Annotated in this window: 49 protein-coding genes (1 of these 49 only partly in view); 18 read left to right on the forward strand and 31 right to left on the reverse strand. The window is 69.0% G+C overall.

Annotated features, from left to right (window positions below; translation table 11 throughout):
• Together C8N44_RS12565 and C8N44_RS12570 are read right to left on the reverse strand one after the other, a co-directional pair.
• Positions 1–93: GTP-binding protein (locus C8N44_RS12565; protein ID WP_227446961.1), on the reverse strand; the 93-nt coding region annotated here is incomplete at its 3' end.
• Positions 94–251: 158 nt separating this feature from the next.
• Complete coding sequence (locus tag C8N44_RS12570; RefSeq protein ID WP_107977067.1) at positions 252–881, reverse strand: hypothetical protein; 630 nt, start codon at positions 879–881, stop codon at positions 252–254.
• A gap of 102 nt (positions 882–983) precedes the next feature.
• Between C8N44_RS12570 and C8N44_RS12575 the strand changes: the two genes are divergently transcribed.
• From C8N44_RS12575 to C8N44_RS12585, 3 genes are all read left to right on the forward strand, one after another.
• The gene (locus C8N44_RS12575) at positions 984–2348 is read left to right on the forward strand and encodes a cytochrome P450 (protein WP_107977068.1); all 1365 of its coding nucleotides are present in this window, start codon (positions 984–986) and stop codon (positions 2346–2348) included.
• Positions 2349–2495: 147 nt separating this feature from the next.
• Positions 2496–2864 (forward strand): hypothetical protein, encoded by a 369-nt coding sequence (locus C8N44_RS12580; protein ID WP_107977070.1) that lies wholly within the window; start codon positions 2496–2498, stop codon positions 2862–2864.
• A complete protein-coding gene (locus C8N44_RS12585; protein ID WP_107977072.1) occupies positions 2861–3064 on the forward strand; it encodes a helix-turn-helix transcriptional regulator in 204 nt (67 codons plus the stop codon). The genes C8N44_RS12580 and C8N44_RS12585 overlap by 4 nt, the downstream gene beginning before the upstream one ends.
• A gap of 9 nt (positions 3065–3073) precedes the next feature.
• Here C8N44_RS12585 and C8N44_RS12590 read toward each other — a convergent pair whose 3' ends face one another.
• The 10 genes from C8N44_RS12590 to C8N44_RS12635 form a co-directional block, all read right to left on the reverse strand.
• The gene (locus C8N44_RS12590) at positions 3074–3520 is read right to left on the reverse strand and encodes a MarR family winged helix-turn-helix transcriptional regulator (RefSeq protein WP_244641077.1); all 447 of its coding nucleotides are present in this window, start codon (positions 3518–3520) and stop codon (positions 3074–3076) included.
• Between the two features lie 70 nt (positions 3521–3590).
• The gene (locus C8N44_RS12595; RefSeq protein ID WP_107977076.1) at positions 3591–4292 is read right to left on the reverse strand and encodes an ABC transporter ATP-binding protein; all 702 of its coding nucleotides are present in this window, start codon (positions 4290–4292) and stop codon (positions 3591–3593) included.
• Positions 4285–5058, reverse strand: coding sequence for an ABC transporter ATP-binding protein (locus C8N44_RS12600; protein ID WP_107977078.1), 774 nt, complete (start codon positions 5056–5058; stop codon positions 4285–4287). The genes C8N44_RS12595 and C8N44_RS12600 overlap by 8 nt, the downstream gene beginning before the upstream one ends.
• Positions 5055–6917 (reverse strand): ABC transporter permease, encoded by a 1863-nt coding sequence (locus C8N44_RS12605; protein WP_107977080.1) that lies wholly within the window; start codon positions 6915–6917, stop codon positions 5055–5057. Before C8N44_RS12605 ends, C8N44_RS12600 begins: the two co-directional genes overlap by 4 nt.
• A gap of 166 nt (positions 6918–7083) precedes the next feature.
• Positions 7084–8292, reverse strand: a complete 1209-nt coding sequence (locus C8N44_RS12610) for an ABC transporter substrate-binding protein (protein WP_107977082.1) — start codon at positions 8290–8292, stop codon at positions 7084–7086.
• Positions 8293–8354: 62 nt separating this feature from the next.
• Complete coding sequence (locus C8N44_RS12615) at positions 8355–9428, reverse strand: aromatic ring-hydroxylating dioxygenase subunit alpha (RefSeq protein WP_107977084.1); 1074 nt, start codon at positions 9426–9428, stop codon at positions 8355–8357.
• A gap of 26 nt (positions 9429–9454) precedes the next feature.
• Entirely contained in the window at positions 9455–10033 is a 579-nt protein-coding gene (locus tag C8N44_RS12620; RefSeq protein ID WP_107977086.1) for an amino acid synthesis family protein, read from the reverse strand.
• Positions 10030–10614 (reverse strand): amino acid synthesis family protein, encoded by a 585-nt coding sequence (locus C8N44_RS12625; RefSeq protein ID WP_107977088.1) that lies wholly within the window; start codon positions 10612–10614, stop codon positions 10030–10032. Before C8N44_RS12625 ends, C8N44_RS12620 begins: the two co-directional genes overlap by 4 nt.
• Positions 10607–11491 (reverse strand): UPF0280 family protein, encoded by an 885-nt coding sequence (locus C8N44_RS12630; protein ID WP_107977090.1) that lies wholly within the window; start codon positions 11489–11491, stop codon positions 10607–10609. The genes C8N44_RS12625 and C8N44_RS12630 overlap by 8 nt, the downstream gene beginning before the upstream one ends.
• Positions 11488–12933, reverse strand: coding sequence for a 6-hydroxynicotinate reductase (locus C8N44_RS12635; protein ID WP_244641079.1), 1446 nt, complete (start codon positions 12931–12933; stop codon positions 11488–11490). Before C8N44_RS12635 ends, C8N44_RS12630 begins: the two co-directional genes overlap by 4 nt.
• A 439-nt stretch (positions 12934–13372) precedes the next feature.
• Here C8N44_RS12635 and C8N44_RS12640 point away from each other — a divergent pair, with 439 nt between their 5' ends.
• The 4 genes from C8N44_RS12640 to C8N44_RS12655 are packed head-to-tail and all read left to right on the forward strand — an operon-like array spanning position 13373 to position 20697.
• Positions 13373–14206, forward strand: a complete 834-nt coding sequence (locus tag C8N44_RS12640) for an FAD binding domain-containing protein (protein WP_107977095.1) — start codon at positions 13373–13375, stop codon at positions 14204–14206.
• A complete protein-coding gene (locus C8N44_RS12645) occupies positions 14196–16943 on the forward strand; it encodes a molybdopterin-dependent oxidoreductase (RefSeq protein WP_107977097.1) in 2748 nt (915 codons plus the stop codon). The genes C8N44_RS12640 and C8N44_RS12645 overlap by 11 nt, the downstream gene beginning before the upstream one ends.
• Positions 16940–19006, forward strand: coding sequence for a hydantoinase/oxoprolinase family protein (locus C8N44_RS12650; protein ID WP_107977098.1), 2067 nt, complete (start codon positions 16940–16942; stop codon positions 19004–19006). The genes C8N44_RS12645 and C8N44_RS12650 overlap by 4 nt, the downstream gene beginning before the upstream one ends.
• Positions 19003–20697: a hydantoinase B/oxoprolinase family protein gene (locus C8N44_RS12655; RefSeq protein WP_107977100.1), complete on the forward strand. Its 1695-nt coding sequence runs from the start codon at positions 19003–19005 to the stop codon at positions 20695–20697. The genes C8N44_RS12650 and C8N44_RS12655 overlap by 4 nt, the downstream gene beginning before the upstream one ends.
• Positions 20698–20717: 20 nt before the next feature.
• Here the strand turns inward: C8N44_RS12655 and C8N44_RS12660 are convergent, their stop codons facing one another.
• The 4 genes from C8N44_RS12660 to C8N44_RS12675 form a co-directional block, all read right to left on the reverse strand.
• The gene (locus C8N44_RS12660; protein WP_107977102.1) at positions 20718–21479 is read right to left on the reverse strand and encodes an SDR family oxidoreductase; all 762 of its coding nucleotides are present in this window, start codon (positions 21477–21479) and stop codon (positions 20718–20720) included.
• A gap of 29 nt (positions 21480–21508) precedes the next feature.
• Positions 21509–23419, reverse strand: coding sequence for a TRAP transporter large permease (locus C8N44_RS12665; protein WP_107977104.1), 1911 nt, complete (start codon positions 23417–23419; stop codon positions 21509–21511).
• Between the two features lie 83 nt (positions 23420–23502).
• Positions 23503–24495 (reverse strand): TRAP transporter substrate-binding protein, encoded by a 993-nt coding sequence (locus C8N44_RS12670; RefSeq protein ID WP_107977106.1) that lies wholly within the window; start codon positions 24493–24495, stop codon positions 23503–23505.
• Between the two features lie 43 nt (positions 24496–24538).
• Positions 24539–25051, reverse strand: a complete 513-nt coding sequence (locus C8N44_RS12675) for a gluconokinase (RefSeq protein ID WP_244641078.1) — start codon at positions 25049–25051, stop codon at positions 24539–24541.
• A gap of 142 nt (positions 25052–25193) precedes the next feature.
• On the opposite strand from C8N44_RS12675, the gene C8N44_RS12680 reads away from it, so the two are divergent.
• Together C8N44_RS12680 and dgt are read left to right on the forward strand one after the other, a co-directional pair.
• Entirely contained in the window at positions 25194–26213 is a 1020-nt protein-coding gene (locus C8N44_RS12680) for a LacI family DNA-binding transcriptional regulator (protein WP_107977110.1), read from the forward strand.
• Between the two features lie 67 nt (positions 26214–26280).
• Positions 26281–27612, forward strand: a complete 1332-nt coding sequence (gene dgt / locus C8N44_RS12685; protein ID WP_107977112.1) for a dGTP triphosphohydrolase — start codon at positions 26281–26283, stop codon at positions 27610–27612.
• Positions 27613–27616: 4 nt separating this feature from the next.
• Here dgt and C8N44_RS12690 read toward each other — a convergent pair whose 3' ends face one another.
• The 5 genes from C8N44_RS12690 to C8N44_RS12710 all read right to left on the reverse strand — a co-directional run bounded on the left by C8N44_RS12690 (position 27617) and on the right by C8N44_RS12710 (position 31455).
• Positions 27617–28192, reverse strand: a complete 576-nt coding sequence (locus C8N44_RS12690) for a cob(I)yrinic acid a,c-diamide adenosyltransferase (RefSeq protein WP_107977114.1) — start codon at positions 28190–28192, stop codon at positions 27617–27619.
• A gap of 4 nt (positions 28193–28196) precedes the next feature.
• Entirely contained in the window at positions 28197–28403 is a 207-nt protein-coding gene (locus tag C8N44_RS12695; RefSeq protein ID WP_107977116.1) for a twin transmembrane helix small protein, read from the reverse strand.
• Positions 28404–28460: 57 nt separating this feature from the next.
• Complete coding sequence (locus tag C8N44_RS12700; RefSeq protein ID WP_107977118.1) at positions 28461–29291, reverse strand: SDR family NAD(P)-dependent oxidoreductase; 831 nt, start codon at positions 29289–29291, stop codon at positions 28461–28463.
• Between the two features lie 64 nt (positions 29292–29355).
• Positions 29356–30654 (reverse strand): DUF2254 domain-containing protein, encoded by a 1299-nt coding sequence (locus tag C8N44_RS12705; protein ID WP_107977120.1) that lies wholly within the window; start codon positions 30652–30654, stop codon positions 29356–29358.
• Positions 30655–30879: 225 nt separating this feature from the next.
• Complete coding sequence (locus tag C8N44_RS12710) at positions 30880–31455, reverse strand: SH3 domain-containing protein (RefSeq protein WP_158274049.1); 576 nt, start codon at positions 31453–31455, stop codon at positions 30880–30882.
• 114 nt (positions 31456–31569) lie between these two features.
• Here C8N44_RS12710 and C8N44_RS12715 point away from each other — a divergent pair, with 114 nt between their 5' ends.
• Positions 31570–33990 carry a DNA topoisomerase IV subunit A gene (locus tag C8N44_RS12715; RefSeq protein WP_107977124.1) on the forward strand — a complete coding sequence of 807 codons (2421 nt, stop codon included), beginning with the start codon at positions 31570–31572 and terminating at the stop codon, positions 33988–33990.
• 86 nt (positions 33991–34076) lie between these two features.
• Here C8N44_RS12715 and C8N44_RS12720 read toward each other — a convergent pair whose 3' ends face one another.
• On the reverse strand, positions 34077–34988 hold the full coding sequence (locus tag C8N44_RS12720; protein ID WP_107977235.1) for a collagen-binding domain-containing protein: 912 nt from the start codon (positions 34986–34988) through the stop codon (positions 34077–34079).
• A gap of 324 nt (positions 34989–35312) precedes the next feature.
• Positions 35313–36137 (reverse strand): hypothetical protein, encoded by an 825-nt coding sequence (locus tag C8N44_RS12725; RefSeq protein ID WP_146178842.1) that lies wholly within the window; start codon positions 36135–36137, stop codon positions 35313–35315.
• A gap of 409 nt (positions 36138–36546) precedes the next feature.
• On the opposite strand from C8N44_RS12725, the gene rimO reads away from it, so the two are divergent.
• Entirely contained in the window at positions 36547–37908 is a 1362-nt protein-coding gene (rimO, locus tag C8N44_RS12730) for a 30S ribosomal protein S12 methylthiotransferase RimO (RefSeq protein ID WP_107977128.1), read from the forward strand.
• A gap of 4 nt (positions 37909–37912) precedes the next feature.
• Here rimO and C8N44_RS12735 read toward each other — a convergent pair whose 3' ends face one another.
• Positions 37913–38272, reverse strand: a complete 360-nt coding sequence (locus C8N44_RS12735) for a YigZ family protein (protein WP_107977130.1) — start codon at positions 38270–38272, stop codon at positions 37913–37915.
• A 60-nt stretch (positions 38273–38332) separates the two neighbouring features.
• On the opposite strand from C8N44_RS12735, the gene C8N44_RS12740 reads away from it, so the two are divergent.
• Complete coding sequence (locus C8N44_RS12740) at positions 38333–38923, forward strand: thymidine kinase (protein ID WP_107977132.1); 591 nt, start codon at positions 38333–38335, stop codon at positions 38921–38923.
• Positions 38924–39227: 304 nt separating this feature from the next.
• Here the strand turns inward: C8N44_RS12740 and C8N44_RS12745 are convergent, their stop codons facing one another.
• The 5 genes from C8N44_RS12745 to C8N44_RS12765 form a co-directional block, all read right to left on the reverse strand.
• Positions 39228–43478 carry a translocation/assembly module TamB domain-containing protein gene (locus C8N44_RS12745; protein ID WP_107977134.1) on the reverse strand — a complete coding sequence of 1417 codons (4251 nt, stop codon included), beginning with the start codon at positions 43476–43478 and terminating at the stop codon, positions 39228–39230.
• Positions 43478–45298: an autotransporter assembly complex protein TamA gene (locus tag C8N44_RS12750; RefSeq protein ID WP_107977136.1), complete on the reverse strand. Its 1821-nt coding sequence runs from the start codon at positions 45296–45298 to the stop codon at positions 43478–43480. The genes C8N44_RS12745 and C8N44_RS12750 overlap by 1 nt, the downstream gene beginning before the upstream one ends.
• 206 nt (positions 45299–45504) lie before the next feature.
• Positions 45505–46776: a Na+/H+ antiporter NhaA gene (locus C8N44_RS12755; protein ID WP_373282713.1), complete on the reverse strand. Its 1272-nt coding sequence runs from the start codon at positions 46774–46776 to the stop codon at positions 45505–45507.
• 146 nt (positions 46777–46922) lie between these two features.
• Positions 46923–47957 carry a permease gene (locus C8N44_RS12760; protein ID WP_107977138.1) on the reverse strand — a complete coding sequence of 345 codons (1035 nt, stop codon included), beginning with the start codon at positions 47955–47957 and terminating at the stop codon, positions 46923–46925.
• Complete coding sequence (locus C8N44_RS12765) at positions 47950–48303, reverse strand: ArsR/SmtB family transcription factor (protein WP_107977140.1); 354 nt, start codon at positions 48301–48303, stop codon at positions 47950–47952. Before C8N44_RS12765 ends, C8N44_RS12760 begins: the two co-directional genes overlap by 8 nt.
• A gap of 240 nt (positions 48304–48543) precedes the next feature.
• Between C8N44_RS12765 and C8N44_RS12770 the strand changes: the two genes are divergently transcribed.
• From C8N44_RS12770 to C8N44_RS12780, 3 genes are read left to right on the forward strand one after another with little or no spacing between them, the layout of a single operon-like run.
• Positions 48544–49137: a uracil-DNA glycosylase family protein gene (locus C8N44_RS12770; RefSeq protein ID WP_107977142.1), complete on the forward strand. Its 594-nt coding sequence runs from the start codon at positions 48544–48546 to the stop codon at positions 49135–49137.
• Between the two features lie 19 nt (positions 49138–49156).
• Positions 49157–49774, forward strand: a complete 618-nt coding sequence (locus C8N44_RS12775; RefSeq protein ID WP_107977144.1) for a uracil-DNA glycosylase family protein — start codon at positions 49157–49159, stop codon at positions 49772–49774.
• Complete coding sequence (locus tag C8N44_RS12780; protein WP_107977146.1) at positions 49740–50531, forward strand: SseB family protein; 792 nt, start codon at positions 49740–49742, stop codon at positions 50529–50531. The genes C8N44_RS12775 and C8N44_RS12780 overlap by 35 nt, the downstream gene beginning before the upstream one ends.
• Here C8N44_RS12780 and C8N44_RS12785 read toward each other — a convergent pair.
• Together C8N44_RS12785 and C8N44_RS12790 are read right to left on the reverse strand one after the other, a co-directional pair.
• Positions 50528–51535 carry a P1 family peptidase gene (locus C8N44_RS12785; RefSeq protein WP_107977148.1) on the reverse strand — a complete coding sequence of 336 codons (1008 nt, stop codon included), beginning with the start codon at positions 51533–51535 and terminating at the stop codon, positions 50528–50530. The two genes, C8N44_RS12780 and C8N44_RS12785, sit on opposite strands and share 4 nt — an antisense overlap.
• Before the next feature lie 77 nt (positions 51536–51612).
• Positions 51613–52881 carry an NAD(P)/FAD-dependent oxidoreductase gene (locus C8N44_RS12790; protein WP_107977149.1) on the reverse strand — a complete coding sequence of 423 codons (1269 nt, stop codon included), beginning with the start codon at positions 52879–52881 and terminating at the stop codon, positions 51613–51615.
• Positions 52882–53091: 210 nt separating this feature from the next.
• Here C8N44_RS12790 and C8N44_RS12795 point away from each other — a divergent pair, with 210 nt between their 5' ends.
• The 3 genes from C8N44_RS12795 to C8N44_RS12805 all read left to right on the forward strand — a co-directional run.
• On the forward strand, positions 53092–54015 hold the full coding sequence (locus C8N44_RS12795) for a LysR substrate-binding domain-containing protein (RefSeq protein ID WP_170121086.1): 924 nt from the start codon (positions 53092–53094) through the stop codon (positions 54013–54015).
• Positions 54016–54249: 234 nt separating this feature from the next.
• On the forward strand, positions 54250–55734 hold the full coding sequence (locus C8N44_RS12800) for an ABC transporter substrate-binding protein (protein WP_107977151.1): 1485 nt from the start codon (positions 54250–54252) through the stop codon (positions 55732–55734).
• Between the two features lie 58 nt (positions 55735–55792).
• Positions 55793–56121, forward strand: partial view of an ABC transporter permease gene (locus C8N44_RS12805; RefSeq protein WP_107977153.1) — the start only. The gene runs 592 nt beyond the window's last position; only the first 329 of its 921 coding nucleotides appear in the window; its start codon is at positions 55793–55795; its stop codon lies beyond the right edge, outside the window.

Below are 56121 nucleotides of genomic sequence, written 5' to 3' on the forward strand. Positions count from 1 at the left end.
CGCCGCCGTCAGCGTCGTCTTGCCGTGGTCGACGTGACCGATCGTGCCGATGTTGCAGTGCGGCTTGCCGCGCTCAAACTTTTCCTTTGCCATCTTTCCAGACGCCTCGTCAGTTGTCATGGGTCGGAGCCGACCCGGTTCCACATCGCGCGCCGTTTATTGACTCGGGCGCGGAAAATCAAGCCGGGTTTGCGGCGTGGGAACGCCCCCGGGCCCAGAGGTCACAGGGGCTTGAGCGCCCGTCACCGGGGCTACTGGACGGCGGCCGCGGGCGCGGCAAGATCCGCGTCCGAAAGCACGGTTCCGCCGGTGGTCTCGGGCGCCTCGGGGGGCGGTGCGGTGCCCTGGGCCGTCGTGGCGGTGGTCGTGGCGTTGCCGGTGAACCAGCCCTCTGTGCGCATCTGGGTGCGCAGCCATGTTTCGATGTTCCGGGCGGCCTGTTCGGCCATGATCTGCACCCGCTCCTCGCGCGTGCTGGCCATGCGTGCCTCGATCACCTGGATCACCGTGATGACCTTGGTTTCCTGGTTCAACTTGGCCTGCGCGGCGTCGTCCCAGACGGTCACGCGAAGCGCGAGCGCGGACTTGCCGGGCACGATCGGCTGCGGCACCGAGTATTCCTCGACGCTGATGCCCATGTGGTAGTAGCGGCTGCCTTCGAAGCGGGAAAAGCGGGTCTCGACCGCCTCGTCGACGGCGGCGATCCATTCCTCTGGCGTCACGTCGTAGGAGACGAGCCGCTTGGTGAGGTTGGGGGCGACGACTTCGCTGAAGCCGAGGCGGAAATCGCCCAAGGGTTCGACGGGCTCCTTCAGGTCCTCGGTCGGGGCCGCACAGGCGGCGAGGGCGAGAAGGCTCAGGATCAGGGCGGCGCGGCGCATGGAACGCTCCTTGGTCGGGTCCGGGCAGGCTTATCGGAGCGGGGCCCGGCTTGCAATTGCCCCGGCCCCTGCCGCAGCTATCTTCTGTGGAAAGGGGGAGACATGACCCGACACGAGCCGATCCGACAGCCCGTTCCCGTGCGCGTCCCGCTGGTGACGAAACCCATGGGCCTCTGGGCCAGCCTTCAGGCCTCGCGCCGCAACGTGCTGTCGATCATTCCCGATCTCGCCACGCGGCAGCCCATGGTCTCGGGCAAGACCGGTGTGCGCTGGCACATGGTCATGGACCCCGAGGCCAACCGCCGGGTGCTGCGCGAGAACATCGGCAACTATCCCAAGTCGCTGGTGACCAAAAACCTGCTGCGCCCGGCCATCGGCGAGTCGATGTTCATCGCCGAGGGCGCGGAATGGCGCTGGCAGCGTCGCACGGCGGCGCCGGTCTTTTCGCACCGCAACATGATGGCGCTGGCACCGGTCATGGCAGGTGCTGCGCGGCGGTCGGTGGAGCGGATCGCGGCGGCCGAGGGGGCGCCGGTGGATTTCCTGGCCGAGATGGTGACGACGACCTTCGACGTGATCTCGGACGTGACGTTTTCGGGTGGCGAGGGCTTCGAGCGTGACGCGGTGCACGCGGCGATCGACGCCTATATCGGGGCGGCGGGCAAGATCTCGCTTTTCGACATACTTGGCCTGCCCGACTGGGTGCCGCGCCCGCGCCGCAGCTTTGCCGCGGGCGGTGTCGGCGACATGAAGGCCATGGCCGACGAGGTGATCGAGGCGCGCCGCGAGAGGGGCGAGGGCGAGGTGGCGGACCTGCTGGACCTTTTGCGCGAGGGCGAGGACCCGCAGAGCGGTCGCAAGATGACGACGTCCGAGCTCCGCGACAACCTGCTGACCTTCATCGTGGCGGGGCACGAGACCACGGCGCTGACGCTCGCGTGGTCGCTCTACCTGCTGGCCTTCGATCCCGATGTGCAGGAAGAGGTGTGCGCCGAGGTGGACGCCGTGGTGAGCGGCGACGCCGCCACGGGCGAGGACGTGGCCGCGCTGCCGGCCGTGCGCCGCGTGGTGGACGAGGCGCTGCGGCTCTATCCGCCCGCCGGCATGGTGTCGCGCACTGCGCTGGGGCCGGACGAGCTCTGCGGGCGCGAGATCCGCAAGGGCGATACGGTCATCCTGCCGATCTACGCGTTGCACCGGCACCGGCTGCTCTGGGACGACCCCGACGCCTTCCGCCCCGACCGCTGGGAGGGCGAGAAGCCCGAGCGCTACGCCTACCTGCCCTTCGGCGACGGCCCCAGGGTCTGCATCGGGGCGTCCTTCGCCACGCAGGAGGCGGTGATGATCCTCGCCACGATGCTGAAGAATTTCCGGTTCGGGGCCATGCCGGGGCGGGTGCCTGAGCCGGTGATGATCCTGACGCTGCGGCCCGAAGGCGGTGTCTGGCTGCGTGCCGAACGGCGGTAGTCGCCCCCTCCCTAACCTCCCCTGTCAGGGGGAGGGGGCCTGTTGCGCGAGGTGCGGGTGGGGCGCTTGATAACGAAATGTAAAGCGTGCTTGACTGCGTGGCGCCCCTTGCGTATGTAAAGTATGTTTTACATTGCGGGGGATGTCATGCGCGGATTTCTTTACCTGATGCTCGGGTTGGCCGCCTACGGGGCTTTGCTGGTGCTGTCGCAGACTGTTCTGTCAGACGGGGTCGAAGGCCAGGCAGCGCGGCTGCTGCTGGCGCTTCTGCCGATGCTCCCCGCGCTCTTCATCTGCTGGGTCGTGGTCCGCAGCATCCGGCAACTCGACGAGTTGCAGCGCCGGGTTCAGCTCGAGGCGCTGGCAGTGGCCTTTGCGGGCACCGCGCTCATCACCTTCGGTTACGGGTTTCTCGAGGGGGTGGGCCTGCCGCGGCTGTCGATGTTCCTGGTCTGGCCGGTCATGGCCTCGTTCTGGTTCGTTGGCGTCATGGTCGGGCGGTTCCGCTTCCGATGAGGAACCGCATCCACGAACTGCGCAGGCAGGGGGGCTGGTCGCAGGCCGATCTCGCCACGCGGCTGAAGGTGTCGCGGCAGACGGTCAATGCGCTTGAACGGGGGCGTTACGATCCGAGCCTGCCGCTGGCCTTCGCGATCGCGCGGCTGTTCGGCCTGACCATCGAGGAGGTCTTCCAGCCCGAGGAAGACGAGGCGTGAGGGCTTGCGTCAGCTGATCTTGGTCAGCAGCTTCAGCAGCGTCTCGCGTTCCTTTTCCCGCAGGGGGGCGAGGGTTTCCTCGGTCACGCGGATGGCGGCCTCGACGGCCTCGTCGATGACGGCCACGCCCTCGGGGGTGAGCGAGACGAGGTGGCGGCGGCGGTCCTGCGGGTCGCGGCGGGTCTGCAGGAGGCCGCGCGCGATCAGCCGGTCGACCACGCCCTTGGTGGTGGCGCCGTCCATGGCGACGGAACGCCCGAGGTGGTTCTGCGACATGGGCCCGTCCTCGGCCAGGCGGTTCATCACCGAGAACTGCGTGGTGGTCAGGTTGCCGGGCACCATCGACAGGAAGAGCGTGGAATTGCGCTGGTAGGCGCGGCGCAGCAGAAAGCCGATCTGGTCGTCGAGCACGTAGCCGTGGTCGGCGCTGGTGCGGGGCCTGACGTCGCTGGTCACGGGGGCGTCCTCCGGATGGGTGGGCGCCTGCGTAGTTGGGCAGGCCGCGCGGGGCAAGCCCGGCGTGGCGTCAGACCGAGAGGTAGGCATCCCGGATCTCCGGCTGGGCCTCGAGCTCGGCGAAGCTGCCGTCGAACTTCTTCTCGCCGCCCTCGATGATGATGGCGCGGTCGGCCACGGCGCGGGCGAAATGCAGGTTCTGCTCCGAGATCATGACGGTCAGCCCCTCGGCCTTGAGCGTCTTGATGGTCTCGGCCATTTGCTCGACGATCACGGGGGCGATGCCCTCGGAGGGTTCGTCGAGCAGCAGGAGCAGCGGGTTGCCCATGAGAGTGCGGGCGATGGTGAGCATCTGCTGTTCGCCGCCCGACATGTGCTTGCCGCGGTTGGTGCGGCGTTCCTTGAGGTTCGGGAAGATGTCGAAGAGCTGCTCGATCGTCCAGTCGGGCGCGCCCTTGCGGGCGGGCTGGCGGCCCACCTCGAGGTTCTCCATCACCGTGAGGTCGGTGAAGATGCGGCGGTCCTCGGGGACGTAGCCGATGCCGGATTTCGCCACGCGGTAGGAGGGCTCGCCCACGAGGTCGGCGCCCTGGAACATGACGCGGCCCTGCCGGGGGCGGACCAGCTGCATGACCGATTTCATGGTGGTGGACTTGCCCGCGCCGTTGCGGCCCAGGAGGGCCACGACCTCGCCACGGCGGACCTCGAAGCTGAGCCCGTCGAGGATATGGGCCTTGCCGTAGTAGCTGTGCACGGCCTCGACGCTAAGCATGGGCGTCCTCCTCCTTGAAGAGCGTTCCGCCGCCCAGGTAGACCTCCTGGACCTGCGGGTTGTTGCGCACCTCGGTGACGCTGCCGTCGGCGATGAGCTCGCCCCGGTTCAGCACCATGATGTGATGCGCGTGGGCGAAGACCACGTCCATGTCGTGCTCGGTAAACAGGACCGAGACGCCCTGGTCCTTCACGATGTCGGCGACGAGCTGCATGAGCTCGATCCGGGCGCTGGGCGCCATGCCGGCGGTGGGTTCGTCCATGAGCAGCAGGCGCGGCCGGTGGGTGAGCGCGATGGCGAGTTCCAGCCGCTTGAGGTCGCCGTAGGCCAGCACCGAGCAGGGGCGGTCGGCCTGATCGGCCATGGCGACGGTGTCGAGGAACTCGAAGGCCTCGTCCCGGTAGAGCTTCCACGCGCGGGGCATCATGGAGAAGAGCTTGCGGTGGTGGCTCATGAGGGCCATCTGCACGTTCTCGATCACCGTCATGCTCTGGTAGGTGCCGGTGATCTGGAAGGTGCGGCCGACGCCCTTGCGCCAGACATCGCGGGTCTTGCGGCCGGTGATGTTCTCGCCGTCGAGAAAGACCTCGCCCTCGGTGGGGCGGTGCTGGCCGGTGAGCATGTTGAAGCAGGTGGACTTGCCGGCGCCGTTGGGACCGATCAGGGCCTTGAGCTCGCCCTTGGCGACGCCGAAGGACACGCCGTTGACCGCGACGAAGCCGTCGTAGCTTTTCTTCAGGTTCTCGACCCTCAGGATCTCGCTCATTTCGCGACCTCCTCGTCGCCGGTGCCGCGGTACCGCGCCCAGGCGCTGCGGATGGAGCCGACGATGCCCTCGGGGGCGATGATGACGACGGCGATGATGACGAGGCCGAGCAGCAGGCGCCAGTATTCGAGCCGGGTGAGCCAGTCCTCGACCACGGTCATGAAGCCCGCGCCGACCACGCCGCCGGCGAGCGTCTTCACGCCGCCGAGGAAGACCACGATGAGCGCGTCGAAGCTGGCCGCGATTTCCAGCTCGGTGGGGAAGACCGAGCCCTTGGAGAAGACGAACATGCCGCCTGCGAGGCCCGCCATGACGCCCGCGAGGGCGAAGGCGGCGAACTGGATGCGCTTGACGTCGATGCCCATGGCCTCGGCCTGGCGGGGGCTGTCGCGGCCCGCGCGCAGGGCATAGCCGAAGGGCGCGTGGATCACGTGGCGCAGGAAGAGGATGCCGCCGACGCCGAGGATGAGGGTGAAGTAGTAGTAGGGCACGGTGCCGCTGAGCCAGTCGGTGGGCCAGATGCTGATGAGCCCGTCATCGCCGCGCGTGACCGCGCGCCACTGGTAGGCGAGCGACCAGACGAGTTGGCTGAAGGCGAGCGTCAGCATGGCGAAGTAGACGCCGGTGAGGCGGATGCAGAACCAGCCGATGCCGAGGGCCAGTAGGCCCGCGGCGAGCGGCGCGAAGAGGAAGGCGATCTCCATCGGTGTGTCGAAGTGGTAGACCAGCAGCGCCGCCGCGTAGGCGCCGCCGCCGAAGAAGGCGGCGTGGCCGAAGCTGACGAGGCCCCCGGTGCCGAGGATGAAGTGCAGCGAGGCCGCGAAGAGGGCGAAGACGATCATATCGATGGTCAGGATCAGCAGGAACTGGTCCGCCACCAGCGGCAGCAGCGCCATGAGCACCAGCAGCCCCGCGATGACCGCCTGCCCGAGGCGGCCGTAGGGGCGGATGGGTGTCTCCGGCGCGCCGACCTGCCCGTGTTCGCCGGCCACTTCCTCGCGACCCAGAAGGCCGTAGGGCCGGATGATGAGCACCACCGCCATGACCACGAACATCAGGACCAGCGTGGAGGAGGGCAGGTAGGTCACGCCCAGCACGTTCAGCACCGAGATCAGGACGGCGGCGATGAAGGCGCCGGGCAGGCTGCCCATTCCGCCGATTACCACGATCACGAAGATCGTGCCGATGATGTTGAAGTCCATGAGCAGATCCGCCCCGCCCTTGGGCAGTTGCAGCGCGCCGCCCCAGCCGGCGAGCGCCGAGCCGAGCGCGAAGACGCCGGTGAAGAGCCAGGCCTGGTTCACGCCGAGCGCGCCGACCATCTCGCGGTCCTGTGTGGCGGCACGGACCAGCACGCCAAGCCGCGTGCGGGTGATGAGATACCAGAGGCCAAAGAGGATGAAGGGCGTCATGGCGATCAGCACGATGTCGTACTTCGGGACCGGTTCGCCGAAGATCCGCCAGATGCCGCGCAGGCCGGGGGCGCGGGGGCCCAGCCGGTCCTCGGCGCCCCAGATCATCAGGGTGAGGTCCTGGATCACGAGGATCACGCCGAAGGTCGCGACAAGCTGGAACAGCTCGGGCGCGCGGTAGATCGGGCGGAGGACGACGATTTCCACGATGGCGCCGATCAGCCCAACGGCAAGACCGGTGAGCAGGATCGAGCCCCAGAAGCCGAAATGCCCCGGCAGAACCTCCATCAGGGTGACGCCGATGAAGGCTCCCAGCATGTAGAAGGAGCCGTGGGCGAAGTTCACGATGCGGGTGACGCCGAAGATCAGCGACAGGCCCGACGCCACGAGGAAAAGCGACGAGGCGTTGGCGAGGCCGGTCAGCAACTGGGCAAAGAAGAAGGCCATGGCGTGTGGGGTCCTTGGGCAGTGTCGGCACCCGTCTGGTCACCCGGCGGGAGGGTGTCGGGCGCGGACCGCGCGGGCGGCCCGGCGCGCCCCTGCGGGCGAAACGGTGCGGGAATTCGGGTGCCCGGCGGGGACAAAGGGACGAGCCCCCGCCGGACGGCGTCCGTCAGTCTGCCGGGCGCATTTCCATGATTTCCTCGTCGGAGGGCATGTAGCCGTCGGGGGTCTTGTATTCCCAGTCGACCATGACGCCCGCGCCGTCTTCGAGCGCGAGGGTGCCGACATAGGCGCCCATCGTCGACTGGTTGTCGATCTCGCGGTAGGACAGCGTGCCGATGGGCGTGTCGGGGATTTCCAGCCCTTCGAAGGCCTCGATCAGGGCCTCGGTCTCGGTCGAGCCCGCTTCCTCGATGGCGGCGGCGATGGAATAGGCGGTGAGGTAGCCCACCAGCGAACCGATTTTGGGCGTTTCGCCGGAGTAGTCCATGTAGGCGTCGACGAAGGCCTTTTCGGGGGTGCCGTCCTCGAAGCCGTACCAGGGGTAGCCGGTCACGAACCAGCCCTCGGGGGCCTCGTCGCCCAGCGGGTCGAGGTATTCGGGTTCACCGGTGAGCAGGCCGTAGACGTCGCGCCCGTCAAAAAGGCCGCGGTCGCCGCCCTCGCGCACGAGGCGTGCCAGGTCGGTGCCGAAGGTCACGTTGAAGATCGCGTCGGGCTTGGAGCGTTCGATGGCCTGCACCTCGGCGCCGGCATCGATGTTGAAGAGCGCGGGCCACTGTTCGGCCACGAACTCCACGTCGGGCTTCAGCCGGGTGAGGTTTTCCTTGAAGGCGGCCACGGCGTCCTGCCCGTAGGCGTAGTTGGGCGCGATGGTAGCGTATTTCACCGCGTCGGTCTTGGCGGCCTCTTCCGCCAGCATGGCGGCCTGGATCCAGGTCGAGGCGCGCAGGCGGAAGGTGTTGGGGTTGCCCGAGCCCCAGACGAGGCTGTCGGCCAGCGGTTCGGCGGCGAGGTAGAGGTAATCCTTTTCCGCCGCGAAGGACGAGAGCGCCAGCCCGACGTTTGACAGGATCGAGCCGGTCAGCATGACCGCGCCTTCGCGGGTCATCAGTTCCTCGGCGATGCGGATCGCCTCGGCCGGGTCGCCCTGGTCGTCGCGGAAGACGAACTCGAGCTCGGTATCCAGAACGCCGCCGTCGGCGTTGATCTCTTCCAGCGCCAGCTCGATGCCCTTGCGGTAGGGCTCGGCGAAGGCGGCCATGCGCTTGTAGTGGTTGATCTCGCCGACCTTGATGGTGTCCTGCGCCGAGGCGGCGACGGGGGCGATCGCCAGCGCCGATGCGGCGGCCAGGATCATGCGTCTCGTCAGTGTCATGTCGCGTGTCTCTCCTGTTGGGCGGCGGTAGGGTTCCGCCGGAAGGCCGGTCTTGATGCCGGTCAGTCGTGGTAGACGAAGGCCGGCGAGGGGTCGCTTGCCAGGTCTTCCGTTCTCTCTTTCTCGAGAAGTTCGTTGATCCGCTTCCGATAGACAAGCGGACCCTTGTCGATTGCGATGCGGATGGGCCGCCGCTTGGCGGGGCGGTTTTCCTCGGCCTGCACGGCTTCGAGGATCTCCTTGTCCTCCTGGAAGGCGGTGCGGAACATCTTGTCCATGGTTTCCTCGGCCTGCGGGTCGTCGAGCGCGGTGTTGCGGACGTGCATCCAGCGGTCGATGGAATAGGTCTCGGTCACGGGGGTGATGAAATGCAGGGCGAAGATGCGCACCCCCTTGTCGCGTTCGTCCTCTCCGATGGCGGCCTCGGCCGGCGCTGAGCCGAAGTCGATCATGGCGGTGCAGGGGGTGTAGAGATAGTAGTAATGCCAGCGGTCCACGTTGCCGTCGAAATCGCCGAAGTTCTTGAAGAAGCCGATGGGTTCGGCGTCGCGGATCCAGCGCCATGCGACGATGGCCTCGCCCTCGGTCTGGACGTGGACGGGCACGTTCTCCGAGGCCGCGTTGCCGAGCGTCGTGGGGTGGACGAAGCTGACGTGGGCCGGGTCGACGAGGTTCTCGGCCACGTTGAGGTAGTTGCTTTGCACGTGCAGGGCATCGCCGTGGTGGACGGCCCAGTTGGGGTCGGTGAACTGCGGCATGTCGAAGATCGTGGAGGGATCGGCCGTTTCGGGATCGCCCATCCAGATCCAGACGATGCCGTGGCGTTCCTCGATGGCGTAGCTGGTGACGTAGGCGGACCTGGGCAGGTTGGTCTGGCCGGGCACGCGGGTGCACATGCCGGTGGTGCCGTCGAAGGTCAGCCCGTGGTAGCCGCATTGCACCGTGTCGCCGATGCGCTTGCCCTTGGACAGCGGCAGGTGCCGGTGCGGGCAGCGGTCCTCGAGGGCGGCCACGCTGCCGTCGGACTTGCGGAACATGACGATGTGTTCGTCGAGGATGGTGAAGCGTCGGAGTTGATCGTCGATCTCGGTGGACCAGGCGGCGACATACCAGGCGTTCTTGACGAAAATCGACATGTTCAGTCCTCCTTCGGGTGAGCTTCCTAGCGCAGACCGTCCGCGCCGGTGACGTCCTCGTGGGCAAGGCCCCCCACGCGGGGATTGGGGCGGCCCGTGCGTTGCAGGGCCACGGCGATCAGGATTTCGTCCCGCCGGGGGGCGTCGGGCAGCTGGATTCGCATCCCGTCGAAGTGCGAGCGCACGTAGGCCGCGTCCTTGTGGCCGAGCGGCACGTCGAGCACCGTGCCCGGCCCGCCCATGGCCTTGGACGAGGGTACCAGCGCCTTGCCGCCGCCGATCACCGCGCGCAGCGGCGCGCCGAGTTTCGGGTGCAGCAGGGCAGCTGCGTGTTCCAGCTCGCCGTCCTCGCCCACGAGCGCGGCCTTGCCGTAGCCCTGCACGTCCCCGGCCGTGCCTCCGAGGGCGATCAGGGCCTCCTCGCACAGCATCCCGCCCAGCGTGGCGCCGGTCTCCATCAGCTCGGTCAGGTCCTCGGCGTAGCGCCCGGCAAAGGGGTTGGCGATCACCGCCGCCGCCAGCGCGCGCCGCGCGGGGGGCGAGACGGGCTGGCCCATCTCGGTCCGCGTGATCTCGGAGAGCGTGATGATGCGCCGGATCTTCACCGCAAGCCGTCCTCGCCCTTCACGTCCTTTGCCTCGAGCCCGCCAACGCGGGCATGGATGCGCCCGCCGGTGGTCATCACGAGCACCAGCAGGATCTCGTCAGCCTTGGGCGCGTCGGGCAGGCCCACCTCCATCGCGTCGAAATGCGAGCGCACGTAGGAGGCGTTGGTGTGGGTGATCGGCACGTCGAGCCGAGTGCCGGGGGCGCCGAGCTTCTTGGTCGAGGGCACGATGGCCATGCTCTCGGCGATCTTGGCGCGCATGGCGTAGCCGCCGGGCACGTGCCAGAGCGCGCCGTGCTCGACCTCGCCATTGGTGCCGACGATGGCGCCCTTGCCGTAGCCCTCGATCAGGGCCGCGTCGCCGCCGAGCGCGTCGATCAGGTCCTGCGCCATCTGCGCGCCGAGCGGCTTGAGGTCTTCCATGAAGCCCTCGATCTCCTCGACGTAGCGACCGGCGAAGGGGTTGGCGATCACCGTCATGGCGGCGGCGCGGCGCAGGGGTTTCTCGGGGGCGGGGCCGCCTTCGTGGAAGACGGTTTCGGTGAGGATCGCGCTCTTGCGGATCTGCGGCTCAGGCATGGAGAAGCTCCGTCGTGTCGTCCTGGGGCAGGGCGGGGGCAAGGCCCCGGCCCGTGATGCGGCGTTCGCCCTGGCAGGCGAGGCAGGCCCCGGCGATGAGGCCGCGGGCAAGGAAGTCCTGCGCGATGGCCGCGCCGCGGTCCAGCGCATGGGCGCGCGCGGCGGGCGACAGCGTCGCCACGCCCACGGTCACCGGGCGGTCGCCGAGGTCGCTGTCGGGGGCTATTTCGCAGGCGGGTTCGCGGGTGACGGCGGGGTGGCCGGGCAGGTCCACGGCATTGGCGATGAGCGTGGCGGCCACATCGGCCTGCGCCGCGCTGCGCGCCAGCACGGTGACCGCGTCGGCGATGCCCAGCGAATGCGAGCGCCCGCGCCAGCCCGAGGTCGCGACACCGCCCACGCCGTCGCCTGCGCCAATTTTCGCCCGTGCGCCGGGATCGCCCGCGACGGGGTTCTCGCAAACGGCCAGGGTATAGGGCGCTTGGGAGGTCCAGAGCGCGATGTCGCCCCCGTTGTTGGCATGGGCGCGGGTGAGGCCGTGGTCGCCTGTCAGCATGGCGGCGAGAACGTGGTCGGCCACGGCCCCCGCGACGGCGGCCATGGGCGTGACGAAGGCCGGCGCAAAGCGGCGCGTGGCGCGCAGCATGGTGCGTGCCACGTCGCCCTCGGGATCGGGGCCACTGGCCGCGCGCAGGCGGGGCAGCTCGGCGGCGAGCGCGGGCAGGATCGGCTCGAAGGTCTCGTGCGCGCGGCGGAAGGCGGCGCGCACGGCCGTGTCCGGGCCGTCGGCGCCCAGGATCAGGTCGATGGGACCGTGCACCAGCCGCAACCGCCCGTCGGGCAGGGCGTGGGCGGTGGGGCGCTCGGTCCAGCTCATTTTGCCTGCGCCTTGTCGCGGGGCAGGGGCCATGGCGCGCCGTCCTTGCGCCATTCGGCGCGTTGTCCGGACAGCCGGTGGTCGTTCTGCCGCCCGCGCGCGCCCTTCAGCGCCTCGCCGATGGGCATGACGTAGTCCATGTGGCCGCCCAGCGCGGCATAATCGGCGGCACTCATGGTGAATTCGATTGGGGCGACGAGCGCCGGGGTGGGCACGTAGCCGAAGGCGTGTTTCGGCATCTGCGTGACATCGGCCATGAAGGTGATGCCGCCGCCCGGCCAGGTGAAGACCGGCGCGCCGCCCACGGTCACGCGGGTCAGCCGCGATTGCACCGAGCGCGTCAGGGACACGGGGTTCTCGGTCACGCCCGAGCGCAGGCTGCCGCCTGCGCCCGCCATGAACAGGACCGAGGCCAAGGAGGGTTCGCAGTTCTCCTCGATCCGCGCGACCGAGGGTTTCAGCCTGTCGGGCATCTCGTGCTGCACGGGGATCAGATCGTCGTTCAGCTCGTAGTAGGCGGCGTTCTCGCCCGTGGTCGAGACCATGAGCAGCGACAGGCCGGGGCGGGCGCCCTTGGCCTCTTGCCATGTGTCGAGGATGGTCAGAGGGTCGGTGAGGTCCGTGCCGCCCCAGCCGGTGCCGGGTTCGGCCACCTGGAAATAGCGCCCCGGGGTCGAGCGGCGGCCCTTGATGCGGATGCCGGTGGGGTCCCAGCCGATGACCTTGCCCGCCTGGTGTTCGGACATGACGCCTGTGATGTGGTCGTCGACCACAACCACCTCGTCGACAAGCCCCTTCCACTGCGCGGCGAACATGCCCACGGTGGCCGAGCCGCAGCCCACGCGCATGCGTTCCTCGCGCAAACCGTTCACCACGGGCGCCTGCCCGGCGGTGATCTCGAGCTCGGCGCCCTTGTCGATGGTCAGCTCCACGTTCTCGCCGTTGCAGAGCGCCAGCAGCGCGTTGCAGGTGGCGCGGCCTTCCTTCTTGGAGCCGCCGGTGAGGTGGTTCACGCCGCCGAGGCTGAGCATCTGGCTGCCGTATTCGGAGGTGGTGACATGGCCGATCACCTCGCCCTCGGCGCGGACGGGGGCGCATTCGGAGCCGAGGTGCCGGTCGGTGTCGAGCTTCACCTTGGCGCCGCAGTAGCTGAAGATGCCCTCTGTCACGACGGTTATCATGTCGGCGTCGGCCACCTTGGAGGCGACGATGAAGGGCGCGGGCTTGTAGTCCGGGTAGGTCGTGCCCGAGCCCACGGCGGTGATGAAGGTTTCGTCCCCCGAGACGATGTCGCCGTCCCATTCGCGGTCTAGGAAGGGCACGACCGGCGCGCCCTCGTCGCGGTTCTGCAGGATGGTCAGCGGGTCGAGGCGGACAAGCTCTCCGCCCTCGTTGGCGTAACGGTCACAGGCGCCGGAGCGGCCTTCGGCGATGTAGCACATCACCGGACAGGCATCGCAGCGGATCTTCTCCGGCTTGTCGTCCTTGGCGCGTTTCGTCGGTGTCTCGCTCACGCGGGGTGCTCCGGGGGCTGGGCGGTGCCTTGCAGGTCGGGCCGCATATTCATTTGTATACGAACGCACGGCACTCTTTGCCCTGTCAACGGTTTTGCCGTGGTCCGGGGCGCGGGGCGGGGCGGCCCGGCGCTTTCGGTGATGTTTTCAGCAAGGCCGCGGGGCGCGGGCCTGCCGCGCCCGATTCCGCGCCGGGCGCTGTGAAATCCTGTGCGAAAAGCCATTCGTCTACGAACGAGTTTCCGATTTTCGCCCTTTGGCTCATCACCGCGATTGACAGGTTTTCGGGCAAGTTCGTAGCGTCTGACTGTATTGTTTGCATACGAACGAAGCCCCGGCCCCTGCCGGGCCAGCCCCGAGGCCAGCCATGACGCTTCATCGCCCCGAATCGCTCGACGAGGCCCTGTCGCTTCTGGGCGGCGGTGCCGTGGTTCTCGCGGGCGGGACGGATGTTTACCCGGGGCTGCGTGACGGACCGCCGCCTTCGCGCATGGTGGACCTGACCCGCGTTGCGGGGCTGCGGGGGATTTCCCTTCGGGACGGGCTCTGGCGGATCGGGGCGGCGACCACGTGGACCGACGTGCTGCGCGCCGAGCTGCCCGCCTGCTTTGCCGGGCTGAAAGGGGCCGCGCGCGAGGTGGGGTCGGTGCAGATCCAGAACACCGGCACGGTGGCGGGCAACATCTGCAACGCCTCGCCCGCCGCCGACGGCGTGCCCGCGCTGATGGCGCTGGACGCGCAGGTGGAGGTCGCGGGGCCGGAGGGGCCGCGCCGGGTGGCGCTGGAGCAGTTCATCCGTGGGCCGCGCAACGTGGACCTGCGGCCGAGCGAGATCGTGAGCGCCGTGCTGGTGCCCGAGGCCACGGGGCAGGGGGCGTTCCGCAAGCTCGGGGCACGCAAGTACCTTGTGATCTCCATCGCCATGGTTGCCGCGGTGGTCGAGGTTTCCGGCAACGCGATCAGCCGCGCCCGCGTCTCGGTCGGGTCCTGTTCGCCCGTGGCCGTGCGGCTGCGCGGGCTCGAGGAGGCGCTGACCGGCGCGACAGTGGCAGAGGTGCCGGGGATCGTGGCGGGGGCCGATCTGCCGGGGCTTACCCCCATCGACGACGTGCGCGCCAGCGCCGCCTACCGGCGCGAGGCCGTGCGCACCCTGATCGCCCGGACCATCACCGACGCCATGGAGGTGCGCGATGTCACTTGACGACCCCAAGGGCGGCATCGCCCTGACCCTGAACGGCGAGGCCGTGATCCTGGGCGCCGACCCCGCGGCCCGGCTGTCGGAGGTGCTGCGCGAACGGGCGGGGGCACGCGACGTGAAGGTCGGGTGCAACGCGGGCGATTGCGGGGCCTGCACCGTGCTGCTGGATGGCGAGGCGGTCTGCGCCTGCATCACCGCCGCCGGGCAGGTTGAGGGCCGCGTGGTCGAGACGCAGCGGGGGCTTCTGGAAGGCCCCGAGGGGCAGCGCCTTGCCGCGGCCTTCCAGCGTCATCAGGCGGCGCAATGCGGGATCTGCACGCCGGGCATGATGGTCTCGGCCGCGGCGCTGCTGCGCCGGGGCGGGGCGCTGAACGAGGCGGCGGTGGCCGATGCACTGGGCGGCGTGCTGTGCCGCTGCACAGGCTATCGCAAGATCATCGATGCGGTGCTGGATGCGTCGCGCCACAAGGCGCTGGTCGCCGAGGGCGACAGGGCTCCAGTTTCCGAGGGCGGAGTGGGCGCGCGGGTCGAGCGGCTGGACGGCTGGCCCAAGGTGGCAGGGCTGGAACGCTTCGGCGACGACGTGGCGCCCGCCGATGCGCTGTCGCTGCGGGTGATCCGGTCGCCCTTTCACCGGGCGGGGTTCACCTTTGGCGACCTCGACGCTTACCGCGCGGCCGCCGGGCTGGAGCTGGTGCTGACGGCAAAGGACGTGCCCGGCGAAAACTGTTTCGGCGTCATTCCCGGCTTCGAGGATCAGCCCGTCTTTGCCGAGGGCGAGACGCGCTTCAAGGGTGAGGCCGTGGCCGCCGTGGTGGGCACGCCCGAGGCGCTGGCGGCGCTGCCGGACTTTCCCGTCACGTGGGAGGAACGGCCCGCCAACCTGACCCCGCGCGGCGCGGCGGAGGCGGCGCAGCTTCACGGCACCCGCGCGGACAACGTGATGTGCCGGGGCCGCGTGGCGCGGGGCGATGCGGCGGGCGCCATGCCGGGGGCGGCGCATGTGGTGTCGGGCGATTTCTCCACCGGCTTCATCGAACACGCCTATATCGAGCCCGAGGCCGCTGTCGCGCGGCGCGTTGGCGATCGGATCGAGGTGCAGTGCTGCACGCAGGCGCCCTACATGAACCGCGACGGGCTTGCCCGCATCCTCGGCCTTGCTCCGGGCGACGTGCGCATCCTGCCCACGGCGACGGGCGGGGGGTTCGGGTCGAAACTCGACCTCACCGCGCAGCCCTACGTGGCGCTGGCGGCCTGGCGGCTGAACCGGCCCGTGCGGATCGCCTACACCCGGACCGAGAGCATCGCGAGCAGTACCAAGCGGCACCCTTCCGAGATCCGCATGGAGATCGGTGCGGACGCGGAGGGGCGGCTGGTGGCCGAGACCTTTGACGGGGTGTTCAACACCGGGGCTTACGCAAGCTGGGGGCCGACCGTGGCCAACCGCGTGCCGATCCATGCCTCGGGGCCCTACCTCACCCCCAACTACCGCGCCGACAGCGCAGGCGTGCACACCAACACCGCGCCTTCGGGGGCCTTTCGCGGCTTCGGCGTGCCGCAGTCGGCGGTGGCGCAGGAGCAGCTGTTCGACATGCTGGCCGAAAAGCTCGGGATGGACCGGCTGGCCTTCCGCAAGCTCAACTGCCTGCGCAACGGCGATCCTACGGTGACGGGACAGGTCTTCGAGACCGGCATGGGGATCGAGGCCTGTTTCGAGGCGCTGGAGCCGCATTGGGCCTGGGCGCTGGCCGGGGCGGAGCAGTTCAACGCAACGCACGACACGGTCAAGCGCGGCGTGGGCGTGGCGGGCGGCTGGTACGGCTGCGGCAATACCTCCATGTCGAACCCCTCGACCATCCGCGCGGGGGTGACACCCGCGGGGGAGGTCGTGCTGCACCAGGGCGCCATGGACATCGGGCAGGGATCGAACACGGTCATCACCCAAATCTTCGCCGAGGCGCTGGGCGTGTCGGTGTCGCAGGTGGCGCTTGTCGGCCCGGATACGGACGTGACGCCCGACGCGGGCAAGACATCGGCCAGCCGCCAGACCTTCATCACCGGCAACGCGGCCCGCCTGGCGGGCGCGGCGCTGCGCGCGCAGATCCTGCGGCTGGGCAACGTGGGTGAGGGGGCGGAGATCGGTTTCGAGGACGGGACGATTGTCCTCAGCGAGGGCGGCGAGAAGCGCCGGGTGGAACTGCCGCAGGACGAGGGCTACGCGCTGGAGGTGACTGAAAGCTACGACCCGCCGACCCTGCCGCTCGACGAGAACGGGCAGGGGGTGCCCTACGCCGTCTTCGGCACCACCGCGCAGATGGCCGAGCTTGAGGTGGATCTGGAGCTGGGCACCGTGAAGCTGCTGCGCATCGTGGCGGCGCATGACGTGGGGCGCGCGATCAACCCGCTGCTGGTCGAGGGCCAGATCGAGGGCGGCGTGGCGCAGGGCCTTGGCCTCGCGCTGATGGAGGAATTCCTGCCGGGCCGGACCGAGAACCTGCACGACTACCTCATCCCCACCATCGGGGACGTGCCACCGATCGAGTCCATCATCATCGAATCCGGCGATGAACACGGGCCCTTTGGAGCGAAGGGGCTGGGCGAGCACTGCCTGATCCCCACCGCGCCTGCCGTGCTCAACGCCATTGCGCATGCCAGCGGCGCGCGCATCCACCACCTGCCCGCCACCCCCGCCACCGTGCGGGCCGCCATCCTGGCGCAGCGCGAGAACGGGACCGAATGACTAAACAGACAGACCTGACCGGCAGCTTTGCCGGGATCGACGTGGGCGGCACCTTCACCGACCTCGTCCATTACGACAGCCGCGCCCGCGCCGTGCGGCTGGCCAAGGTGCCGACCACGCTGGAAAACCAGGCGCATGGCGTGCTCGACGCGCTTGACGCGGCCCAAGTGGACGCCGCCGCGCTGGACCTGATCGTGCACGGCACGACGACCACCACCAACGCGGTGCTCGAACGGCGGCTGTGCAAGACGGGGCTGGTGACCACGCAGGGCTTCCGCGACGTGCTGGAGCTGGGCCGTCGCACGCGGCCGCAGGCCTATGGCATGAAGGGCCAGTTCCGCCCGCTGATCCCGCGCGACCTGCGGCTCGAGGTGCCCGAGCGGATGCTGGCGGACGGGTCGGAGTATCTGCCGCTGAACGAGGACGCCCTGCGCGCCGCCGTTTGTGCTCTGCGGGACGCGGGCTGCGAATCCCTCGTGATCCACTTCCTGCACGCCTACGCCAACCCCGCGCACGAACTGCGCGCGGGGCAGATCGCGCGCGAGGAATGGCCCAACGGGGATATTACGCTGGGCCATGCGCTGCTGTCGGAGAGCCGCGAGTTCGAGCGCGGTGTGACGGCGGCGGTCAACGCGAGCGTCCAGCCGCTGCTGCGGCGCTACGTCGAACGCCTTGCCGACCGGCTGAGCGAGCGCGGCTACGGGCGCGACCTGCTGGTGATGAACGGCAACGGCGGCATGGTCTCGGCCCGGATCGTGGCCGAGGAAGCCGCCAAGACGGTCATGTCGGGCCCCGCCTCTGGCGTCATGGCCGCCGCCTATACCGGGCGGCGCGCGGGCATTCCGGATCTTCTGACCTACGACATGGGCGGCACTTCGACCGACGTGGCGATGATCCGGGGCGCCGATCCGGCTGTCTCGCACGAGATCGAGATCGAGTATGCCATGCCGATCCACGTGCCCATGGTGGACGTGCGCACCGTGGGCGCGGGTGGCGGCTCCATCGCGCGGGTCGATGCGGCGGGGCTGCTGCAGGTGGGCCCGGACAGCGCGGGATCGACGCCGGGGCCGATCTGCTACGGCAAGGGCGGGACGGAGCCGACGATTTCCGACGCCAACATGTTGCTGGGACGGATGAACCCCGGGCGGCTCAACACCATCTCGGGCGAGGTCACGCTCGACACCATCCGCGATGCCTTTGCCGACCGGCTCGGCACGCCGCTGGGGCTGGATGCGACCGAGGCCGCCGCCGCCGTGCTGCGCATCGCGACTGCCAAGATGGCCGACGCCGTACGCATGGTCTCGATCTCGCTGGGCGAGGACCCGAGGGATTTTGCGCTTTTCGCCTTTGGCGGGGCGGGGCCGCTGCATGCCTGCGCCATCGCGCGGGAACTTGGCGTGCCGCGCGTGCTTGTGCCCGCGCGGCCCGGGATCACCAATGCGCTGGGCTGCATCGTGGCCGACCTGCGCCACGACTTCGTGCAGACCATCAACACGCCGCTCGACACCTGCGACATGGACGAAGTGCACGCGGCCTTTGCCCGCCAGACCGAGGACGGGACCGCCGCCATCGGGCGCGAGCGGGTCGAGATCGCCGAGCTGCGGGTGGTGCATTCGGTCGACATGCAGTTCATCGGCCAGACCCACCTGCTTCGCGTGCCGCTGCCCGACGGGGTGCCCACGAAAGAGGATCTGCGCGCCCGGTTCGAGGAGGCGTATTTCAAGCGCTTCCAGGTCAGCCTGCCCGAGATCCGGCCCGCGCTGGTCAACGTGAACACCTCGGTCATCGGCCGGCGGCCCGAGGTGGACCTGTCGCTGCTGATCGACGCCAGTGCCCGCAAGGCGACGCTGGCCGAGGCGCAGACCGGCACGCGCGAGGTCTGGTTCGACGGCTGGACCGATACGCCGGTCTACTGGCGCGATTTCCTGCCCGCCGAGGCCACGGTGACGGGCCCCGCCATCGTCGAGCAGATGGACTGCACGCTGGTGATGGAGCCGGGCGACGTGGCCGTGCAGGACCATGACGGCAACCTGATCGTTACACTGGGGGAGGCCCGCGCATGAGCATCGACCCGATCACCCTTTCGGTCATCCAGTCCGGCCTGCAGCAGGTCTGCGACGAGATGGACCTGAGCTTTTCCCGCGCGGCCTTCTCCCCCGTGATCGCCGAGGCGAACGACCGCTCGGACGGGATCTATTCCGCGCAGGACGGCAGCCTGATCGCCCAAGGCTCGCAAGGCCTGCCGGTCTTCGTGGGCACCATGCAGTTTTCCACCGGCACGCTGATCGAGATGATCCGCGAGGGCCGCGCCGTGGCGCCCAAGCCCGGCGACATCTACATCGTCAACGACCCCTACCTTGGCGGCACGCACCTGATGGATGTGCGCTTTGCCATGCCGGTCTGGCGCGATGGCGAGATCTTCTGCTGGCTGTCCAACACCGGCCACTGGCCCGACACCGGCGGCGCGGTGCCCGGCGGGTTTTCCGCCAGCGCCACGGCGGTCGAGCAGGAGGGCCTGCGCCTGCCGCCTGTGCGTCTGTTCAAGGAAGGCGAGCTGGACCCGGAAATCTACGGCATCATCTGTTCCAACATCCGCGTGGCCGACCAGCGGATCGGCGACGTCAAGGCGCAGGCGGCGGCGCTGTACGTGGGGCAGGCGCGGCTGTTCCGTCTGCTCGACCGCTACGGCGATGCCACCGTGCAGGAAGCCATCGGCGAGCTGCGCACACGCGCGGCCCAGCAGATGCGCACCTGCATTTCGCGCATTCCGGCGGGCCGCTACGAGGCGAGCGCCTTCATCGACAGCGACGGGGTGGTGAACGAACCGCTCGAGATCCGGCTGGCAGTCACCTCGGATGGCGAGACGCTGGAGTTCGACTTCACCGGCTCCTCCGATCCCTGTCGGGGGCCGATGAACTCGGTCTGGGCGACCACGCAAAGTTCGGTCTACCTGGCCATGCGCCACATCTTCCCCGAGGTGCCGATAAGCGCGGGCGCGTTCGAGCCGCTGCGCATCAGGCGCCCCGAGGGCACGTTCCTCGATGCGCGCTACCCGCGGCCCGTGTCGGGCTGCGCCGCCGAGGTCAGCCAGCGGATCGCCGAGGCGGTCTTTGCCGCGCTGGTGGGGCCTTTGCCCGATATTGTCACGGCGGCGCCCGCCGGGTCGTCGGGCAACTTCGCGCTGGGCGGCGAGGTGCCCGAGGAGGGCCGCAGCTACGTGATGTACCAGATCTCGGGCGGCGGTTACGGCGGCTATGCGGGGGGCGACGGCATCTCGAATGGCTGTTCCACCATCGGCATCTCCAAGTCGCCCCCGGTCGAGATCATGGAGCAGCAGTTTCCCGTGCTCTACCACCGCTACGCCCTGCACGAGGGGTCGGGCGGGGCGGGGGCGCACCGGGGCGGCTTCGGCCTCGACTACGAGGTGGAGATCCTGAAGGGCAACGCGCGGGCGAGCTTTGTCATGGACCACGGGCGGTTCGGGCCGCAGGGCGCGTTGGGCGGCTCGGATGGCGGCGTGAACAAGGTCGTGGTGACGCAGAGTGGCCAGCGGATCGTGCCCGAGCACCTGTCCAAGGCGCAGGACATCGCGCTTGCGGCGGGCGACCGGGTGCACGTGCGCACGCCGGGCGGCGGGGGTTACGGCAAACCCGAAGACCGCGACCCGGCGCTGGTGGCCGAGGACGTGCGCCTAGGCCGCTATACCGCGGCCGAGGCGAAGGAAAAGTTCGGCTGGGAGGGCACGGGCGGCTGAGCCGCGCGCCCCGCGCCGGATCACAGGCTGGTGGTGATGCCGCCGTCGACGAAGATCGTCTGCCCGGTGGTAAAGCTCGCGGCATCGCTTGCCAGGAAGACCGCCGCGCCGACCAGTTCGTCGACATTGCCCCAGCGGCCCGCCGGGGTGCGCTTTTGCAGCCACTCGGTAAAGGCCGGGTCCTCGACCAGCGCCTTGTTGAGCGGTGTCTTGAAATAGCCCGGCGCCAGCGCGTTCACCCGCAGGCCGTGCTGCGCCCAGTCTGTTGACATGCCGCGCGTCAGGTTGCGCACGGCGCCCTTGGTGGTGGTGTAGGGCGCGATGCCGGGGCGGGCGAGTTCGGCCTGCACCGACGCGATGTTGACCATGCGCCCCGCGCCGCGGGCGATCATGCCCTTGGCCACGGCCTTGCCCACGTAGAAAACGCTGTCCACGTTGGTGCGCATCAACCGCGTCCATTCCTCTTCGGGGAAATCCTCGAGAGGGGTGCGGAACTGCATACCGGCGTTGTTGATCAGGATGTCGATGGGGCCGTTGCCCTCGATCCCGTCGACGGCATATTTCACCGCCGCCGGATCGGTCACGTCGAAGGCGGCGGTCTCGACGGTGAAGCCCTCGGCGCGCAGCTCCTCGGCGGCGGCTTCGAGCTTGGCCTCGGTGCGGCCGTTCAGGATCACGGCGGCGCCGTGCTGCGCCAGCCCGCGCGCCAGCGCGAGGCCGATGCCCTGGCTGGAACCGGTGATGAGGGCGCGCTTGCCGGTGAGGTCGAAGAGGGGGGACATGGAAGCTCCTTGTCAGTTAGTCCTTGGCGTCAGCCGAGCAGGTGCCACAGCCCCGTGGTGAGGGCCGGGAAGATCTCGAGCAGGACGATCACCACGAGCGTGGCGAAGATGAAGGGGATGGCGGCGCGGAAGACGGGCCCGGGCTCCACCTTGGCGACCTGCGCCGAGACGAAGACGAGGATGCCCACCGGCGGGGTCACGCCGCCGAGCTGCAGCGCGATGATCATGACGATGCCCGCCTGGACCGGGTCCACGCCGAAGCCCGCCAGCACCGGCATGAAGAGCGGCGCGGTGATGAGCATGGCGGGGGTGAGGTCGAGGAACATGCCGATGCCCAGCAGGAAGACGGTCATCAGCAGCAGCACGACGATGCGCGAGTCGATGCCGTCGCTCATCAGCGCGACGAGATCCTGCGGCACGCGGTCGGCGATCAGCACCCACGCGAAGGGCGCGGAGGCCGCGATCAGGAAGGCGACGGTGGCCGCCTCGATCCCGCATTCGCGGAAGTTGCGGAAGAAGGTCCCCCAGGAATAGGCGTTGAAGACGAACTTCCCGAGCAGGAACACGTAGAAGAGCGTCATCACGCCGGCCTCGGTCGCGGTGGTCACGCCGAAGCGGATGCCGCCAAGGACCACGACCACAACCACGAGCACCGGGAAGGCCTTGAGGAAGGTCGACCAGACGGTGGAAAGCGGCGCGCGTTTCGAGGCGGCCTCGTAGCCGCGGCGGCGGGCGATGATGTAGGAGGTCACCATCAGCGCGAAGGCGAGGATGAAGCCCGGCACCACGCCGCCGATGAAGAGCTGCGCGATGGACACGTCCACCGCCGAGGCGAAGACCAGCATGGCGATGGCGGGCGGCACCACGTTGGGCAGCAGGGCCGAGGCGGCGGTGACGGCACAGGAGAAGGCCGGGGAATAGCCGCGCTTGACCATTTCGGGCACGATGATCTTGGTTGTCGTGGCCGCGTCGGCGCTGGTCGATCCCGAAACACCGCCCAGCATCAGGCTGTTGAGCACGTTGACGTGGGCGAGCCCGCCGCGGAAGTGGCCCACGAGGCTGCCCGCGAAGTCGATCAGGCGGCCCGAGAGGCCGCCGAGGTTCAGCAGGTAGCCGGCGGAGAGGAAGAAGGGGATGGCGAGCAGGATGAACTTGCCCGCGCCTGCGACCGCGTTCTGCAGCACCGCCTGCGCGGGAAGCATCCCCCCGGTCCAGGTGGTCAGCACCACGCTGCCCACGAGGCAGAAGGAGATCGGCGTGCCGATGAACATCAGCAGGAAGAAGCCCGCGAGCATCACCGTGCTTTGCGACCAGCCCGAGATCACGGGCAGCGGGGCCGCCGCCTCGAGCGCGAAATAGAGCGCCACCGCCCCCACGAGCGAAGCCGCCCGGCGCAGCAGGACGCCCGGCGCCTCGGTGTTCTCGGTCAGCAGCAGGAAGGCGCCCAGCACGCCCGAGATCGGGATGATGGAATAGCGCAGCGGGTTCGGCAGCCCCAGCGTCGGGCTGGTGCCGCCCACGCGCTCGATCAGCACCATGCCCTTCAGCACAAAGACCGTCATGGTGAGGAAGATGGCCACGTCCCGCAGGAAGGCCACCGGCGACTGCCAGCGTTCGGGCAGCATGTCGGTCAGCACCCGCATGGCCACGTGGCCGCCCCGGCCGATCCCCACGGCGGCGCCGGTGAAGATGAGCCAGGTGAAGGACCACAGCGCGAATTCCTCGCTCCACGACAGCGCGTCATTGAAGACGTATCGGCTGATCACGCCGGCCAGCACGACCACCGACATGGCCGAGAGGATCACGAAGGCCGCCGTCGCGGCGACCCGGTCGGTCAGCACGTGGGCTTTGCCCACGACTTCGAGCCAGTGCGGGCCGCGCGTCGCGTTATGGGCGTGACCGCCGGATTCGGGAAATTCTTCCATGCCGTAGTCGGGCATCACGACAGACCTCCTCCCGGGGGGGGATTTGAAACGCTTGCGGGCCGGGAGGATCCCCGGCCCGCGTCCTACACGGTCGCGGATCAGGCGTCCGGCCCGGCCTCGGGGTCCGCCTCCGCGATGATCTCCAGCAACTCCTCCGCGCCGGGGATCTTGGCCGCGTATTCTTCGCGCACGGGCTTCAGCTTCTCGACCCAGACATCACGGTCGATGTCGCTGATGATGGTCGAGCCGGCTTCCTCGGTCTGGGCGAGCGCCTGCGCGTCCTGCTCGGCCTGAAGCTCGGGCTGCTGCTGCTGCGCCTCGGCGGCGGCTTCCTCGATCGCGGTCTGGTGCTCTTCGGGAAGGCTCTGCCACCACTCCTCGGAGAAGACCCAGCTGCCGATGGCGTAGATGTGGTTCAGCTTGGTGTAGTAGGGCGCGACCTCGTACCAGCTCTCGGAGTAGTAGTTGGAGGCGGTGTTGTCGAAGAGGTCGACCACCCCGGTCTGCATCGAGTTGTAGATCTCGGGATGCGGGATCGGCGTCGGGCTGGCGCCCGCGGTTTCCCACAGGTTCACGTGCAGGTCGCTCTGGATCACGCGCATCTTCTTGCCCTCGACGTCCTCGGGCAGGCGCACGGGCTCCTTGCTGATGACGGCGCGCGCGCCGTTGGGCGTGAAGCCCAGCAGGTGGAAACCCGCCTCGGCAAAGTCGTCCTGCAGCGCCTCGGTCACGGGGTCGTTCATGGCCACGGCGTGTGCGTCGCTGTTGAAGATGAACGGCAGGTCGAGCACCTGAACCTCGGGCACCCACTGCGCGAGCACCGAGGAGGTCAGGATGCCGGCCTGTACGGACCCGAGGCGGATGCCCTCGGCCACCTCGACCTCACCGCCCAGCAGCGAGTTGCCGAAGAGCTGGATCTCGACCGCGCCGTCGGTCTTTTCGGACACGGCCTCGGCAAAGATCTCGGCCGCGGCGTACTTGGGGTTGTTCTCGGGCACGTCGAGCGGCAACCGCGCGGTGTATTCCTGCGCCGTGGCTGCGCCCGCAAGCGCCGTGATGGTGCCCGCAAGGGCAATTTGGGTCAGTTTCATGCGTTCCTCCCTCAGAACTCTGCGTCGTATGGTCCGGCGGGCCTCAGCCCGACCGGGTCTTCTGGAATGCGCCGTGCAGGCGCGGTGTCACCTCGTCGACGAGCTGCCGCAGCGTGTCGTCATGGCCCCCCGAGACATCGAGGACGAAGGCGCCCTCGTCGGGTGTGGGCGGTTCGAGCGCGGCAAGCTGGCTGTCGAGCAGGTCGCCCGGCATGAAGTGCTCGCGCTCGGCCATGCGCTGCGCGATGATCTCGCGCGGGCTGGTCAGGAAGACGATCTCGAACGGACCGGCGACCTGCTGCAGCCTGTCACGGTAGATGCGCTTCAGGGCCGAGCAGCTGAACACCACGTCGCCCGTCTCGCGCGCCCCGCGCACCGCTGCGCCAAGCTCGTCGAGCCAGGGCCAGCGCATCTCGTCGGTCAGCGGGGTGCCGGCGGTCATCGCCGCGCGGTTCTCCGCGGAATGGAAGTCGTCCCCTTCCAGGAACGTGGCCCCGAGTTGCCGCGCCAGCCCCATGGCAAGCGTGCTTTTCCCGGACCCGCTGGTCCCCATCATCAGGACGGCTCCCCCCAGATCCAATGTGCTGCTCCCTCGTGTCTCTTTGGCTCTCTTCAAGGTGACACAACCGTGAATGATTGCGCTGTCATTGGCAATGTCAGTTGACATAGGATCGTCTGTAATCTGATAAGATACTGATATGAGTAAAAAGAAATCCCGCTATGCGCCCACGTTGAACGACGTCGCCCGCGAATCGGGGGTTAGCGCGATCACCGTGTCCCGGTGCTTCCGCCACCCCGAAAAGGTCTCGGACGCCGTGCGCAAACGGGTCATGGAGACCGTCGAGAAGCTGGGCTACGTGCCGAACTCCGCGGCCTCGGCGCTGGCCTCGCGCCGCACCGACGTGATCGGGCTGCTGCTGCCCTCGCTCAACAACAACGTCTACCTCGACGTGGTCAGCGGCGCCTTCGACCGGGCCCACGGCACGCGCCACGCAATCCAGATCGGCAACCACAAGTACAGCCCGCTGGAAGAGGAAAAGCTCATCCGCATCTTCCTCCAGCAGAACCCCGCCGGCCTGATCGTCGCCGGCGGCGAACAGACCGAGGCCGCCACCGAAATGCTGCGCGAGGCCGACTGCCGCGTGGTGCAGATCATGGACACCGACGTCGATCCCATCGACCTCGTGATCGGGCTCGACCACGAAAGGGCCGCGGGCGAGGCTGTCGCGGGGCTTCTGGCGCGTGGCTACGAGCGGATCGGTTTCCTCGGGGCGCGCATGGACACCCGTTCGCAGAAGCGCCTTGCGGGCTATCGCCGCGTGATCGGCGACAGCGGTGGGGAAGAGCGCATCGCCACCTCGCCCATGCCTTCGTCCGCGCGGCTTGGGGCGCAGCTTCTGGCCGATCTCTTCGCGCGGTATCCCGACACCGATGCCGTCTTCACCAACAACGATGACATCGCGCTGGGCGCCTATCTCGAATGTCAGCGCCGCGCGATCCGCATGCCCGAGGATTTCGGCATTGTCGGCTTCAACGACATGGACCTGCTGGAAGAGCTGAACCCGTCGCTTTCGACCGTGCGCACGGACCGCTACCGGATGGGCCACGACTCCGTCGACCGGCTGATCGCACTGGCCGACACCGCCCGCCCCGAAGGGGCCGCGGTGCTGGATCTCGGGCACGCCTGCATGTGGCGCGGCACCACGCGCGAGGCCTGAGGCGCTTTCGCGCGGCGCCCGCCCGGGGTAGCAGGGCCGTGGGACAGATCACCGAAGGGGGCATGCCGTGCGCTGGGAAGAACTGCTGTCGGACCAAAGGCTCCGCGATCCGAAATACGTCGAGGGCAAGACCCGGTCGATCTTCGTGCAGGACCACGACCGCATCGTGTTCTCGGCCCCCTTCCGGCGGCTGGCGAACAAGACGCAGGTGCACCCGCTCTACCACCACGATCACCTGCACCACCGGCTGATCCACTCGGTCGAGGTGGGCAGCGTCGGGCGCTCCATCGCCATGCGCGTGGGCGACTGGCTGATCGGGCAGGGCGCGCTGGCGCGGGGCGAGGATCACGACCTGTCGAATGCCGTGCAGGCCGCCTGCGCCGCGCACGACATCGGCAACCCGCCCTTCGGCCATTCGGGCGAGGCCGCCATCGGTGGCTGGTTCGCGGAAGGGTTCGACCGGGCGCAGGGGCTGCTGGCCGATCTCCACGCAGGCCTGCGGGACGAGTTCACCGCCTTCGAGGGCAACGCGCAGGGCTTCCGCATCCTCGCGCAGCTCGAGATGTACCGCGGCGACGGCGGGATGCGCCTGTCGAAGGGCGTGCTGGGCGCCTTCATGAAGTACCCCGTCACAGCCCGCACCCGCGCGGCGCTGCCCGAGGAGACCCGCAAGGGCTATGCGGGCCTGAAGAAGTTCGGTGTGTTCGAGGGGGAGCGTGCGCTGTTCACGGAGGTGGCGGATGGCTGCGGCCTGCCCGCCGAAGAGGGCTGGTGGCGGCGGCATCCGCTGGTCTTCATCGTCGAGGCGGCGGACGACATCTGCTACAACATCGTCGATCTGGAAGACGCCTTCACCTCGGGCGATCTGCCGTTCGAGACGGTCTGCGAGGCGCTGGATGCGCTGGCGGGGCGCCCCAACCGCGAGACCGGCGGCCTGACGCGGACCGAGCACATCGCGCTGCTGCGTTCGCTCGCCATCGGCAGCGCCATCGCCGCCTGCACGCAGGCCTTCATCGAGAATTACGATGCGATCATGGATGGCGCGTTTTCCAAGTCGCTCGTCGATGCCTCGCCGCTGGCGGGGCAGTTCGCGCAGATCGAGGGGATCGCCAAGGACCGCATCTTCACCTCGGCGCGCAAGACCGAGCTCGAGGTTTCGGGGCGGCAGGTGATCCGCAACGTGCTGACCGGCATCCTGCCGGTCTTCGAGGATCTGGCGCGGGTCGGCTGGGACGCCGAGCGGCTGCCGGGACCCTCGGCGCAGATCGTGCGCGCGCTGTCGCTTGACCTGCGGGACGTGAGCGGCCCCGAGAGCGCGCTTCATGCCATGACGGATTTCACCTCCGGCATGACCGACCGCTACGCGCTTCAGATCGCGCGGATGCTCTCGGGGCTCTGATCGTTCAGGTGCGGTTGGCGCCCGGTTGCCAGAGCACGTCGGCGCGGCCCTCGTCGTTGGCCACCCGGCCCACCACGAAGAACCAGTCCGACAGGCGGTTGAGGTAGCGCACCGCCTCGGGGTTGATCTCGGCCTCGGTGGAGAGGTGCACGGTCAGGCGTTCGGCGCGGCGCGACACCGTCCGGCAGTGGTGCAGATGCGCGGCCAGCGGCGTGCCGCCCGGCAGCACGAAGCTTTTCAGCGGCTCCAGCGTCGTGTTCAGCGCGTCGATCTCGGTCTCGAGCCGCGTGACCTGGCTTTCGTGCATCCGCAGCGGCGGGTAGTCGCGTTCGGCATCCTTGTCCATCTCGGGCAGGCAGAGGTCGGCGCCCAGATCGAAGAGATCGTTCTGGATGCGCCCCAGCGAGTCGTCGGTGTCGCCCTTGGCATGCAGCCGCGCGAGCCCCACGACCGAGTTCAGCTCGTCCACGGTGCCGTAGGCCTCGACCCGCGGGTCGAACTTGGCGACGCGGGTGTTGTTGCCGAGCGCGGTGTCGCCCTTGTCGCCCGTGCGCGTGTAGATCTTGTTGAGCTTGACCAAGGTCTCAGCCTCCTCCGCCGCGGACCAGCACGAAGAGCAGGATCAGAACGACCGCGATGAACTGCGCCCCGATCCGCCAGCGCATGGCCTTGTTGGCATATTTCTTGTTGAATTCCCCGCCCTTGGCAAAGCTTCCGATGCCGAAGAACAGGATGAGGACGACCACCACCATTGCGATGGCCATCACGATGAAAAGCGGATCTTGTCCCATGTCACCTCCAGGTCCTGCGCCACAGATAGCCGAAATGCGCGGGATTGCGAGATGCGGTCAGCCGCCGCGCAGGATCAGCCGGTCGAGCATCCGAGTGGATAGCACCCGCCGCGCGACGGACATGAGCTTGGACGGCGTGGTGATGTAGTAGCGCGGGCGCGGGTTTTGCGCGTCGAGCGCGCGGATCAGCACCTTGGTCACGGCGCCCGGGGTCAGTTCGAAGGTATCCGGCCCGCTGCTTTCGTAGAGCCGCTTCAGCAGGGTGGATTCGTACTGGTCGCGCCGGGGGCTGGATTTCCAGTCCACCCACTTCTCGAAATAGGGGATGGAATTCACGCGGATGTTCGTGCCGATCGGCCCGGTGTTGAGCGTGACGATGTCGATGGGCGTGTCGGACATCTCCAGCCGCAGCGTGTCGGTCAGCCCCTCGAGCGCGTGCTTGGAGGCGACGTAGGCGCCGCGCCAGCGCAGCGGCACGTAGCCCAGCACCGAGGAATGGTGCACGATCCGCCCGTGTCCCTGCGCGCGCATCACCGGGATCACCCGCGTGGTCAGGTCGTGCCAGCCCACCACGTTGGTCTCGAAGATCTCGCGCAGGGCGCCGGGGGGCAGATCCTCGACCGCGCCGGGCACGGCCATGGCGCCGTTGTTGAAGAGCGTATCGAGCGTGCCACCGGTGGCGTCGAGCACCTGCGCCAGCGCGGTGTCGATGCTGGCGGGATCGGTGTAGTCGAGCCGGAAGCTCTCGATCCCCTCGGCGCGGAAGGTGGCGCAGTCCTTTTCCTGCCGACAGGTGGCGAAGACGCGCCAGCCCTGCTTCGACAGGGTGAAAGCCGCGTCGCGCCCGATGCCGGAGGCGCAGCCGGTGATGAGGATGGAACGCGTCATGTCTCCCGCTTAGAGGCTGTGGTGAAAAAGGGAAAGCGCGGTCCCGCAGCGGAGCCGGGTCCGATCATCGTGTCGCCGGAACCAGGTCCCACGAGGGGTCCTCGCCGGCCATCGCGATGGCATGCGCCTGTCTGACCCGCTCGACGTCCGCCGGGAAGTCCAGTTCGCGCTCGGCCCGGTCGAGCGCCAGCCGCGCCTGCGCCGCGGCCGGGTCGCCAAGCGTCTCGCCGCCCTGGTGCACCAGCAGGCCCAGCGCCTTCTGCACCCAGATATCCAGCTCCACCGACCCGACGCCGTCGCGGATGATCGCGGCGTAGGCGTCGTCGAGAAGATCCTGCGGTCGCAGGCCGGGCACGCGGACCCGCCTGAAGGTGGGGTCTTCGCGATCTTCCTTTGGCGGGCGGGACTGCCAGTCGCAAAGAATGCGGGCGACGCGGACAACGATGTCGATGGCGGTCCCGGGATCGTTGACCGCCGGAGACAGCGCACGGGAGCCGATTTCGGACAGGGCGACCAGCCCGAAGCGCGGATCGGTCTCATAGCTGCGTCGCGGTGCCAGGACGAAGGCGTCCAGCAGTTCGCTCATGCCCAGCTCCCTGTCCTCCTGCGCATGCCGGACGGTCAGGAGCGGTCTGCGCGCGGTGATGAGCGCGCCGGGCAGCGAGCGCAGGTAGATCACCGCATCGTGGCGTTCGGCCCAGTCTTCCAGGGTTTCCACGTCGACATGCTGGATGAAGCCGAGCGTCTCGGAATGCAGGTCCACGCCGCCGGAGGGGAGTTCGGTGGCGGGGACCGCGTCGAGCGGCGCCCAGGGTTTCCAGTGACCGAAGGCCTCGCGCGTGGCGACCTCGATCCGCTCGATGGTGTTTTCCATCCGGCCGAGACGGGCGATGTTGTCGACCCAGCGCACGAAGGTCAGGATGACCCAGGCGAAGGTCGCGAGGATGAGCAGGAACATCGCGAAGCGACCGGCGACGTCGAGATACTGCGTCTTGACCGCGATGGTCCCGACGATGCTGAAGATGAAGGCCGCGATGAAGCTCGACAGGGCCGTCTGCGAGAGGCTGTCGGCGAGGACGAGCACGAAGGCGCGCGGTGTCGCGGTGCTGCTGGCCGAGGCATAGGCGGAGACCATGGAGGCCACCGCGAAGGTGGCCACGCCCAGCATGCTTGCCGAGATGACGCTCAGCAGCTTGTCGAGCGTCTCGTAGCTGATGTCCGGCACGAGGTCGCTTGGCGGCAGCCTGTCCGCCAGCTGGGCAAGATAGACCGCTGCGACGGCCAGCAGGACGTAACCGAGAGGCTTGATCCATAGCTTTTCGCGCAGGCGGCGCAGCGTGAACTTCAACTTGCTTCTGATCATGCCGGGCCGTTTTCCGGGAAGGCGCCACCGGGCGCGTCCGGACCGTAAAACGCCTCTCTACCGGGCTGGTCAAGGTCCGGCAGGTGTCGCGCCAGCTCCGTCCTGCGGGAGCCCCGCGGGGCGCGGGGCAGGGGGCTCTGCCCCCTCCTGGCCTGCGGCCAGCTCACCCCCGAGGTATTTCGGGCGAAAAGAAGGGCTTGGCACCCTTATGACCGGGGGCGGGTGTCAACCCGCGGGGGCGACGAAGCGCGCGGACATGTAGCCGATGCGCCCCTCGTCCACGGCGCGCAGTTTCACCCAGGATCCGCCTTCCATCTCGCGCAGGACCCTCACGCGGGTGCCTTCACGCAGTTGGCCCGCGACGTTGAAGTCGGTGCCGGGGCCCATGCGCAGGTTCACCACGGTGCCGGTGACCTGGTGCAACTCGGGTTCCGGCGCGGCGGCGGGGGTGGTGGTCTCGAGCGAGGCCTTCTGCACGGTGGCCTGCGGGACAGCGGCTTGCGCCTCCGCCGGCGCGGCATTGGCGGTGCTGATGATCGGGCTGCGCAGGCCCGAGGCCAGCTCGGCCGAGGCCTGGACCAGATGTGCCGCCGGGCTGCGGTCCTGCGGCTCCGCGGGCGCCTCGGCGCTGGCCACCCGGGTGTCGGGGGCGGGGCGGGCGCTGTCGGGCACGGCCACCAGGGTCACGCCGGTGTCGCCGGGCTCGAAGTCTTCTCCGCCGGAAAGTTCGTACCAGGACATTCCCAGCACAATGAGGGTCACGGAAGTCAGTCGCAGCAGCATCTTGTCGTTCCCTTTCAAGGCAGGCGCCCCTGCCTGCAGACATGGCTGGGCCGGCCGCGTCGGAGCAGTGCCCGCGCGTCAGGTGCCGACCGTGGCTTTACGGAGTTCCAAGGGACGGATATGAGCGCATCTATGGATGATGACGCCGTCGACCCCAACATGAACCCCGGCGATATGGCCGAGCCCCTGCGCAGAGCCATCGGGGAGCGCTATCTGACCTATGCGCTCAGCACGATCATGAACCGTGCCCTTCCCGATGCGCGCGATGGGCTGAAGCCAGTGCATCGCCGTATCCTCTATGCAATGCGCAGGCTTCGGCTAAGTTCCGCCGGTGGCTTCCTGAAATCGGCAAAAATCAGCGGCGACACCATGGGGGACTTCCACCCGCATGGCGACGCGGCGATCTACGACGCCATGGCGCGGCTCGCGCAGGACTTCACGATCCGCTATCCGCTGGTCGACGGCCAGGGCAATTTCGGCAACATCGACGGCGACAATCCGGCGGCCTCGCGCTACACCGAGGCGCGCATGACGGTCATGTCCGAGGCGCTGCTCGAGGGACTGGACGAGAACGCCGTCGATTTCCGCGCCAACTACGACGGGCGGCTGCAGGAACCGGTGGTGCTGCCGGCGGCCTATCCGAATCTGCTCGCCAACGGCGCCAGCGGCATCGCGGTGGGCATGGCCACCAACATCCCGCCGCACAATATCGTCGAGCTGATCGACGCCTGCCTGCACCTGATCCGTTCGCCCGGGGCGGCAGACGATACGCTGATGCAATACGTGCCGGGCCCGGACTTTCCCACTGGCGGCGTCATCGTGGAGCCCGCCGACAACATCGCGCAGGCCTATCGCACGGGCCGGGGCAGCATCCGGCTGCGGGCGCGCTGGGCGATCGAGGACCTTGGTCGCGGCCAGTGGCAGATCGTCGTGACCGAGATCCCCTACCAGGTGCAGAAGTCCAAGCTGGTGGAGCGGCTGGCCGAACTGATCACCACCAAGAAGATCCCGATTCTCGCCGATATCCGCGACGAGAGCGCCGAGGACGTGCGCATGGTGCTGGAGCCGCGGTCCAAGAACGTGGATCCGGACATGCTCATGGGGATGCTGTTCAAGCATTCCGACCTCGAGGTGCGCTTCAGCCTCAACATGAACGTGCTGATCGACGGGCTGACGCCCAAGGTCTGTTCGCTGAAGGAGGTGCTGCGCGCCTTCCTCGACTTCCGGCGTGATGTGCTCACCCGCCGGTCGCGGCACCGGATGGCCAAGATCGACAACCGGCTCGAGGTGCTGTCGGGCCTGATGACGGCCTTCCTCAACCTCGACCGGGTGATCGACATCATCCGCTACGACGACGATCCCAAGATCGCGCTCATGTACGAGGACTGGTCCGAGACCCACCAAGTCGGCATCCGCCGCGCCACCGACGAGCGCGACTATGTCTCGCCGCTGGCAGGCGTGGACAAGGCGGCGCTCGAGATGACCTCGGACCCCGAGGCGGAGGCGCCGCCGGATCTGGTCGAGGGCGACGAGCGCACCATCCCGCGCCGCTACGCGGGCCGCGACCACGGCCTGTCGGACGTGCAGGCCGAGGCCATCCTCAACATGCGCCTGCGCAGCCTGCGGCGTCTGGAAGAGATGGAGCTGCGCTCCGAGAAGGAGCGGCTGGAGGCCGAGCGCGCCGAGATCGTGGCGCTGCTGGGCTCCGAGGATCTGCAATGGCAGCGCATCGCCGAGGAGCTGAAGGAGGGCAAGAAGCGCTTCGGCAAGGACTATATCCGCGGCAAGCGCCTCACCACCTTCTCGGAGGCGAGCGAGGCCGAAGAGGTGCCGCTCGAGGCCATGACCCCGCGCGAGCCGATCACCGTGGTCTGTTCCCAGATGGGCTGGATCCGGGCGCTGTCGGGCCACGTGGACCTGAACCGCGAGCTGAAGTTCAAGGACGGCGACGGGCCGCGTTTCATCTTCCATGCCGAGACGACGGACCGCCTGCTGGTCTTCGGCTCGAACGGGCGCTTCTACACGCTGCAGGCCAGCCAGCTTCCCGGCGGGCGCGGCATGGGCGAGCCGCTGCGTCTCATGGTGGATCTGCCCAACGAATCCGAGATCGTGGATCTGTTTATCCACGTGCCCGGCCGCAAGCTGCTGCTGGCCTCCTCGGCCGGGGACGGGTTCGTCGTGACCGAGGACGAGGTCGTCGCCCAGACCCGCAGCGGCAAGCAGGCGCTGAACGTCAAGGCGCCGGTCAAGGCGAAGATCTGCAAGCCGGTGACGGGCGACCACGTGGCCGTGGTGGGCGAGAACCGCAAGGTGCTGGTCTTCCCGATCGAGGAGCTGCCCGAGATGGCCCGCGGCAAGGGCGTGCGCCTGCAGAAGTACCGCGACGGCGGGATGTCGGATCTGCGCACCTTCGCGCTGGCCGACGGCCTGACATGGCTCGACCCGGCGGGACGGACGCGCACGCAGAGCGACCTGACCGAATGGCTGGGCAAGCGGGCCGGCACTGGCCGCATGGCGCCGCGCGGTTTCCCGCGGGACAACACCTTTACCTGAGGCACCCGCCATCCGGACATGAAAAAGCCCGGCTGCCGATCATGGCAGTCGGGCTTTTCGTCTCTCAGGAGACGGAACTCGCGGGATCAGGCGGCCTTGCGGCGGCGGCGCAGGGCGGCCACGCCACCGATGCTGCCCAGCAGCAGCCAGCCGGCCGCCGGCAGCGGCACGGGCGAGGGCAGCGTGCCGGTGAAGGTGCCGCGCACCTCGGTGTACTGGTTCACATCGTTGCCGACCACGAAGGTGTCGGTGCCTCCGGCGTTGAGGTTCAGCGTCGCAAAGGGCGACAGGATGCCGAAGCCGAAGGTGCTGTTCACGTTGACCTCGGTGGCCTCGTAGAAGTTGAAGATGACCGAGGAATCGTCCTGGTTGAAGTTCGCGCCGATGTTGATGACCGACCCGGCCACGTTGACGATGAAGGTGTTGGCGAGGTTGCCGAAGGTCTTCAGCGTACCGGTCTTCAGGAAGTCGGCACTGGAAAGGTTCAGCACCGAGAAGCCGTCCACGGGCGTGCCGCTCGACAGGCTCATCTGGTTCCAGTCGCTGAAATCGTAGCTCGCGCCCGTATCGGTAAGCTGGGCCAGGTCCTTCGACAGACCTTCCATCGCGTTGCGCACGTCCTGAACCGGAACGCTTGCACCGGTGGTGACGGTGTTGTTGCCGCCCTGCACGGTGCCTGACATCGTGTTGGTCACGACGGTGCCGTTGTTCATGGTCGGGCGACCGGCCAGATCGCCGCCGACGACCAGCGTGCCCTTGATCGAGGGCGTCACTGTGCCCTGCGTGTTGCCGCGCGGGGTGATCGACTGGTCGCTGTCGAAGTTGCCGCCGACATAGACCGGCGCCTCGGTGTGCGACTTCAGGGTGTAGTCGCCGAGGGCAATCGTCCCGAAGGAGGAAATCAGCCCTTCGGCGTCGAGTGTGGCGGCCTGCGATGCGCCGGCAGAAGCAAGGAAGGCCGCCGTGGCGAGGGCAAGGCCGTGTTGAATGATCCGCATGAAAACCTCTGTGGACTCGTACCTGGGAAATCGGTTCGAAGCGGATTTACGGCTTAAAAATGTCTTCCCCAAGCGAAACGTGTTCGAGATGGCTAAATTTGGCCACAAACGTTACGTCGGGTCGACAATTCGGGTCCGGTCGGGGAATTGTCGTCGTTTCGCAGGGTGTCGGGGCTGGGGTGCTCCGTCGGTGGCGGTCATCCGGCGCACGGGTGAGTCGCGAGACGGCCTCTGAAAGCAAAAACCCGGCGCACCGACGGGACTTTCGCAGGCGGCCTGCCCCGCATTCGCGGGACAGGCCTATGGCCCGGGAACGCGACCCGGTCAGGCGGCAGCCCTGCGGCGGCCTAGGACCCCCACGCCAAGCAGCGCGCCGAGCAACAGCGGAAGCCCGGCCGGCAGCGGCACCGGCGAGGCCACGGGTCCGCCCGTCTCGGTGGCCGAGACATCCGACAGGCCCGACACGTAGAAGTTCGAGCGGGCCGGTGCGTCGGGGCCCTGCCAGAAGGGCGCTCCGACCAGAAGCGATGTGACTCCGGTCAGGTTCGCCTCGTGCGAGAAGATCCCGTCGGTGGCATCGTCGGGGCTGTTGAAGATCTGCAGGCTGGAAGCGATATCCGCGGGATCTCCGGTCAGATCCACCAGCGAGGCGCTTGCCGCGTACCAGATGGCGCGCGGCGAATTCGACACGTCGTCCACGACGATCGCGCCGATCGACACGGGAATCGAGAAATCGAACTGGACGAGTTCGGAAATGTAATTCCCGTTGGAATCCATGTGCCCGTTGAACCCGAGGGCGGTAGAGGTCTCGGAGCGGATGCCGAGACCGGCGCGCGACAGCCGCAGCCCGTTGGCGCGGCCCCCGGGGCAGAGGGCCGGGTTCAGGTTGGTGCAGGCCGCGACATCGATCGCGGGAAGCGGCCCGCTGATGCTGCCCGCCCCGCCGGAGGATGGGATCGACACGCTGTAGCCGGTTGCCGTGACCGTGACGCCGTTCAGCGTGCGCGAAAACCCGGTGCCGGTGGTGGTGAATTCGCCTGCCGACAGGCCGGACCAGTCAAGGTTGAAGGTGACGGCCTGCGCCGTCGATGCAAGCGACGCCAGGGCCATCGCGGCGGCGAGCGCAATCCTGCCCGGTGAAAATCTCATAATGCGAGCTCCTGAATAAAATGCGCATCCCCTCGAATCATGGGGCGGCAAACAAAATTTAGACAAAATTTTGCCAAAAAGCGAGATCTTCGATAACGCAGCGGAAACCTTTGGGCGCGGTCCCTATGGCCTCGCTCTTTCCCGGCGGGTTGTTCCGGAACGCACGGGCCGGGGGTTGGCACGAGGGCCTTTCCCTCGGCCTGCGTCCGCGTCCCAGGGGGCTGTCCCGCGGGACATTCCTAACAGGTGGTTAATTCGCTCTGTGTAACTCATTGATTTCTATAGAGCGCAAAGATGTCCCGGCCCGGGACATCCCGGGACCGACCTGTCCCGTCCCTCCTGATTCACCTGCGCGCGAGCCCTGATTGACGGGGCTTTGCAGGGCTGGGCGGCGCCTATATGAGGGGCCATGGTTCAGAATCCCCCCGATCTTCGCCCCGATCTCGCCAGCGCCCGCGTCCGCGAAAGCCGCCGCAAGGGCCAGCCTACCATCGGCATGGTCAGCCTCGGCTGCCCCAAGGCGCTGGTCGACAGCGAACGCATCCTCACCCGTCTTCGGGCCGAGGGCTACGGCATCTCGCCCGACTACGGCGGGGCCGACGCGGTGATCGTGAACACCTGCGGCTTCCTCGACAGCGCCAAGGCCGAAAGTCTGGGCGCCATCGGCGAGGCGCTGGCCGAGAACGGCCGCGTGATCGTGACGGGCTGCCTGGGGGCCGAACCCGAGTACATCACCGGCGCGCACCCCAAGGTGCTGGCCGTGACCGGCCCGCATCAGTACGAACAGGTCCTCGACGCCGTGCACGCCGCCGTGCCGCCCGCGCCCGATCCCTTTGTGGACCTGCTGCCCAAGGCCGAGGTCTCGCTCACCCCGCGGCACTACAGCTACCTCAAGATCTCCGAGGGCTGTAACCACAAGTGCAAGTTCTGCATCATCCCCGACATGCGCGGCAAGCTGGTGAGCCGCCCGCAGAAGGCCGTCCTGCGCGAGGCCGAGCGGCTGGTCGAGGCGGGCGTGAAGGAGTTGCTGGTCATCAGCCAGGACACCAGCGCCTACGGCACCGACTGGGCCGAGCGGGACAGCAAGTTCCCGATCACTCAGCTTGCCCGCGACTTGGGGCAGCTCGGGGCCTGGGTCCGGATGCACTACGTCTACCCCTATCCCCACGTGCGCGACATGATCCCGCTCATGGCCGAGGGGCTGGTGCTGCCCTACCTTGACATCCCCTTCCAGCACGCCCACCCCGACGTGCTGAAGCGCATGGCGCGGCCCGCCGCCGGGTCGCGGACGCTGGACGAGATCGCCGCCTGGCGCGAGATCTGCCCCGACATCACCCTGCGCTCGACCTTCATCGTGGGCTATCCCGGCGAGACCGAGGCCGAGTTCCAGACGCTGCTCGACTGGCTCGACGAGGCGCAGCTCGATCGCGTGGGCTGCTTCCAGTACGAGGACGTGGCCGGCGCGCGGTCGAACGCGCTGCCCGACCACGTGCCCGACGAGCTCAAGCAGGAGCGCTGGGACCGTTTCATGGAAAAGGCGCAGGCCATCTCCGAGGCCAAGCTTGCCAAGAAGGTGGGACAGGTCATTCAGGTGCTCGTCGACGATGTGGACGATGAGGGCATCGCCACCTGCCGCACCAAGGCCGACGCGCCGGAGATCGATGGCAACCTCTTCATCGACGAGGATGCCGGGCACCTGGAGCCGGGCGCGTTCGTGACGGTCGAGGTGGACGAGGCCGGGGAATACGATCTCTGGGGCCGGCTGGTCTGAGCCTTCAGAGCTGATCGAGGTAGTAGCGGACGCAATCCTGCACCCTGCGGAAGCGGTCGCCGCCCAGGTGCTTGCCGCCGAACCAGCGGGTGACGATCACCACGTGGTCGAAGAGCTCCTCGCGTTCGAGCATGCGAAGGATCACGGCGCCCGCGCCGCTTTCGCCGTCATCGTTCTTGACCGGACCCCCGTCCGATAAAAGCACCGCCCAGGTGTTGTGCGTGGCCTTGGCGAAGCGCTTGTTGCGCTTGAGTTCGGCGACCAGTGCCTCGGCCTCTTCCTTGCTGGCGGCGGGGCCGCCGGCGACGGCGTACTTGGAGCCGCGGTCGGTCAGGATCTTGTCGTGGACGTTGGGGGTGGACATGGGGCTCCTTTCGCGGAGGAGATGTTGCCAAGGGAGGCGGGAGGCGGCAAGAGCACCGGCATGGCCAAGCTGCACTTCCACTACTCCACGATGAACGCGGGCAAATCCACCCTGCTGCTGCAGGCTGCCCATAACTACAACGAGCGCGGGATGGAAACCCTGCTGCTGACGGCTGCGGTGGATACCCGCGCGGGCGAGGGCCGCATCGGGTCGCGGATCGGGCTGGGACGTCCCGCCGAGACCTTCGTGCCCGAGGACGATCTTTTCGCGCGCCTGAAGGCCCATCTGGAGGCCCGTGAGATTGCCTGCATCTTCGTGGATGAGGCGCAGTTCCTGACGACGGCGCAGGTCTGGCAGCTGGTGCGGGTGGTCGATGACCTTGGCGTGCCGATCATGGCCTACGGGCTGCGGGTCGATTTCCGGGGAGAGCTGTTCCCCGGCTCGGCCACGCTGCTGGCGCTGGCCGACGAGATGCGCGAGGTCCGGACGATCTGCCATTGCGGACGGAAGGCCACCATGGTGATCCGGCAGGACGAGACCGGGCGCCCGGTACGCGAGGGCGAGCAGGTCCAGATCGGCGGCAACGAGACCTACGTGAGCCTCTGCCGCCGCCACTGGCGGGAGGCCATGGGGGATCGTGTCCCGGACTGAGGTTCGGGGTGTCCCGGGCCGGGACATCTTGGCGCTATATAAAAATCAATGGGTTACAGGGACGGTTTAACCACCTGTTAGGATTGTCCCGGGTTTGGGCGGTGACACTTGTCCGTGTTCGACGGGGCTTCGTCGTCTGGTTTCTCCCCCTCGCCCTGGCCCTCTCCCCCGAGGGGAGAGGGGATGTGTTGTGGGGTCGGGTTGGTGGGGTGCCCCGCTTTCGAGTGAGGCTCCGCTAGGCCCCCTGTCAGGGGGGGGCTGGTCGGGGCTTCCTGGTGTGGACGCCCCGTCCGGGCCTGCGGGCTCAGTAGTCGCGTTCGTAGAAGATGCCGATGCCGGTTTCGCCGTCGGCTTCGGCGCGGCCGCGCACGGTGACGTTGTCGGTGACCGAGAGGTTCAGGTTCACCTGCGTCTTGCCTTCGCTGTTCACGCTGACCTCGGAATAGATGTTTTCGGTCAGGTACTGGCCGACGCGGGCCTCTGCGTTGCCTTCCTCGGTGATGCCGATGTCGAGATCGTCCACACCGAGATTCTCGCGCAGACTGTTGGTGAGGCCGAGGCCGCCCTGGCCCGAGAGCGTGCGGACCGCGGCGGCGAGTTGCACGGCCTGCAGGGCCGAGAGGCTGCCGATGTCACGCCCGAAGAGCAGCTGGGCGAGGACCTCGTCCTGCGGCAGCGAGGGCGAGGAGGAGATGTCGAGATCGGGCTCGGAGGCGGGGCCCTCGATGGTGATGGTGATCTCGAGATCGTCGGTTTCGGTCGTGGCGACGAAGCGGATGAAGGGGTCGAAATCGCCCTGCAGCTGGACCGCGCCCTCGTCGAGTTCGAGGCGGTTGCCGAGCAGGTCGAGACGGCCGCGGATCAGCTCGAACCGGCCCTGCGGCTCGACGCTGGCGGTGGTGCCGAGCAGCTGAAGGCTGCCGCCCAGTTCGGCGTCGAGACCGCGGCCGCGCACGAAGATGCGGTTGGGGGCCGAGATCGTCAGGTCGAGCGGGAAGGCGGTGCCGCCGCCGCTTCCGGCGCCGGGGTCGTCGTCGCGCGGTCCGAGCCCGGCACGGGCGAGCGTGAGGCGCACGTCGGGCGGCGGCGCCTGGTGTTCGAGACCGTCGAGCAGCTCGAACGAGCGACCGATCTGAGGGATGCGCAGTTCTGTTTCGCCCAGTGTGAGGGTGCCGCCGATGGTGGCGCCACCGGTGGCGGGGCCCGAGAAGGTCACCACGCCGTTGGCGGTGGTCTCGTAGAGACCCGCCTGCTGCAGCTGCGCGTTGTCGATGCGCGTGCGCAGGTCGGCGTTGAAGGGCGGCGAGAGCGTGATCGGGCCGCGCACGGCGATGTCGCCGCCATTGGAGATCGCCGCGTCGAGGGTGATCTCGGCGCGGGCGCCCGACAGGGCGATGTCGCCGGTGATGCCGTTCAGGGCGACGCCCGGGCCGGGGAGGCTCAGGCGGCTGCCCTCGGTGGTGATGCGCCCGGAGACCGACGAGAGCGCCGGGGGGCCGTTGACCGAGATGTTGAAGTTCGCGACGCCGGAAATCGTGTTGGGAGCGAGCCGCGGGTTGGCGATGGCGAGCGGGGCGCGGCCGGTCACATTCAGCGAGAGGGTGCTGGCGTCGGGTGCGATCGAGCCACCGCCGTCGAGCGTGACGCCACCGGGGCCGCTGCCGTCGAGGTTGACCTGCCAGTTGCCACCGTTCGACTGCTGCGCGCTGCCCTGGATGGTAGCGGCGCCGGGCAGGTCCGAGACGAGCCGGCCAAGGTCGGCGAGGCGGGCCTGGAATTGCAGGCTGTTCTGCTCGGCGCCGGTGCTGCCCGAGGCGCTGCCGGTGATCTGCGGGCCGGTGATCTCGAAACGCTCGATGGTCAGCACGCCCTCGGCGGTGCGGTCGGCGTCGAGTTCGACGTTGTTGGTGCCGGGCACGAGGGTGTCGACCTGGGTGATGCCGGTCGTGAGGCCGCGCAGCGTGCCGCCGAGGCTGAGATCGAAGCTGCCCTCGGCGGGATTGGCCGAGGCGCTGGCGCTGAAGCCCGCGGCGCCGCTGATGGGGCGGCCGGCGAGTTCGGAGAAGGCCGAGAGCTGGGCGATGCCGCCGCGCAGGGTGCCCTCGACGGAGGTGCCGTCGGCGAGCGCGGTGCCCTGCGCGCGGAGGCGCCCTTCGCCCGGGGTGCTGAGGTCGGCGTCGAAGGTCCATTCCTCGCCCTCGAGGCGCGCGGTGCCTTCAAGCGAGGCCTGTCCGGTGACGCCCGGGACGAAGCGGGCGGTGTCGGGGATGCTGGCGGTGAGGTCGAGCGCGCCGGTCTCGGGGCCGAGATCGCCGCTGGCGCTTGCGGTGAGCGCGGGGCCGTCGATGTCGAGCTGGCGGATTCCGATGGTGCCGTCGGCGGCGCGGGTGCCCGAGAAATCGAGCCGCGTGGTGCCGGGCAGCTGCGCCTGCGAGGCACCGAGGGATACGGCGACGTCGCGGGTGATGGTCTCGGCGGTGACGTCGAAGGTGCGCTCGGCCGGGTTGCCGCTGCCGCTGGCGTCGAGGTTGATGGCGCCGGAGAGGTCGCGTCCGGCCAGCGTGGAGAAGGCTGAGAGATCGCCGATGGCGCCGGTCACGGTGCCCTCGGCGTAGGTGCCGTCGGCGCGGGCGGTGCCGTTCACGCGCAGCGCGCCGTCACCGGGGGTGTCGAGTTCGGCGGTGACGTTCCAGCTTTCGCCGTCTTGGCGGGCCTCGGCGGTGAGCGAGGTCGGGCCTTCGAGGCCGGGAAGCGCCAGCGATGTGTCGCGGATCAGCGCGCTGAGGTTCGCCGTGGTGCCTTCGCTGCGCAGGGCGGCGTTGCCCTCGATCAGGGCGGCGGGCGTCTCGATGCGGAGCGGATCGAGGCGGGTGCCGGTCTCGTCCCGCACGGCGCCGAGGCGCAGGCGCCCGGTGCCAGCGAGCAGCGGGTCGACCTGTTCGATGCCGAGGGCGAGGTCGCTGGTGGTGCCGCCCAGGCCGAGGTCGAAGCGGCCCGTGAGGGGGCTGAACGTGCCGGTGAGGTCGAGACCGGCGGCACCCTGCAGGCCGTCGAGCTGTGCGATCGCGGCGAAGCGCGAGAGGTCGCGGGCGCGCAGGGTGAGGTCGGGGGTGACGGTGATCGGGTCCCCGTCGGGGTCGATGGTCACGTCGCCGGTCAGCCCGTAGTCGGCGCCGCCGATGTCGATGGCGGTGAGGCGGATCGGGTTGTCGCGGGTCCAGGCGGCGGTGAGATCCCCGGTGATGCGGTCGCCCACGGCCTGTGCCAGTGCCTCGTCCGCGAAATCGAGTCCGGCGGCGTCGAGGGAGAGGTCACCGGTGACCTGGCCGGCCTCGCGGTCGATGGTGCCGGAGCCGCGCAGGTTGAAGCTGTCGGCGTCGAGGTCGGGGCGGTCGAGGTCGCTGATCTGCGCATCGAGTTTCCAGCCCTCGCCCTCGTCGGCGTCGAAGCCGGCGGAGAGCCGCATCTGGCCGATGAGCGTGCGGTCGCCCGCGATGGGCAGCAGGACGGGCTCGCCGCCGGCGGCGATCTCGCCGTCGAGTGCGAAGGAGCGGGGCCAGCCGTCTGGGCCGATCACGGCGGCGCCGGTGAGGCTGAGGGATTCGGCGGAAAGATCGAGGGTGCGGAGGGCGAAGGTGCCGTCGGGCTGGCGGCCGCCCTCGGCCAGAAGGCGGATGTCGGTGCCGAAGAACTCGCGGTACTCGGGCGCGAAGAGAGGGGCGATGTCGCCGGAGAGGTCGGCGCGGAAGCTCTGCGCCGGCTCCTCGCCCTCGACGGGCTGCATGCCGTCGAGCTCCACCGTGCCCGACAGGCGGTCCTCGCCGTCGGAGGCGAGGCGGATCTGGGCGGTGAAATCGTCGATGGGGCCCGCACCCTCGATGCCGAGCTCGAGCGAGGGGGCGCCGGGCAGGCCGATGAGGGTGGTGACAAGGCCGTCCTGCGGTTCGGAGACCGAAAGATCAATCGCCAGGTCGCGGCTTTCGTTGTCGTAGCTGCCTTCGAGCGCGATCTGGCCGCCTGCGTCGAGGCGGTCGATCTGGAGCTGCGCCTCGCCCGCGCCGCCCTCGAGCCGTGCGGAGCCGGTGATGGCGAAGCTTGCGGCTTCGCCGAGGACGGGTTCGCCGAGCGAGACTTCCTGCAGGTCGAGCTGGTCGAGGCGGACCGAGACCGGCAGCTCGGGCAGGGAAAAGGCGCCGCGTGCCTCGGGGGCAGGCACCTCGCCTTCGGCCGGCAAGGGCTTGCGAGGCATGGAGAGCGTGCCGACGGAGATTTCGTCGATGGCGATGCGGCCGCGCAGCAGGGCGGCGCGGGTCCAGCTGAGGGCGACGTCCTCGGCCGTGAGCCAGACGCCGTCGGGGTCGGAGATGGCGATGCGGTCGATGGTGGCGCGGGAGCTGAGCGCGCCCTCGAAGCCCTGGATGGAGACGGTCCGCCCCTCGGCCGAAAGCGCGTCTTCCAGCAGCCCCTGGATGAAGCCGCGGTCGCTTTCCTCGTCCTGCGCTGCGGCGGCGAGGGGGAGCGTCAGAAGGGTGAGACAGAGGAGCAGAAAACGCATCAAAAGGCCTGGCCAATTCCGAGGTACAGCTGGATCCCTTCGCCGGTGTCGCCACCGACAGGGCCTGCGACGTCAAGCCGGACGGGGCCGACAACGGTGTCGTAGCGGACGCCGACACCGGCACCGCTGTGCCAGCTGCCTTTGCCGTCATAGAAGCTTTCACCGCCGACGTAGCCCGCATCGTAGAAGCCGACCACGCCGATGTTTTCGGTCACGCCGACCCGCAGTTCGCCGGAAAGCGCCGCGAAGCTGCGCCCCCCGAGGGTCACGTCGCCGTAGTCGACGTCGAGCGAGTTGTAGGGCTGGCCGCGCACGGTGCCGCTGCCGCCGGAGTAGAAGAGGAACTCGGGCGGCGTCTCCTCGGCATCCGGGCCGACGAGCGAGCCGAGCTGGAAGCGCCCGGCGAGCACGGTGCGGTCGTCGGCGCCGAAGGAGCGGTAGGCACGGGCATCCATGTCGAGCCGGGCGCCGATGGTCTCGGCGTCGGTGACGTCGACGAAGGGTTCGGCGTTGAGTTCCAGGTAGGTGCCCTCGGTGGCGTCGAGCTGGTTGTCCCGGCGGTCCCAGGCGAGCCCGCCGCGCAGGCTGAGCAGCGTGAATTCGCGGCGCGGGTAGTCGCCGTCGTCGTCGCGTCCGAGGTAGCGGTCGCTCACGTCCGAGTAGGACAGCGCCACGGCGAGATCGCCGGTGAGCGTGTCGGAGAATTCCTGGCTGACACCGACGGCCACCTCGGCCCGGCGGGTCAGGTAGTCGGGTTCGTCGAGGTAGGCGAGTTCGCCCTCGATGAAGAAGAGCGTGTCGGCGCCGTAGACCGCCGGGCGTTCGCCTCGGGCCGTGAGGCGGAAGTCGGGGTCGGTGTCGCCGCCGCCGATCTGGCTGACGCTGCCGTCGATGCGGAAGCGTTCGGCCCCGCCCAGAAGGTTGCGGTGGAGCCAGTAGCCGGTGAGCGCGAGCCCCTCGGTCGAGGTGAGCTCGATCCCGCCGCCGATGCGGCGCGGCGGGCGGTCGACGAGGTCGATGTTGAAATCGAGCGTGTCGTCGGGGTTCACGGTCTCGGATTCGGTGATGACGACCGAGCGGAAGGTGCCGGTCTTGCGCAGGCGGGTGCCGGCGTCCTCGACCGCGTCGGGATCGAACCTTTCACCACGCGGAATGCCGGCCATCTGGCGCACGCGGGCGGGGCTGACGCTGGTATCGCCGGATACGGTGATATCGCCGAATGTGACCTGTCGGCCCGGCTCCACCCGGATCATCACGTCGAGCAGCCTGTCGGCGTGTCGGGCGGTGACGCGCTGGTCGGTGACCGCGGCCTTGGCGTAGCCCGCTTCTTCCCAAGACGAGACGGTGCTGCTGGCGGCCTCTCGCACGACGGGCGCGCGGGCCCATTCTCCGGAAGCGAAGTCCTCGGGCAGTTCGGTGTCGGGCGCGCGGGGGCCGATCTCGGTCCGGCCGAAGCGGAACTTGCGCCCGGGCTCGATGGTGATGACGGCGTTGGTGAAGCTGTCGGGCGCGGCCAGTACGGGAATGTCGGCGGCTTCGCGACCGTCGAGTGAGATGCGGATGACGGCGCCGTAGCGGGCGGTGGAATACATCACCTCGAGCATGCGGGAATAATCCGCGCGGGCGGCCGAGAGCACTTCCTGCGGGGTCGGGGCGTCCTCGGATTCGAAGGCGACGAGCGAGGAGGCGCTCCGCAGCTGACCCTGCAGCTCCTCGTCTTCGATCCCACGGATCGTCACGTCATCGAGCGCCAGAGCGGGGGCGGCATGGAGCGCGCCGCACAGGATGGCGGCGAGCGCGGTCAGACGGTGTTGTGGCACGGGCGGCCCTTCCCCCTAGCGCGGCTGTGGAAACGTGATCAGCATAGGGGCCGAGCCTTGCGTCTTCCAGCGGTGAATTCGGCCGTCACGGCAACTGGCGGAAACGTGACCGTGGGGCAGGCACCGTGGCGGCGTTGCGGGCAGGCGCGAATTTTGCGTGGAGTCTCAATGGGACGGCCCGGCGGCCGGTGTCCCGGGGTGCGAGGTCAGAGTGCCTTTTTCTTCACCCCGGCGAGGCGCGCGGCCACCATGGAGATCAGCGCGGCCGCGAAGGAGAAGAGCGCGCCCATCTTGGCGGCGTCCTGCACCGGTCCGCTGTCGAAAGCGACGGAGGCCACGAAGAGCGAGACGGTGAAGCCGATGGAGGCGACGCAGCCGACCACGAGCAGGTCGATGGTGCGCATCCCGTCGGGAATGCCGAGCCGCAGCGGCCGCGCCGCAATCCATCCGAAGAGCGCGATGCCCACGGGTTTGCCGATCAGCAGCCCGGCCAGCACCAGCCAGGTCGTGGTGCCGATGGACTGGAACACGACGCCGGCGTTGAGCAGGCCGAAGAAGAAGAGAATGACCTGGACCGGCCCATGCAGGGCGTGTTCGATCGTGTTGAGCAGGTCGGTCATGTACTGCTCTTCCTCGGCAAAGAGGCCGAAGGGCCGGTCGGCGTGGGGGATCGCCGGGATCACCGGCAGGAGCCCGAGCGCCGGGTGCAGGCCGGCCTTCATGAAGGCGAACCACGACACGGCGCCGGCCAGAGCGTAGGGCCAGACGTGAAGGCGGTGGCGCACCCACGTGGCGGCGGAGCGGCTGGCATGGCCGCGGTCGAGGTAGCGCGGCAGCCAGTTGAAGAGGATGTAGGCGGTCAGCGCCGCGCCGAGCGAGACCAGCAGCCAGAGCGGAGCGAGATCGTCGGAGGGATAGAAGATCGCCAGAACGATGAGCCCCGCGGCGTCGTCCGCGATGGCCAGCAGCAGCAGGAAGCGCACCGCCGGGTGGCCCGCGCCGAAGACGAGCCGTCCCACGAGGTAGGAGAAGGCGATGTCGGTGGCGGTCGGGATGGCCCAGCCATTGGAGACGGCGTCGTAGGTTTCGGAGCCGAGGATCGTCGCGAGCCCGAGGTAGACGGTGAGAGGACCGAGCATGCCGCCCAGCGTGGAGAAGAGCGGGGTCGCGGCTTTCTTGCCGCGCAGGCTGCCGTTCTGGAGGACGACGGCCTCCCAGACCTCTTTCGCGGCGGTGGCGAAGAAGAAGGCCATGAGCAGGTCGTTGAAGAGGTAGTGGACGGTCAGCGCGCGGTGGCCTTCGCGGGCCTCGCCGATGGGGGCGGGGTTCCAGAGCTCGAACTCGACGAAGTGGTGGTAGCTGGCGGCATCGGTGTTGGCCCAGACCAGCGCGATCAGAGTGCCGAAGACCAGCAGGAGCGAATAGGTCGTCAGAAAATGCCAGAGGCCCTTCACCGTCACCGCCCTCGTCGTCGCCACGTCCCCTTCTCCGGCTTAGCGGCTCGAGGGGCGGGGGGCAACGCGGGGGCAGGGAGACGGGGCGCGGCCCGTGGGCGCATGGCGCTGGAACCGGCAGAGGGCTTGCGCGCCGGGAGGGGGCCGGCGCGCAGGATCGTCGGGTCGGCTCAGGCCAGGGCGCCCCAGGCGAGACCTGCGGCCAGCGCGCCGGTGACGGCGAAGCCGATGTAGGCGGCGAAGACCCGCGGCTTGACCAGCGCCCAGACCGCGACGGCGGCGGGGATGCAGCTGACGCCGCCGGCGAGCACGAAGCTCATTGCCGCGCCCTGCGACATGCCCTGGGCCAGCAGAGCATCGACCATGGGGATCGCGGCGTAGCCGTTGAGGTAGGCGGGCGCGCCCACCACGGCGCCCAGGACGATGGGCCAGATGCCGGTGCCGCCCAGAAGCGTGGCCACGGTCTCGGCCGGGATGTAACGCAGCATGACGGCCTCCAGCAGGTAGGCGAGCGTCAGCCACTTGAGCAGGAAGAGGCCGTTTTCCAAGGCGGTCTCGCGGAAGGTGGCGCGGCGCGGGGCGTCTTCCCAGAAGCGCCACTTGGGCGTGTCGGAGAAGGGTTTCTTGCTGCCCGAACAGCAGCTGCCGCAGCTGGACTGGCGTTTCACGCGCAAGGGATCGCGGAAGACGGGGCTCTGCGCGAAGGCCATGGTGCCGAAGCCGCCGAAGAGGCCGAGGGCGACCGCGGCGAGGGTCTTGGCCACGGCGAAGTCCCAGCCGAGCGTGCCGGAGGTGATGAGGAACATGGCCGGGTCCATGAGTGGCGAGGCGAGCCAGAAGGCCATGACGGCACCGAGCGGCGCGCCCACGGCCAGGAGGGCGGCGATGAAGGGGATGACCTCGCAGCTGCAGAAGGGCGAGAGCCCGCCCAGCAGCGCCGCCAGCACGATCATGCGGGCGGGATTGCCCTCGAAGGCGCGGGCGAGGAGGTTTTCCGATCCGGTTGCCTTGAGCGTCGCCACGGCCAGCACCGCGAAGAGGATGAAGGGCGCGGTGTGGGCAAGCGCGCTGCCTGCGAAGGTGACGGTCTCGACGGTGCGGCCGGTGTCGAAGAGGGCCACGGCCCCCACCAGCGCGAGACTGGCGAGCCAAGCCGGGTCGGGGCGCGGCAGGCGGCGCGGGGGACGCTGGGTTGTCTCAGCCATGATCGTGGTTCCTTTGTCCGGGCGGGCAGTCCGCGCAGCACTGGGTGAGCAGGAAATTCGACAGCTCGCGCACCTCGTCGTAGGCGGCGGCGGCGCAGATCACGCTGCGGCCCTGCTTCGCCTGCGTGGCGAGGCCCGCCTGCGTGAGGATGCGCATGTGGTGTGTGAGGGTGGAGCCGGTCACGCCCGTGCGCGCGCCGAGTTCACCGATGCTGAGCCCCTCGGGGCCGGCCCGCACAAGGGCGCGCAGCACCGAGAGGCGTTGTTCGGAGCCGAGCGCCGCGAACTTGGACGCGGCGATCTCGAGCGGCATGTCGTGCAGGCGGGGGGCGGATTCGTTTTTCATGTTTCTAGCATCGTCGAAATGATGTGATCTGGCAAGCGATATTTCTAGCGGTTTCGAAATGATTGGATATGTCGGAGCGGGGTCGGTTTTCCGAAGGAACATCGGTGGGGGCTCCGCCCCGCGCCTGCGGCGCTCCCCCGAGGTATTTGGAGCGAGAAGAAGCGCAGGCGGGGACACATGCGCCGTGCGATTGACGGGAGGGTGTTTCCGCGCGGGCGGCATGGGCTAGGTCCGTGCGGCATGTCAGAGTTGAGGAAGAGACTGGCAGAGTGTCGCATTTGCGCGGATCGCTTTGCCGCGACGGCGACGGGGCATGCGCCGCGGCCGCTGGTGTGGTTCCGCCCGGGCGTGCGGCTGGCGATCGCGAGCCAGGCGCCGGGGCGGCGGTCGCACGAGGGCGATCTTCCGTTCCGGGACGGCTCGGGAGTCCGGTTGCGGGATTGGCTGGGGCTGGAGGAGGCCGCGTTTTACGACCGCGACCGTGTGGCGATCGTGCCGATGGGCTTCTGCTTTCCGGGCTATGACGCGGCAGGGAACGACCTTCCGCCGCCCGCGATCTGCCGCCGGACCTGGCGCGATGCGGTCATGGCGGAGGTGGGCGAGGTGCCGCTGCTGCTGGCGGTGGGCGGGCTGGCGCAGCGCTGGCATCTGGGCGCGCGGGGCGGCGTGGGCGAGACGGTGGGGCGCTGGCGCGCGTTCCTGCCGGGGGCCGTGCCGCTGCCGCATCCCTCCTGGCGCAACAGCTCGTGGTTGAAGCGCAATCCCTGGTTCGAGGCGGAACTGCTGCCGGTGCTGCGGGCGCGGGTGGCCGGGGTCATGGCGGATCGCGGATGAAGGGCCTATCTGGAGACATATGGATGAGCCGCTGACAGAGAGGATCGCGCGCTGCCGCATCTGCGCGGAGCGCTTTGCCGCGACGGCCACGCGGCATGCGCCGCGCCCGGTCGTGTGGTTCCGGCCCGGTGCCCGGCTGCTGATCGCCGGGCAGGCGCCGGGGATGCGGGTGCACAAGTCGGGGCGGCCCTTCGACGACCCCTCGGGGCAGCGGTTGCGGGCCTGGCTGGGGCTGAGCGAGGATGAGTTCTGGGACATGTCGCGCGTCGCCATCGTGCCCATGGCCTTCTGTTTTCCGGGGTATGACGCCAAGGGCAGCGACCTGCCGCCGCCGAAGGTCTGCGGCGAGACCTGGCACGGCGCGGTGATGGAGGCGCTGCCGGACCTCGCGCTGAAGCTCTACGTTGGCGGCTATTCGCACCGCTACCACCTGGGCACCCGGGCGGGCGTGACCGAGACCGTGGCGCGCTGGCGCGACTACTGGCCCGATGCGGTGCCCTTGCCGCATCCGTCGTGGCGCAATACGGCATGGCTGAAACGCAACCCCTGGTTCGAGGCCGAGCTGCTGCCGGTGCTCCGGACCCGCATCCGCGAGGTGATGGATGACCGAGACGACACCGCTCGACGCCGCGCATGAGGCCATGGAGGCCGCGCCGCAGGACGATGCCGCGCGGCTGCGCTTTTACGACCGGCTGGCCGCCACCGAGATGTTCGTGCTGCTGACCAGGGAGCCCGAGGGCGATGTGGTGGAACCCGAGATCTTCGACCTGGGTGAGGCGAAGGTGGTGCTGGTCTTCGACCGGGAGGAGCGGCTCTCGGCCTTTACCGGGCGGATCTCGCCCTACGCGGCGCTGCCGGGGCGCGCGGTGGTGCGGATGCTCGCCGGGCAGGGCATCGGGATGGGCGTGAACCTGGAGGTGGCGCCCTCGTCGCTGTTGCTGCCGGCCGAGGCGGTGGACTGGCTGGCCGGGACGCTGGATCACGGACCGGAGGAAAGCGAGGCGCGGGTTTCGGAGCTTTCGCCGCCATCGGGGCTGCCGCAGGTGCTGCTCGAGGCGCTGGACGCGCGGCTGGCGAGTGCGGCGGGGCTCGCGGCCTGTGCCTGGCTCGCCGCGGCCGTTTACGAGGACAATTCGCGCGGGCACCTTCTGGGCATTGCCGAGCCTGTTCCGGGGTCCGAGGATGCGCTGGCGCGGGCGATCAACGAGGCGCTAGTCTTCTCGGGGCTGGATGCCGGGGCGCTCGACGTGGTCTTCCTGCGGCGCAGTGATCCGATTGCGGCGCGGCTGGCGCGGGTGGGCCTGCGCTTTGATCTGCCGGAGGCGCCGCAGGCCGAGGCGGTGGAGCGCCCGGCGCCGGGCAGCGATCCGGACAAGCCGCCGATCCTGCGCTAGCGCGCGCGGCCGAGCTCCTGCTGCAGGGTCGGCAGGGTGTCGCCGGGCATGGGCGTGGCCTCCCACACCGCGCGGGCAATGGCGCGGGCGAGGCAGATGCTCGCGGCATGGCCGAGCAGGGTGAGCGTTTCCACCGGGTTTTCGACGGGCGTGGCGCCGGTGCTGGCGGCGAAGACGAGGTCGCCGTCTAGCGGACTGTGCGCGGGCTGGATGGCGCGGGCCATGCCGTCGTGGGCGGCTACGGCCATGCGGTGGCACTGTGCCTTGTCGAGGGCGGCATCGGTGGCGACAATCGCTATGGTGGTGTTGCCGAGGCTGGCCATGGCGGCGGCCTTGCGGCTGGGCGGCAGGGGCTGAAGGCCCTCGGTCGGATCGGGGCCGAGCGCGCCGTATTCGCTGGCGATCTCGTAGGGTGCGGCCCAGAAGTGACGGCCCGAGGGGGTCGTGACGCTGCCCATGGGGTTGGTGGCGACGAGCGCGCCCACGGTGTGATCGCCGACGACCAGGCTGGCCGAGCCGAGGCCGCCCTTGTGCTGCGCGGTCTGGGCGCCGGTGCCGGCGCCGGTCGTGCCGAGGGCGAAGTCCTGGCGCGCATTGGCGAGGGCGCGGCGGCCGAGGTCGGGGAAGAATCCCTCGTCGTAGGTCTTGTCGCCGCCGTTCAGCAGGTCGAAGAGGATTGCGGCGGGCACGATGGGGACGCGGGCCGAGAGGACCGGGAAGCCGCGGCCTGCAGCGTGCAGCGCGTGCATGACGCCTTGTGCTGCGGAAAGGCCGAAGGCGCTGCCGCCCGAGAGCACGAGCGCATCGGCGCCGGGTGCGGTCTTGTCGGGGGCGAGCAGGTCGGTTTCGCGCGTACCGGGGGCGCCGCCCTGCACCGCGACAGAGGCGGTCATGGGCCGGTCGGCGGTCAGCACCGTGGTGCCGGTGCGGGCGCCGTGGTCCTCGGCATTGCCGACATAGAGGCCGGGGATGTCGGTGATGAGGTTGCGGGGGCCGGGGATCATGGGCGTGCCTTCCTGCCTTGGGCGGGAACAGGAAGCACGGGGCATGCGCCGGGTGCAAGCGGCTTTGGCTGATCCCTTCAGCGGAAGCGGGCGGGCGCGAAGGGGGCGGGGTCGAGGGGCGGGGGCGTGCCGCCGATGAGTGCCGCGACGATGGCGCCGGTGATCGGGGCGGCGACGAGGCCGGAATGGCCGTGGCCGAAGGCGTGGATGACGTCCGGGGTGGCCGTGGCCTGTCCGATCACCGGCAGGCCGTCGGGGGTGGAAGGGCGATGCCCGTACCAGCGGCGCACCTGCGACGGGTCGATGGTGAGGTCGGGGTAGGTCCGGCGCAGCGTGTCGAGCAGGATATCCGCGCGGCGCCAGTCGGGGGGCGCGTCGGTGCTGGCCAGTTCCACCTGACCTGCCGCACGCAGTCCGGTGCGGGTGGGCAGGTTTGCCATCTTGCCGCGGCCCGGCATGACCGGTCGCCGGGGCGCGCCCGGACCCGTGGGAAGCTCCACGTGGTAGCCGCGTTCGCTGACCAGTGGCACCGCATCGCCAAGCTGCGCGGCGAGATCCGCGGAGTCGATGCCGGCGGCGATGACGGCCGCGGTGCAGGGCTGCTCGCCCTCATTGGTGCGCACCGCGCGGAGGTGTCCATCAGAGCAGGTAAAGCCGGTGGCGCGGGCGCGAACCAGCCGCGCGCCACGGCGTTCGGCGGCGCCGACGAGCGCCGCGACATAGGCCCCCGGGTCGGTACAATGGGCGCCATCGTCGACCACGGCGGCAAAGCGGTGGAGCGGACGCAGGGCGGGTTCGAAATCCCAGAGCGCCTCGTCCGAGAGTTCGCGCCAGCGCAGCCCGTTGTAGCGGCGCAGCTGCCAGAAGGCGGCCTCGTCATCGAATTCGGCGCGGGTTTCGTAGGCGTAGATCAACCCGTCCTGGCGGATCAGCTCGGGGCAGCCTGCGCTGCCAGCAAGCGCCATGTGGCGGGCCGCGCCATCGCCCACGAGACCCGCAAGGATGCCCGCCGTGCGGTGCAAGCGGGTCTGGGTCGCGCCGGCGCGCAGGAAGCGGATCAGCCAGGGAGCGAGCCGCGGCAAGTGGCGCCAGCGGATCGTCAGGGGGCCGGAGGGATCGAGCAGGTAGCCCGGGACCCTGCGCCACAGGCCGGGCACCGACATCGGGATGCTGGAGGCGGGGCTGAGGAAGCCGCCGTTGCCGTAGCTTGCCGCCTGGGCGCCGCCGGGTCTGTCGGGATCGACCAGGGTGACCTGTCGCCCCGCGTCGAGAAGCGCATGGGCGGTGCAGGCGCCGATGATTCCCGCGCCGATGACGACAACCTGTCCGGGCCCGTTCTGAGGCATCGCGTGTCTTTCTGTCCCTGTGCGCCGGGATGGCCGCCGGTGCCGGGGCTTGCCGTTGTTGCGCAATTTGGCGGCAGCGGAGGGCGCATCCGATCACGCGCGTTGCCCCGTTGTGACTGCGACTCTAGACTGGGGCGATCCCGCGGGGAAAACGTTGAAAACTGGTTCGCGCATGAGTTTTGCTCATGCAGCCCTTGCGAAGGAACACACGTGCGCCGCTTCCTGCCCTCGCTTTCGGCGTTGCAGGCCTTCGAGGCCGCGGCGCGGCATCTCAGCTTCACGCGTGCGGCGGAGGACCTGATGCTGACCCAGAGCGGGATCAGCCGGCACATCAACCATCTGGAGACCCAGCTTGGCGTGCGGCTTTTCGAGCGCACGGGGTCGCGGCTGGTGCTGACCGACGCGGGCCGGGTATACGCCGAGGAGGTGCGGCAGAACCTCGACCGGCTGGAGGAGATTTCGATAGACGCGGTGCGGGGGCGCAAGGCCAGTATGTCGCTCATGCTCGGGGCGCCATCGGCGCTTGCCGCACGCTGGCTGATGCCGCGGCTGCCGCGGTTCGCGAAGGCCTTTCCGGGGCTTCCGGTCGAGGTGCTCGACCTGCGCGACGGGGCCGAGGCCGATACCGGCAAGCTCGACATCGCGATCACGCGGGGCGTCGATGCCTGGGGCGAGATGCGGGCCCGCCCCTTGTTTCGCGAGCAGCTTGCGGTTGTGGCCTCGCCCGGGCTGATGCGCGAGATCGGGCCCGTGGGCGAGTTGCTGGACTGCAACCGGGTGCCGACCCTGCAGAACGCGCGCCGTCCGAGCTTGTGGCTAGCCTGGCTGCGCGCTTCGGGGGTGCGCTACGAGGGCGCGATCCAGGGGATGCGGTTTTCGCGCAACGAGATGCTGATCCGCGGGGCGGTCGAGGGTCTGGGGATGGCGGTGGTGCCCTGGCATTACGTGACCCGCGAGCTGGAGGAGGGCAGCCTCGTGCTGCCTTTCGGTGCGCCGGTGCCCTCGGGCGAGACCTACTGGATCGCGATCCCCGAAACCCGGGCCCACCGGCCCGAGCTGCAGGCGGTGCGCGACTGGCTGCTAGGCGAGGCCCGCAGCGCTGCGGCTGGTTGTGCCAGTACGGCCTCGGCATGATCAAAACTCATCGCCGGACCACTTTTCCGGGCTTCCGGCAACTGTCGGGCGCCGATAGCATCCTGCGAGGTCGCGACGAACGCAGGACGGCTGCCGGCAACCCCGCGGAGACGGGCGCCGGGAAGTTGGCGTTTGGCGGTCCGGGGTGGTGAACCTGTCCCGGCCGGCGGCGGCAGCAGACCCGGGGCGCACTCCGGCAAAGAACAAAAGCACGCTTCGACAGGGGATAGATTGATGACTTTCAGAGTTCTGGCGATGAGCGCGGGCCTTGCCGCCCTCTTCATGTCGGCGTCGGGCGGCTCCGTCTCGGCGCAGGCGATCACCATTGCCATCGGGTCGGAGCCCTCGACGCTCGACCCGCAGCTGCGCGACGACGGCGGCGAACGGCAGGTCAACGACAACATCTACGAGGCGCTGATGGCGCGCACGCCCGAGGGCGAGCTGATCGAGGGGCTGGCCGCAGCCGCGCCCGAGCAGATCGACGAGACCACATGGCAGTTCACGCTTCGCGAAGGTGTGACCTTCCACAACGGCGCGCCTTTCAACGCCGACGCGGTGGTGGCCTCGGTCGAGCGGGTGATCGACCCCGAGAACAACTCTGAGCAGATGGCCTATTTTGGCACCATCGCCGGGGCCGAAAAGGTCGACGACATGACCGTCATTATCCTGACCTCGGGGCCGGACCCGATCCTGCCGTCGCGGATGTACTGGATGAAGATGATCGACCCCGGCTATGCCGCCGAGGGCGACCTGGCCAGCGCGCCGGTGGGCACCGGGCCCTACATGTTCGAAAGCTGGGACCGCGGCACCGAGCTCGAGCTTGCCGCCTACCCCGACTACTGGGGCGGCGAGCCCGAGATCGACGAGGTGACCTACCGCTTCGTGCCCGAGCCCGGAACGCGGCTTTCGGGCCTCATGGCCGGTGAATTCGACGTCATCACCAACCTGCTGCCCGAGTTCACCTCGACCGTGCCGAAGTTCGCGGCCGTGCCGGGACTGGAAACCTCGGTCTTCGTGCTGGGCACCGACAACGAGGTGACGCAGGACCCCAAGGTGCGCGAGGCCCTGAACCTCGCCATCGACCGCGAGGCCATGGTGCAGGCGCTGTTCATGGGCTACGCGAGCATCGCCAAGGGCACCCACGTGAACCCGGCGGCCTTCGGCTTCAACGACGATCTCGACTACTACGACTACGATCCCGAGCGGGCGCGGGCGCTCATCGAGGAGGCCGATGCCGTGGGCGCGCCGCTGGTCGTCGTGGGCGAATCCGGCCGCTGGCTGAAGGACCGGGAGCAAATCGAGGCGGTCGCCGCCTACTGGGCCGAGACCGGGCTGGACGTGACCACCGACATCCAGGAATTCTCGCAATACCTCGACAGCCTGATGGGCGACGGGCCGCGCCCCGACGCGATCTTCATCGCCAACTCGAACGAGCTGCTGGACGCGGACCGCGAGACATCCTTCATCTACCACATGGACGGGGCCGCGGCGTCGAACTCGGACGCGGAAATGGCCGAGATGATCGACGAGGCCCGGGTCGAGACGGACGAGGACGCGCGGCAGGCGCTTTACGACGAGATCCTGAAACGCGCGCATGACCGCAACTACACGGTGCCGCTGTTCAACCTTCAGGACATCTACGGCATGTCCGAGCGGATGGAATGGCAACCGCGCACCGACGCCAAGCTGATCATCAGCGAGATGTCGGTCTCCGAGTGAGCGACCGCAATGACCGGGGCGGGCCACCCGCCCCGGCACGTCCCGGGACCAGTGACGCTTGACCGACTTCATCCTCCGACGCCTGTTCCAGGGGTTCCTCGTCGTCTTCGGCGTGACCACGGTGGTCTTCGTCATCACGCGGCTGGCCGGTGATCCGGTGTCGCTGATGCTGCCGCTAAGCGCCTCGGACGAACAGCGGGCTGCCTTCGCCGCGCAGATCGGGCTGGACCAGCCGATCTGGGTGCAGTTCCTGCGCTTCGCGGGCGATGTCGCGCTGCTCGATTTCGGCGACAGCCTGTGGCAGCGGCGCCCGGCCATGGAGGTGGTCTTCGAGCGCCTTCCCAACACCGCGCTGCTGATTGCCGCGGGCCTCGGCACGGCGGTGGT

The organism is Allosediminivita pacifica, from assembly GCF_003054175.1.
GTDB lineage: Bacteria > Pseudomonadota > Alphaproteobacteria > Rhodobacterales > Rhodobacteraceae > Allosediminivita > Allosediminivita pacifica.

Excerpts from the sequence above, each read along its gene's own strand:
- C8N44_RS12600 (WP_107977078.1), bottom strand. The coding sequence starts at position 5,058 with ATGAGCGAGATCCTGAGGGTCGAGAACCTGAAGAAAAGCTACGACGGC.
- C8N44_RS12630 (WP_107977090.1), bottom strand. The coding sequence starts at position 11,491 with ATGAGCTGGACCGAGCGCCCCACCGCCCACGCCCTGCCCGACGGGCGG.
- C8N44_RS12745 (WP_107977134.1), bottom strand. The coding sequence starts at position 43,478 with ATGCGTTTTCTGCTCCTCTGTCTCACCCTTCTGACGCTCCCCCTCGCC.
- C8N44_RS12615 (WP_107977084.1), bottom strand. The coding sequence starts at position 9,428 with ATGTCGATTTTCGTCAAGAACGCCTGGTATGTCGCCGCCTGGTCCACC.
- C8N44_RS12625 (WP_107977088.1), bottom strand. The coding sequence starts at position 10,614 with ATGCCTGAGCCGCAGATCCGCAAGAGCGCGATCCTCACCGAAACCGTC.
- C8N44_RS12695 (WP_107977116.1), bottom strand. The coding sequence starts at position 28,403 with ATGGGACAAGATCCGCTTTTCATCGTGATGGCCATCGCAATGGTGGTG.
- C8N44_RS12775 (WP_107977144.1), top strand. The coding sequence starts at position 49,157 with ATGGATGAGCCGCTGACAGAGAGGATCGCGCGCTGCCGCATCTGCGCG.
- C8N44_RS12705 (WP_107977120.1), bottom strand. The coding sequence starts at position 30,654 with ATGATCAGAAGCAAGTTGAAGTTCACGCTGCGCCGCCTGCGCGAAAAG.
- C8N44_RS12665 (WP_107977104.1), bottom strand. The coding sequence starts at position 23,419 with ATGCCCGACTACGGCATGGAAGAATTTCCCGAATCCGGCGGTCACGCC.
- C8N44_RS12575 (WP_107977068.1), top strand. The coding sequence starts at position 984 with ATGACCCGACACGAGCCGATCCGACAGCCCGTTCCCGTGCGCGTCCCG.
- C8N44_RS12655 (WP_107977100.1), top strand. The coding sequence starts at position 19,003 with ATGAGCATCGACCCGATCACCCTTTCGGTCATCCAGTCCGGCCTGCAG.
- C8N44_RS12605 (WP_107977080.1), bottom strand. The coding sequence starts at position 6,917 with ATGGCCTTCTTCTTTGCCCAGTTGCTGACCGGCCTCGCCAACGCCTCG.
- C8N44_RS12740 (WP_107977132.1), top strand. The coding sequence starts at position 38,333 with ATGGCCAAGCTGCACTTCCACTACTCCACGATGAACGCGGGCAAATCC.
- C8N44_RS12585 (WP_107977072.1), top strand. The coding sequence starts at position 2,861 with ATGAGGAACCGCATCCACGAACTGCGCAGGCAGGGGGGCTGGTCGCAG.
- C8N44_RS12720 (WP_107977235.1), bottom strand. The coding sequence starts at position 34,988 with ATGCGGATCATTCAACACGGCCTTGCCCTCGCCACGGCGGCCTTCCTT.
- C8N44_RS12800 (WP_107977151.1), top strand. The coding sequence starts at position 54,250 with ATGACTTTCAGAGTTCTGGCGATGAGCGCGGGCCTTGCCGCCCTCTTC.
- C8N44_RS12790 (WP_107977149.1), bottom strand. The coding sequence starts at position 52,881 with ATGCCTCAGAACGGGCCCGGACAGGTTGTCGTCATCGGCGCGGGAATC.
- C8N44_RS12760 (WP_107977138.1), bottom strand. The coding sequence starts at position 47,957 with ATGGCTGAGACAACCCAGCGTCCCCCGCGCCGCCTGCCGCGCCCCGAC.
- C8N44_RS12610 (WP_107977082.1), bottom strand. The coding sequence starts at position 8,292 with ATGACACTGACGAGACGCATGATCCTGGCCGCCGCATCGGCGCTGGCG.
- C8N44_RS12570 (WP_107977067.1), bottom strand. The coding sequence starts at position 881 with ATGCGCCGCGCCGCCCTGATCCTGAGCCTTCTCGCCCTCGCCGCCTGT.
- C8N44_RS12770 (WP_107977142.1), top strand. The coding sequence starts at position 48,544 with ATGTCAGAGTTGAGGAAGAGACTGGCAGAGTGTCGCATTTGCGCGGAT.
- C8N44_RS12700 (WP_107977118.1), bottom strand. The coding sequence starts at position 29,291 with ATGACGCGTTCCATCCTCATCACCGGCTGCGCCTCCGGCATCGGGCGC.
- C8N44_RS12650 (WP_107977098.1), top strand. The coding sequence starts at position 16,940 with ATGACTAAACAGACAGACCTGACCGGCAGCTTTGCCGGGATCGACGTG.
- C8N44_RS12715 (WP_107977124.1), top strand. The coding sequence starts at position 31,570 with ATGGATGATGACGCCGTCGACCCCAACATGAACCCCGGCGATATGGCC.
- C8N44_RS12640 (WP_107977095.1), top strand. The coding sequence starts at position 13,373 with ATGACGCTTCATCGCCCCGAATCGCTCGACGAGGCCCTGTCGCTTCTG.
- C8N44_RS12735 (WP_107977130.1), bottom strand. The coding sequence starts at position 38,272 with ATGTCCACCCCCAACGTCCACGACAAGATCCTGACCGACCGCGGCTCC.
- C8N44_RS12780 (WP_107977146.1), top strand. The coding sequence starts at position 49,740 with ATGACCGAGACGACACCGCTCGACGCCGCGCATGAGGCCATGGAGGCC.
- C8N44_RS12645 (WP_107977097.1), top strand. The coding sequence starts at position 14,196 with ATGTCACTTGACGACCCCAAGGGCGGCATCGCCCTGACCCTGAACGGC.
- C8N44_RS12595 (WP_107977076.1), bottom strand. The coding sequence starts at position 4,292 with ATGCTTAGCGTCGAGGCCGTGCACAGCTACTACGGCAAGGCCCATATC.
- rimO (WP_107977128.1), top strand. The coding sequence starts at position 36,547 with ATGGTTCAGAATCCCCCCGATCTTCGCCCCGATCTCGCCAGCGCCCGC.
- C8N44_RS12785 (WP_107977148.1), bottom strand. The coding sequence starts at position 51,535 with ATGATCCCCGGCCCCCGCAACCTCATCACCGACATCCCCGGCCTCTAT.
- C8N44_RS12725 (WP_146178842.1), bottom strand. The coding sequence starts at position 36,137 with ATGAGATTTTCACCGGGCAGGATTGCGCTCGCCGCCGCGATGGCCCTG.
- C8N44_RS12670 (WP_107977106.1), bottom strand. The coding sequence starts at position 24,495 with ATGAAACTGACCCAAATTGCCCTTGCGGGCACCATCACGGCGCTTGCG.
- C8N44_RS12660 (WP_107977102.1), bottom strand. The coding sequence starts at position 21,479 with ATGTCCCCCCTCTTCGACCTCACCGGCAAGCGCGCCCTCATCACCGGT.
- C8N44_RS12680 (WP_107977110.1), top strand. The coding sequence starts at position 25,194 with ATGAGTAAAAAGAAATCCCGCTATGCGCCCACGTTGAACGACGTCGCC.
- C8N44_RS12765 (WP_107977140.1), bottom strand. The coding sequence starts at position 48,303 with ATGAAAAACGAATCCGCCCCCCGCCTGCACGACATGCCGCTCGAGATC.
- C8N44_RS12580 (WP_107977070.1), top strand. The coding sequence starts at position 2,496 with ATGCGCGGATTTCTTTACCTGATGCTCGGGTTGGCCGCCTACGGGGCT.
- C8N44_RS12675 (WP_244641078.1), bottom strand. The coding sequence starts at position 25,051 with ATGATGGGGACCAGCGGGTCCGGGAAAAGCACGCTTGCCATGGGGCTG.
- C8N44_RS12635 (WP_244641079.1), bottom strand. The coding sequence starts at position 12,933 with ATGTGCTACATCGCCGAAGGCCGCTCCGGCGCCTGTGACCGTTACGCC.